We start from the raw sequence: 57671 nt of genomic DNA, 5'->3' as shown, positions 1-57671 counted from the left end.
ACATCAGCCGCTTTATATAGTTTTGATGGTGGTTTAAGTTGGAGTACCAACCCTACAGCTTCAAATCTTCCTGTAGGATTTAAATATCAATTAAAAATAAAAAATAAAGAAGGATGTGAGTCAGGAAACCTTGTAGTTGAATTTACACCTGCCAAAATAAAAGAGGCAGAATATAAAGTTACTTATCCAAGCTGCGGCAAAGGAGGTACTATTACAATTACTACACCTGCACCATTTTACAGTTTTGATGGTGGGGAAACCTGGGGTACAAATCCAACCGCTACAAATTTACCACTTGGTTTTTATTATCCTAAAATAAAAAATGAATCCGGATGTATCTCAGAAACACTTTATTCTGTAAATTTCAATGAAGAATATTTATCTGATTTTAATATACAAGTAACTCAACCTACTTGTGAATCAAAGAATAAAGGGAGTATTACAATAGATCCCCTATTTGATCAATATAGTTTTGATGATGGTAGAACTTGGAGTCAATACAACACTGCCACAAATTTAACTCCTGGAAATTATTCCATAGTAGTAAAAAATAATTTAGGTTGTCAGTCTTGGTGGAGAGTTGCAACACTTTATGATTTTTATTTGCCTACACCAAATTACACTACGACTCCTCCTATATGTGGAACTGGAGGAAGTATTACAATAACTACTCCAGCTGCATTATACAGTTTTGACAATGGAGTAAATTGGACTACCAATCCAACAGCTGCAAATTTAGATGAAGGATATTATACAATAAATATAAAAAATGAATTAGGTTGTGAAGCTTATCCGCAAAATATTTACATTCCTAAATTTTACATTGATTCCCCTTTATACTCCATAATACAACCTAATTGTGAATCTTTAGGCAGCATAACTTTCACCACAGCCGCTTTTGGATACAGTATAGATAATGGTAATACTTGGAGAACTGATTCTACTTTTCCTAATTTAACTACTGGTAATTATCTTTTAAAGATAAAAAATGCTTTAGGATGTGAATCAAATTCTAGTTCAGTTTCTCTTTATAATGTAAATCTTCCAGCTCAAGAACCTACTGTTTCCATTCAACAACCAAGCAGCTGTACTGCAGCAAAAGGGAGGATTTCGGTGACTACAAATGCTGCTTTTTACAGTTTTGACAACGGGCAAACATGGGATACAAATGCTACTGCAACAAATTTAATTTCTGGTGATTACTTTATAAAAATCAAAAACAACACTACAGGCTGTCCTTCACCTGCAACAAAAGCAACGATAAATCCTCCTTTAGATGCAATAGTTCCAAGTTATGTCGTTTCTCAACCAATTAGCTGTATCAATCCTTTTGGAAGTATTAAAATCACAACTGCAGCTTCAAAATATAGTTTTGACAACGGAGTAACATGGAAAATAAATTCAGATTCTGGAGATTTAGCCGTCGGAAATTATAAGATTATGGTTCAAAATTCTGCTGGGTGTGAATCTGAAGCAGTTTCAATTCAAATAAATCCACCTACAGATAGTCCGAGTGTTCCTACATACAGCACTATTCAGCCAAACTGTAATAATAATCAGGGAAAAATAACTATTCTATCTATTGCATCAGAATACAGTTTTGATAATGGTGCAAACTGGAGTACGACTGCAACATCATTATTTCTAAATCCAGGAGAATATTTTCTAAAAATTAAAAATTCTAATGGATGTATTTCTGAAGCTACAAAAGCAACTATAACACCTTTTATTAATTCTTTACCAGCTCCTGAAATTTTAAATTCTAAAATCTTCTGTATTCAACAAAATGCCACTTTAGACAATATTGAAATCAATGGTCAAAACATCAAATGGTACAATTCATTAACAGCAGGAACACTGTTAGCAAATACAACAATATTGCAAAACGGAATAACTTATTACGCTTCACAAACCATAAACGGCTGTGAAAGTGAAAGAACGCCCGTCACAATAAACATTCAAAATACAACTCCTCCAACAGGAAATGCAAATCAGCCTTTTTGTTCAGCACAAAATCCAACGATTGCAAATCTTTATGTTACAGGAAATTCAATAAAATGGTATGACGCATTAAACGGTGGTTCTCTGTTATCAGAAACTACAAGTCTTGTTGATGGAAAAACCTATTATGCTTCGCAAACTGTCAATACTTGTGAAAGTCCAAGATTTGGAATAACTGTTTCAATTGTAGATACGCCATCTGCTCCTATATTATCTGGACAAACAGAATTCTGTAAAACCGAAAATGCAACACTAAACAACATTCAAATAACAGGACAAAATCTAAAATGGTACGATACCAATTTTTCTGCTGCTATTTTGCCTAATACTACTTTACTACAAGACAATAAAACATACTATGTCTCGCAAACTGTAGGATGTGAAAGCGACAGAACTCCAATTTTAGTTCAGGTTTATGATACAGCATTACCAACAGGAAGTACTTCCAAACAATATTGTATTGATGAAAACGCAACAATTGCTTCTATTGGTATTGTTGGAACTAATCTTAAATGGTATGACTCCGCAATAAATGGATCTACTCTTCCTGAAACAACTTTATTGCAAAACACCACTTACTACGCTACACAAACAGAAAACAACTGCGAAAGTAAAAGGCTTGCTGTAACAGTAAAAATACAAGATACTCAACCTCCGACTGCCGCTTCACCACAAAGATTTTGCATTCAAAAAAAGGCTTCCTTAAATGACATTGATATTACAGGAGAAAATATAAAGTGGTTTGATAGTGTTTCTTCTGATATTAGTTTATCTGGATCAACTCCACTCGAAAATGGGATCACCTATTATGCTTCTCAAACTATAAACAGTTGCGAAAGCGATAGAATTCCGATTACTATTCAAATTCTTGAGACAACAACTGGGGACTGCATTAATTTTGTAGATGAACTTCCTTACCCAAAATACTTTACACCAAACAATGATACCTTTCATGACACCTGGACTATAGATTTTGCTTACTTAGCTCCTAATACCGGAATTCGAATATTTGATCGTTACGGAAAATTCATTAAAGAACTTCATAACAATGGGGCCTGGGATGGAACTTATTTAGGATCTCAAGAACCAGCAGCAGATTACTGGTTTACCGTTACAAGATTAAATGGAACAGAATTCAGAGGACATTTTAGTTTGAAACGATAAGAATAATAAATAAGAACGCCCTTAAAACTAAGGGCGTTCTTATTGTTACTTTTACTTCGTTTGAATCAATAGCCAACTTGAAATTTCTTCTAATGCAATTGGAGAAAATGTCTGTTCAATTGTTTTATATTCAGTTGGCAAACCTGTTTGACATTCCTGAAATAGGTGGTTCAAATTAGGCAATACTTTTGTGGTTACTTTTTTATTGCCACTATCTAGAAGTGTCTTTTTAATAGCCTCCAGATTAACTTCAGCAGGAACTTGTAAATCTTTGCTTCCATTTAATGCTAAAACAGGGCATTTTACCTTTTTCAAAAAGGGAACCGGATCCAGTTTTATAAAATTATACCACCAGGTATTTGTAACTTGTGCTGTAAGTAATTCCACATCAGCATCCTTTGAAGAATCATTATATTGTGTTTTTAAATAACTACTGATATTATTTTTTAAGCTTCCATCATTTACATTAGAGGCAATAATAAGATCGTAGGCACCTTTAAAGATTTCTTTCTCTTTTTGAATTTCAACTTCAGGCATTCCGCTTTGTCTTTTTATCAATTCATTTTGCAAAAGCAATATTTTATCTCCACGAAGTCCTGGTCCGGCAAGTAAAACAATAAAACTAATATCCTTTGAGTTTCCAGCCACCATTGGAGCTATTAAACCACCTTCGCTATGACCAATTAATCCCAATTTCTTTTTATTAATTTCATTTCGTGTTTTCAAATAATCTAACCCTGCCTGTATATCACTTGCAAAATCTACGGTTGTTGATGTACTAAAATTACCTGTAGATTCACCTACTCCACGATCATCTAAACGCAAAACTGCAATTCCTTTTTTAGTTAAATAATCAGATATTACTAAGAATGGCTTATGTCCTAGCACTTCTTCGTCTCTATTTTGCGCACTACTCCCTGTAATTAGTATTACAGCTGGAAAATTTCCTTCTTTTTTAGGGAGTGATAATGTTCCTGCCAGAGTAATATTAGCCGTTTTATTGACAAATTTTACATCTTCAGTATAATAAGGATATGGTTTTTTAGGTTCCTGCGGTCTTGCGTAAACTTGTTCTGAAATACTTTCTTTGGATAAATTCAAGTCAAAAGATTGTCCATTTTGAGTAAGTTTTCCAACAATGATATTGTCTTTATTTAGTATCCCTGTATACGAACCATTAATTGCAGGGATTTCTAATTTTAAAATAGAATTTTCAAAAGTTGTTGTGGCAACAGGAATTCCTTTTACCTTTTGGTCCGGGCTGTCCATAGTAGAAACATATCCAGTTTCTGTTCTACTAATATTGGCTACAATTCTTAGCTGAGCGCCTGGAACTTTTAATAGACCATTCCATTGTCCTGAAATTTCTTGCCCTATTGCGAAAGAAGAAGTTAAAATTGTTATTATAATAAGTATTACTTTTTTCATTTGATTTAAAAATTACTGGATAAAATTAAATTGATTTTTGATCTCTCTTTTGAATTTCTTTAAACTTGATAAAAGAATAAACTACAGGAACAAGTGCCATAATAATTATAACAAAAACAAAAGCGTTGGCAAATGTAGTACTCAGAAGAAATCCTCCCAATACCAGAAGTAATCCTCCGGCAACCCAAAGCTTACCAGCAAACAAATGTGTGGCTTTCCATACTTCACTATTTTCCAAAGTCCAGGGTGTACGTATTCCAAGAAAATAATTTGGTTGAATTACTTTAAAATAATTCCCCAGAATCACAAAGAAAGCCCCCATTAGTGCAAAAACCAAATTCGGATTATTTATTGATCTTTCTTTGGTAGTATACAGAACAAGCAAAGCAATTAGAGACATGAAAAGAACTAAGATAAATTTCAATTGGTAAAATTTCCCTCCCATTAAAGAAATCCTGTTCTTAGGATCTATTCTTGGAATAAAAGTCATCAGTACATATATTAAAACGGGCAATAAAAATAATATGGTAATAAGCGAAAACTTATCGCCCCACCTATCAATTTCTCCTTTATAATTCCAATGTACGGGAACTTTTTCTGGGAGGCTGTTCCAAATAATTGCTAAATAGACAAAGGGAGTAAGAACAATTCCAATTATTGGAAGTTCTTTTTTCAATTCTAAATTCATTTTTTATTTTTTAAAGGTTAGTATCCATTGCAAAACATCTTCCATAATGGTGGTATTAATGGAGTAAATGATGAATTGCCCATTTTTTTCAGAAGTAATTAAATCAGCACGTTTTAAAATATCTAAGTGATGCGAGATACTCGGTTTTGAAATATTAAAAGCATCAGCAATTTCTCCCGCAGATAAGTCTTTCTCTTTTAAAAGCTCCAGAATCTCTCTTCGCGTGGCATCGTTTAATGCTTTAAAAATATCGTTCATCATTTATATATTTAGACAAATATCTAAATACTTTTCTAATTCACAAAAAAAATGGACAACAATTTAAATTGTTGCCCATTTTATAAGAGTTTCAGAATCGAATTTAAAACTGATGTACTTTCTTGGAAATCACTAAAAAAGAAATTAAAGAAACAATAGCGGCGGCAGTTAAATAAAAACCTACATAACTTAATCCGTAAGTACTTGCCAGCCAGATTGCAATCATCGGTGCAAATGCCGCACCTAAAATTCCAGCCAGATTAAATGTTAAAGAAGCTCCAGAATAACGAACTGTAGTAGGAAACAACTCCGATAAAAAAGTTCCTAACGGTCCATAAGTAAAGCCCATTAAAGACATTCCCATACAAACAAATGCAGTTACCAAAACCGGATTTCCTGAATTAAGGAAGTACGAAAAGAAAAATCCGAAAACAGCAATGGCAACGGTAGTGATAATTAATATTTTTCGACGACCAATTTTATCTGCAACCAAAGCTGAAACTGGAATAAAAAAGGCAAAAAACAATACAGAAAGTAATTGAATTAGTAAGGCATCTCTTTTGGTAAAACCTAAGTCAGATGTAGCCCAGCTCAATGTAAAAACAGTCATTAAATAAAAAACCAGAAAGGTAGTAACTGCCGATAATGTTCCAAAAATTAATTGATTTTTGTATGATTTCAACAAAGTTAAAAACGGAATTCGAACTTCTTTCTGTTCTTCTTTAGAATTTTCGAAAGCAGGAGTTTCACTAATTTTTAGACGAATATAAAATCCAACAACAACCAAAAGAGAACTTGCTATAAATGGAATTCTCCATCCATAATCCATAAAGGCTTCACTGGTCATACTATCAGTTAATATTAAAAAAGTACCCCCAGAAAGTAACAATCCGATTGGTGCTCCCAATTGCGGAAACATTCCGTACCAAGCTCGTTTATGTGGTGGTGCATTTTCAATTGCCAATAAAACAGCTCCTCCCCACTCTCCTCCCAGGCCAACTCCTTGTCCAAATCGGCATAACATCAATAAAATGGGTGCAGCGATTCCAATACTGGCATATCCAGGTAAAAAACCAATGGCAATTGTGGATAATCCCATCGTTAATAATGCCACAACTAATGTGACTTTACGACCAATTTTATCTCCATAATGACCAAACACAGCTGACCCCAGAGGTCTGGCAAGAAAGGCTATCGAAAATGTAGCCAAAGATTCCAATGTGGAATTTGTACTACTAGCTCCGGGAAAAAATAATTGTGGAAAAACCAATACCGCGGCATTGGCATAAATATAAAAATCAAAAAATTCAATTGTGGTTCCAATTAACGAACCAAAAAGAACGTGGCGAAGAGAGTTCTCCTGATTTGGGTTATTTTTCATTGTGGTTGATATAGTTTTTTTTTGAAAAATTCTAGTGTAAAAATGAATAGACTCGTTACTCACACAAAACATTTGTGTGCAAAAATATAGTTTCATTATTAAAAACACACATTCAGAAGCAATAGTTTTATATTACTCTCAAAATTTTAACAAAAAGCCCGAATCTGTTATTTTAGTCCTTGCCAAATAATGTTACATAACACTAAGTTCACAACACAGCTTAAAATACTGATTACAAATATTTTACATTAAAAACCAAAAATCAAATCTTAAGCATTCGTTAAAAACCATTTTAAGTATATATTTTCATTAAATTTACAGCTATCAAAAATAAATCGAAAATTATGCCCACCGACTGTATCAGCTACCAAACCTCAGGATATTTCTCTAAATTGATACAAGATTATTTAGATCAAAAACCCGAATTAAACTCCTTTTACAATCATTTTCCAACATTGGAAAACTTTGAAAAACAAATAGCTGAAAAACAGACCAATTTTGACAATGCAAATCGAATTCCTTTAGTTGAAACACTAAAAAAGCAATATCAAAATATCGAAATATCAGATGCAACTAAGCAAAATATCGAACTATTAGCACATCAAAATACTTTCACTATTACTACGGGGCATCAGTTAAACTTATTTAGCGGCCCTCTATATTTCTTATATAAAATCATTTCTACTATTAATTTGACGAAAGAATTAAAGTCGAAATATCCAACGCATAATTTTGTCCCCATTTATTGGATGGCAACCGAGGATCACGATTTTGAAGAGATTAATTATTTTAATTTTAAGGGAAAGAAATTTCGTTGGAATAAACAAAGTACAGGTCCTGTTGGAAGACTTTCAACAGAAGGTTTAACAGAGTTTTTCGAAATTTATTCCCTGGAATTAGGAACCAGCACAAACGCGAATGTTCTTAAAAACCTATTTGAAGAGGCCTATTTAAAGCACGAAAATTTAGCAGATGCTACTCGTTTTTTAGCTGATAAATTATTTGCTAATTATGGCTTAGTTATTTTAGATTCTGATGACGCCGATTTAAAACGCGCTTTTATTCCTTTTGTAAAAGAAGAACTAGAGCAACAAACTTCGTTCAAAGCTGTCGAGGAAACGATTTCTAAATTTGGAGATTATACGGTTCAGGTAAATCCACGTGAAATCAATTTGTTTTATATCGAAGATGGTTTAAGAGAAAGAATCATTTTTGAAAATGATAAATACTACGTAAACAACACAAAAATCTTCTTTTCGAAGGAAGAAATTATCGAATTACTAGAAAATAATCCTGAGAAATTTAGTCCAAATGTAATTATGCGTCCGTTGTATCAGGAAATTATTCTACCTAATTTATGTTACATTGGCGGAGGAGGAGAAATTGCGTATTGGTTAGAGTTAAAATCATTTTTTGATTCAATAAACATCACTTTTCCGATGCTTTTAGTGCGTAATTCAGTACTTTTAAACACTGAAAAACAAGCTAAAAAAGCTGATAAATTAGAATTAAGCTGGGCTGATTTATTTACAAAACCCGCTAATTTAGTCAATGCAATTACACACAAATTATCTGCTTTTCCAATTGATTTAACTTCTCAAAAAGAAACATTAGAAAAACAATTTGAATATCTTTATCAACTCGCGCAGCAAACCGACAAATCATTTACCGGAGCAGTAAAAGCACAAGAAGTAAAACAAAAAAAAGGATTAGAAAACCTTGAAAAAAGATTATTAAAAGCGCAAAAAAGAAAACTGGACAACGAATTACAACGTGTAATTGATTTACAATGTGAGCTTTTCCCAAATCAAAGTTTACAGGAACGTCAGACTAATTTTTCTGAATTCTATTTAGAAAAAGGAGAACAATTAATTCCTCTTTTAATTCAAAAATTAAAACCATTAGAAACGAACTTTAATATTATAACGATATAAATACAAATAAACAATAAAGTAATAATCATCAGAATAAATAACCGCCTCTTCTGAAATTATTGCCTCTCTAAACCAAATAGTAACCTTTAAAAAACAAAAATTAATCTATTACCAAAAACTATGATCAGAGAGCGCTTGATTTCACTAGATGTCTTCAGAGGATTAACTATTTTATTAATGACTATTGTTAACAACCCCGGAGATTGGGGCAATGTTTTTCCACCACTTTTACATGCCGAATGGCACGGCTGCACGCCAACCGATTTAGTATTTCCGTTTTTTATCTTTATTATGGGAGTTGCCGTTCCTTTGGCTATGCCAGATAAAATTTACGACGGAACTACTTTCAATAAAATATTGGTCCGTTCTTTACGAATGTTCTGTCTTGGAATATTCTTTAATTTCTTTGGCAAAATACAGCTTTTTGGTCTTGACGGAATTCCGCTTTTAGTTGGTCGTTTAGCAATTACTATTGCTGTTGGTTATGCCTTAATGGGTAGTTTTAGTTCGAAAGTCAAAAACATTCTGGCCTTCTCCATTCTAATAATTTACCTGTTTTTAGCCTATAGTGGTATAGAAGCATATCACGATGTACGCCTTCCAGGGGTTTTACAACGAATTGCTATTGTATATTTTGTAGTTTCACTTTTATATCTAAAAACCTCTCAAAAAACACAAATCATAACAGGTATTGCTTTATTATTAGGCTATTGGGCTGTCATGACTTTAATTCCTGTTCCCGGAATTGGAGCTGCAAATCTTGAAAAAGGAACTAATTTAGCTTCCTGGCTAGATAGCATCCTTCTTGAAGGGCATATGTATCGCGGAACTATAACATGGGATCCGGAAGGAATTTTAAGCACCCTGCCCTCTATTGTAAACGGAATTATCGGTTTATTAATTGGTCAAATATTATTACGAGAAATAGGCAAAACTGAAAAAGCCCAAAAAATGGCCATAATGGGTGTAGGTCTTATTATTGGAGGACTGTTATGGAATACCGCTTTCCCAATTAACAAATCACTTTGGACAAGCAGTTACGTTTTGTACACTACAGGATTAGCAACTACATTTTTAGCGATATTATATTATGTACTTGATATAGCAGATTATAAAAAAGGCTTTAAACTCTTTTTAATTTGGGGTGTAAACCCAATGATTGTGTTTTTTGCTTCCCAAATTATTCCTCAGGCACTAGTTATGATCGAATTCCAAAATCCGCATAATCCGGTAGAAAAAATAAATCTTTTGAATTATTTGTACAGTTTTGGAATAGCGCCATTCTTCAGCAACCCAATGACAGCTTCTTTAGCCGGGGCATTGGTTTATGTTGCAATCTGGACATTCATATTGTGGGTCTTCTACAAAAAGAAACTCATTTTCAAAGTTTAAAATCAATACTCCCATATAATTAAAGGCGCACAGTAGTGCGCCTTTTTATTTAAAAAAGACATTTAATATCAACATTTTACAATTTACAACTCCCTATTCACAATTTTATTTGCCATAACATCATTTCACGATGTTTTAATTATGAATTTATTAAAATCAATTCATAAAAAAAGTATACTTTTGCACAAAATTAAAAATAAGCAATAAAATGGCAACAAATAGAACTTTTACAATGATTAAACCAGATGCTGTTGCAAACGGACACATCGGGAACATCTTAGCAATGATTACTAACGGAGGTTTCAAAATCGTTTCATTAAAATTAACTCAATTAACTGTAGCTGATGCTCAGGCTTTTTACGCTGTACACGCTGCAAGACCTTTCTACGGAGAATTAGTTGAATTTATGTCACGCGGACCAATCGTTGCTGCTATTTTAGAAAAAGATAACGCAGTAGAAGATTTCAGAACTTTAATTGGAGCTACAAATCCAGCTGAAGCTGCTGAAGGAACTATTCGTAAAGCATACGCAACTTCTATTGGAGAAAATGCAGTTCACGGTTCTGATAGCGATGAAAATGCAGCTATCGAAGGTGCATTCCACTTTGCTGGTAGAGAGCAATTCTAATTTTTAGACTTCTTAGATTGTTAGATTTATAGACTAACTTAGATTTCCTAAAATCTTAAAAAAAGAAAAACCCGTTTCAAATGAAACGGGTTTTTCTTTTCCTGATATATTACTTTTTAAAAATCCAATAATCTAAGAAGTCTAGCGTAAAACCACATCGGTCACTACTTCACGTTTTAGTTCTTCATTAATCATTTTAACGATTTTAGATTTTCCGTGACTTAATTCTTCTCTTAAAACAGCAGATCCAAGTTCAACATAAAGTGTACTTCCTTTCAAAACAACGTTTTTAGTATACGTGTTTACACCATTTCCCATCAATTGTCTCCACGCTTCTTTCACATCAATCTGATCCATTCCAGGCTGTAATTTATTCACCTGAATAATCTGGTTCAAAACATCCCCAATCGTACTTTGACTATTTAGTCTCTTTGCCATCTTTTAAAATATTTAGTGGTGCTGCTTTTTTATAATGATATTCCTTTTGTTGTTCATTTTTAACAACAAACTCTTTGTCCGAAACTGAAATTAACTCCTCACTCCACTTCGCATAATCCGTTTTATAATCCAGGAAAGTTCCTTTATCTGTAAATCGAACTGAAACATTTTCAAATGTATTTGTCGTCAAAAAAGTTCCATCAAGCTGTGCCATAACCTTCGTTCTGGTTCCTTTAGTTCCCTTAATCTGAAAATAATCAAAATTCTCATTCATTCCGTAATCCTTCACTTCTCCCTCGTCAAAAACTACTTTTTCAATTTCCCAATAACCATTCAATTTAGCAATATCTGCGGGTTTAATTTGCTCTTTGCAACTTACAAACAAAAGTGACAAAACCAAGATTACAAAAGTGTTTTTCATATTTATTCTATTAAAATCAATCTATTTTTATTCTGAATCGTTCCTAACTTCAGGAGAAAAATAAGGAGCTATTTCCTGCTGTCCTTCCAATCTTTTGTGGTGAACCCCACCACAAAAGGATTTTCCCTCCCATCAGGGCTAGGGCACCTATTTTCAAAAGAAATTTCGTGAACTACAAAGTTAACTTTATATCATTCAAAAGAAATAAAAAAAACATAAAACCCATTAAACTATTTTACATATTTTTGGTCAAACCCCAAACCAACACCAAAAAACCATGACCAAAAACATTTGTAAAATCCTCATTCTCTTATTGTGTACAAGCTGTAGCAAAGAAGATAATGATTCCGCACCAACACCGACACAAAGTATGTATTTTCCGCCCTTAACAGGAAATACTTGGGAAACAACATCTATTTCCGATTTAAAATGGAATCAAAATGCAGTTCAGCCACTTTTAGATTATCTGGAACTGAAACATTCCAAATCTTTTCTCGTCCTGGTCAATGGCCGAATCGTTTTAGAAAACTACTTCAATGGACACACTGCTGCCACACCCTGGTATTGGGCAAGTGCCGGAAAAACACTAACTTCAACTGTGACAGGAATTGCACAACAAGAAGGTTTACTGAATGTTAACAATAACGTTTCGCAATATATCGGCACAGGCTGGACAAGCGAAACACTGGCAAAAGAAAATCTAATTACCTGCAAACACTTATTAACGATGACATCCGGGCTTGATGACAGCACAGACGATGTAAAACCGGAAAGTCTGACCTACAAAGCCGATGCAGGATCACGCTGGGCCTATCATAATGTCTATGTAAAATTACAGGATGTCGTTGCAAAAGCAAGCGGACAAACCTGGGAAAACTATTTCAATACCAAATTAAGAGACAAAATAGGAATGAATGGTAATTGGATTCAAATCGAAGCAAACAGTGTCTACACAAGCAACTCCAGAAGTATGGCGCGTTTCGGTCTCTTAATGCTAAACAAAGGAAAATGGGAAAATACGCAAGTCCTAAATGAGTCCTTTTTTAACGAAGCGACTACAACTTCACAAAACATCAATTTAGCCTACGGCTATTTATGGTGGTTAAACGGAAAAGTATCATACCATTTACCACAATCACAACTTACTTTTCCAGGAAGCGTAATTCCAACAGCACCCAATGATATGTTTATGGCTTTGGGTAAAAATGATCAAAAAATATATGTTGTACCAAGCAAAAAAATGGTTATCATTAGAATGGGAGATGCAGCTGACGAAGAAAACTTAGCTTTATCCGATTTTGATGAAACATTATGGCAGAAAATTAGTGCCGTATACCAGTAATCAATACTTAACCTAAAAACATTCCGCAAAGTACTCCCCTATCTCCTTACGTTACTCAAAATACAAGAAAGAAATCCAATTTTCTTCCTTGTATTTTTTTTTACAGTTCATTCTAAAATTAGAAACATTCTCTCTTATTCTTTTTAATCTACCAAACAAAAGCTTATTGTAATACTACAATACCTTCTGCCAGTAATTTAAACGAAAGAAAAACACAACTTTTGCCACGATTTTATACAATTATTAAAATCAATACAGATTGGACAAAAACTTTCTTCTCTACTTAAAATCCACGAAAACAACAATACAGGGAAGAGAAAGAAAACAAACACAATTAATAATGAAAACAAAAGCACTTTTTCTTGTTATATTAATAGCAACTTCATGTATTAATAAAAACAGAATAGATCACTTTAGCATGAAGAAGGAACTAAATTCCCACCAAGTCAATACGCAAATTGATTTCCAAAGTGACCTGTCACCATCAGATTCAATAAAACAAGAATTTTTAAATACGCAAAATAATATAGGATCCCCTATAAAAATCATCTCATCAAAATTATTAAAAAACCAATACTCAGACCATAAGGACATTAAATTAGTTTATAAAAATGTCAGCAAAAAAAAAATCGGAGCTATCCGATTTGAATGGTATTGCGAAAATGCGTTTAACAAACCCGCAAGTGGAAAATTCTTTTTTATAAAAGGGAAATCTGAAGGCACTACACACTTAGCTATAAACTCGAGGCAAACCAGATCACAAATTTGGGAAAGTTTTTCAACAGATGCCAAAACTATTATCTCAGCAAGGGCCTATTTTGTAGCATTCTCAGATGGAACAACCTGGAAATTACACTAAGAAATAAACAAGAAATAAGTATTCAATTTAAAAATAATTTGCAGGATAAAACGATCTACTTTAAACTGTTTTTTACATCAATTGCCAGCCTTTACTTTTTAAATAGCCGCTGCAATTCCTGCAAAAATCTTTTTCTTCATCCAGTGGATTTCCTCCTTCAGCATCTCTCATTAAACAAGTTTTAACTTTACAGTGCGGTAAACCAGCTGTATGCCCCAATTCATGTAAAACTAATTTATAAAACTGTTGGTTTTTATTTCTGGCATCTAATCTAAAATCAGAGACAACACAAGATTTTCCAGGTCGGTAGCCCAATCCCATAATGCCCCAATCTTTAATTCCATTTTTAGTGGTACTGATATCAGAATGGGATAATCCAACAATTACTGAGTCTCTGCCTACATAATTTTTAAGATTTTTAATAATACTATCAGCTCGATATCTGTTTCTAGGTTTATAATAAGCATTTTTAGGAAAAGGAATATTTTTTTTCAAAACCACATTTGGGTTAATGGTCCTGATTTCAGAAAAAACTTTACTTGATTGCTCCAATTCAAAATTACCTAGTGGCTGAATCACAATAACCTTTTGACTTTCTCCTTTTTCTACACTATTTTCATTATCTTTTTTTGTACAAGAAATTAAGCTAAAAAGCAGAATAAGAAAATAGTATTTCATAAGTAATGATTATTTTTTAGTTCGGATTCTTTTAATCATTCCCGCAAAAAATAAACCTAAACCTAAAACCAATAGAATGTAGTAAAAAGAAAGACTTTTATCTTTTAATACATTGGCTAAAACAAAACATACAACGCTTGCAAAATAAAAAGAAACAGGCGTTATATTCTTTAAAGAAGAAAAACTCATTGAATTATCTCAAATATTATTTAAAAAAACTATCTACAAATTCGTATTTATTAAAGACTTGTAAATCTTCAATTCCTTCACCAATTCCAATATATTTTACCGGAATCTGAAACTGATCAGAAATACCAATCACAACTCCGCCTTTTGCTGTTCCGTCTAATTTAGTTACAGCTAATGAAGTCACTTCAGTAGCAGCGGTAAATTGCTTAGCCTGCTCAAAAGCATTTTGACCTGTAGAACCATCTAAAACCAAAAGAACATCATGAGGAGCATCGGCAACGACTTTCTGCATTACGCGTTTTACTTTTGTAAGCTCGTTCATCAAATTAATTTTGTTATGAAGACGCCCTGCTGTATCAATAATAACCACATCAGCATTTTGAGCAACAGCAGACTGTAAAGTATCAAAAGCTACAGAAGCAGGATCACTACCCATATTTTGTCTTACAATTGGTACATCAACACGATCTGCCCAAACTTGCAATTGATCAATTGCAGCGGCACGAAACGTATCTGCAGCGCCTAAAACTACTTTATAACCAGCTTTTTTAAATTGATAAGCCAATTTACCAATGGTAGTCGTTTTACCAACTCCATTAACACCCACCACCATTAAAACATATGGCTTTTTGTCTTTTGGAATATCAAACTCAGTTGCTTCACCTCTATTGGTTTCAGACAACAAAGCACCAATTTCATCACGAAGAATCTGGTTTAATTCGTCAGTACCTAAATATTTATCTTCGGCAACACGTTTTTCAATTCTTGAAATAATTTTCAAAGTAGTATTTACACCAACATCTGAAGCTACCAGAATTTCTTCCAGATTATCTAAAACGTCATCATCGACTTTTGATTTTCCAGCAACGGCTTTACTTAACTTTGAGAAAAAAGTAGTTTTTGATTTTTCAAGACCTTTGTCTAAAGTCTCTTTTTTATCAGTGGAGAATAATTTTTTAAAAAAACTCATTTTTTATAGGTTGTTAGTTTTTTAGATTATATGATTTTACCATCTAAATAATCCTTAATATTCAAAGAAACCCAAAACAAGACAGGGTCCTTTAAATTTTAGACAAATATAAAAAATAAAAAAGCTACTTCCGAATGAAAGTAGCTTTTCTATATAGTGTGATTGTAATTATTTCTTTTTCAAGAATTCATCAACTTCTTCAGGAGCCATAATAGATTCTACGAATGTATATGCACCAGTTTTAGGAGATTTCACCATTTTGATGGCTTTTGATAATCTCTTAGAAGATGTTTGTAACGATGCTACGGTTTTCTTTGCCATGATTCAAATGTTATTTGAAGCTTTTATAAAACTCGAATGGCAAAACCATTGAGATTTACAAAAATCTCTAATTATTACTTAATTTCTTTGTGAACAGTTACTCTTTTCAAGATTGGATTAAATTTTTTAATCTCTAATCTGTCTGGAGTATTTTTTTTGTTCTTAGTTGTAATGTATCTAGAAGTTCCTGGAACACCAGAAGTCTTGTGCTCAGTACATTCTAAAATTACCTGGATTCTATTACCTTTCTTTGCCATCTTGCTATATATTTATTTAGGAAAAGATTATTTGATAAATCCTTCTGACTGCGCTTTTTTCAAAACTGCAGAAATTCCATTTTTATTAATTGTTTTTATCGTAGATGCTGCTACTCTAAGAGTAATCCATCTATCTTCTTCTGGAAGATAAAAACGCTTTTTAACTAAGTTTACAGAAAACTTTCTCTTAGTTTTGTTCATAGCGTGAGAAACGTTATTTCCTACCATCGCTCTTTTACCTGTAAGGTCACAAACTCTTGACATTATACTTATCTTTTATCGTTATTCAAAATCAGGGTGCAAAGAAAAGAAAAATAAACCATTGTAGCAAAAAATTATTGCACATTTTTTAAAATTTCTTTCTGTAATATTTCTAAACTCTTAATCGTCGCTCTATCTATCACTTTTTCACGTGGTTGGCCAAAGTTAAATTCTTCTACAATTATATCAGTTGGAGTAGCCAAAGCGATAAAAACAGCTCCAATTTCAGCATCTGAATCCCCTTTTGACGGTCCGGCGTTCCCGGTTGTCGCGATTGCATAGTCTGTTTTAAGTATCTCTTTAACATTCAAAGCCATAGCAGAGGCAACCTCAGCACTAACCACCGAATATTGATCTACAAAATCTTGTGAGACACCGAGAACATTAACCTTCGCCTCTGTTGCATACGAAACAACACTCCCTTTGAAATAATTTGAAGCTCCCGGAACAGCTGCTAAAAGCGATGCGATTTTTCCACCAGTAAAACTTTCAGCTGTCGAAATTGTTTTATTTTGCTTCGTTAATATTTTTCCAATTACCGTTTCAATTGTTTCATTTTCTTCATAACCCACTATAATATCGTGAATTATCGCATCTAAAGATTTTACATTTTCCTCAATTGCTGCTTCTAATTCTTCTTTATTAGTTCCTCTCCCGGTCAATCGCAAACGCACTCTTCCTGGATTTGGCAAATAAGCTAATTTGATAAAATCCGGTAAATTATTTTCCCAGTTTTCAATACGCTCTGCCACCATACTCTCACCTTGACCATACGTTAAAATGGTTTTATGAATAATATAGGGACGTTTATACTCGCGAACAATCTTTGGAATTATCTCTTCTTCGACCAAATATTTCATTTCATAAGGAACCCCCGGAAGCGAAATAAAAACAGTATTTTCTTTCTTCATCCACATTCCGGGTGCAGTACCAACCTGATTGTGCAAAACTGTACATTTTGACGGTACTAAAGCCTGATCTTTATTTAATTGCGAAATTGGCCGTTTATAAAAACCTTCAATTAATTGTGTTACATGTGCCAAAACTTCCGGGTTTACAACCAATTCATCCTCGAAATATTCGCAGAAAGTTTTTTTGGTCACATCATCTTTTGTCGGACCTAATCCACCTGTAATGATCACAACATCAACTTTGTTTTGAAGCTGAGCAAAGGTATCTAGGATGTGTTTTTTATCATCGCTTATCGAAATCATTTCATGTATTTCGACTCCAATTCTATCAAGTGATTTTGCAATAAAGCCGGAATTAGTATCAACGATTTGGCCAATTAGAATTTCGTCTCCAATTGTAATTATAGTTGCTTTCATGTAAATGTATTTTTTTACTTACCAGATCGTAAGTCATTATTAGAAAGTAGGTTGTTACGAGAACGATTTGCGTGAGGGGTAGAAATGACATCCTTTTGTGACAAACAATAAGAAGTCGTTAAACGAAAATTTTCTAGAACAAAAGATATAGCGGATGACCCGACCCTATTTTTGACCTAATCTAAAAAAGGGCAAAAATAGGAGTACGCCCAAATTATACGTCAAAGTCTTTTTTGATTTCTTTAATCGCTTCTTTAACTTGTATTTTTATGCTTTTGAAAGTTTCAATAATTTCTTTTTTCTTGCCTTCAGCTTTTGTCCAGGCTTCGACCTGTAAGATTTCTTCAAAAGCTACATTTAAACCAATTAAATCTAAAGTAGGTTTTATTTTATGCGCATAGGCATAAGCGTATTTATGATCCTTCTTTTTAATTCCTTCTTTGATTTGTTTCAAATCCTCAGGAACTTCAGTTACAAATAATTTAAGAATTTCATTTACAAATTCCGGATCATTGTCTGAAAGTGCATATACTTTCGAAAGGTTGTATTTTAAAGCCATTACTTTACCTGTATTCTAAATAATTTTTTCTCTTCTAAAAAGCCTTCCAAAACATCGTTTGGCTTGACAGATGCAACCCCTTCGGGTGTACCAGTAAATATAATATCTCCAATTTTTAGCGTAAAATATTGTGATACATATGCAATTAGCTCATCAATTTTCCAGAGCATAAGGGATGTATTACCTTTTTGAACGATTTGAGAATTATTTGTCAACTCAAAACTAAGGTTTTCCATTGAAACAAAATCAGTTTTTGGTAAAAAATCTCCAATGACCGCAGAACCATCAAATGCTTTTGCTTTTTCCCAAGGCAACCCTTTTGCTTTTAATTTATCCTGTAAATCTCTGGCAGTAAAATCGATACCCACACTAATTTCATCATAGTATTTATGCGCAAACTTAGGTTCAATATACTTTCCTACCTTATTAATTTTAACAATTATCTCTATTTCGTGATGAATTTCTTCAGAAAATTCAGGGATTACAAACGGATGCTGTTTTAATAAAACCGCCGAATCCGGTTTCATAAAAATCACCGGTTCTGTTGGACGTTCGTTTTTTAATTCTTCGATATGATTGGTATAATTTCTACCGATACAGATAATCTTCATTTTTTTAGTTTTCAGTTCTCAGTTTTTAGTGTTCAGTAAATTGCTTAGCATCCAAAAACTGAATACTAAAAACTGAACATTGAAAACTTTATTTTGTATTTAACTTTCTTAACTTAATAGCTGTCAGAACTTTTTTGGTATACAACGGAAAATCAGCATTTTGAATCCAGCTGAAATAACCAGGTTCTGTCTCTAAAACTTTATCTACTTTTACACCTTTGTGTTTTCCGAAGGTAAAAATTTCTTCATTATCCGCATCAAAAGCTATCATTCCGGCAAAATCGGCAATTTTTTTACGGGTCGTAAATTCAGATAATGATTTCATATCATTTTCCAAATCCGGATAACGGTCTAATTGTGCTTTTAAAATTTCGTAAGTTGCCATTGTATCTGCTTCTGCAGAATGGGCATTTTCTAAACTTTTTCCGCAGTAAAATTTCAAAGCTGCACTTAAAGTACGCTCCTCCATTTTATGAAAAATAGTCTGCACATCTACCGAAACTTTATTCTTCATATCAAAATCAACTCCGGCACGTAATAATTCTTCTGCCAATAACGGAATATCAAAACGGTCTGAATTAAAACCACCTAAGTCACTGTCCTTAATCATATTATGGATTTGTGGCGCCAATTCATTAAAAGTAGGCTCATTAGCTACTTTTTCGTCAGTAATACCATGTACCGCAGTTGTTTGAGGTGGAATTGGAATTGTCGGATTCACCAACCAAGTTTTACTTTCTTTATTTCCGTTTGGAAAAACTTTGAATATCGAAATCTCTACGATTCGATCTTTTCCGATGTCAATTCCGGTTGTTTCAAGATCAAAAAAGCAGATTGGTTTGTTGAGTTTCAGTTCCATTTTTAGTTTTTATAAGATTACAAATGTAATTTTTAAAGCCGAATTTCTACCTCTTATTTTTTATTTTTTTTAGTTAAAATAGACATTTATTTGTGATTACAATTTGAAAAAACATCGATTTACCGAGTTTATTTAAATTATTCTCCCCTTTTCTCTAAACGAAAAAACCCGGAAAATTTTTCAATTTTCCGGGTTTCATTTTATTTATTAATTTGATTTAGAAATCTCTGTCTACATCAAAAGCTTCTAAATATTCGGCCACTCTTTTTACAAAGCTTCCTCCTAAAGCACCATCTACAACTCTGTGGTCGTAAGAGTGCGACAAGAACATTTTTTGACGGATTCCAATAAAGTCACCTTCCGGAGTTTCGATAACCGCAGGCACTTTACGAATCGCACCAAGTGCTAAGATTCCCACCTGAGGCTGATTGATAATTGGCGTTCCAAAAACACTTCCAAAAGTACCAACGTTTGTTACCGTATAAGTTCCGCCTTGTGTATCGTCTGGTTTTAGTTTTCCAGCTTTTGCACGGTTTCCTAAATCGTTTACCGCTTTTGCCATTCCAACAAGATTTAACTGATCTGCATTTTTAATTACAGGCACAATTAAGTTTCCGTTTGGCAAAGCTGCTGCCATTCCTAAATTTATATTTTTCTTTTTGATGATATAATCGCCATCAACAGAAATGTTCATTCCAGGAAAATCTTTCAATGCTTTTGCAACTGCTTCCATCATAATTGGAGTAAAGGTCAACTTCTCACCTTCTCTTTTTTCGAAAGCCGCTTTAACTTTATCTCTCCATTTTACAATATTCGTTACATCAACTTCAATAAATGACTGAACGTGAGCTGAAGTTTGCACAGAAGCTACCATGTATCCTGAAATCAGTTTACGCATTCTGTCCATTTCGATAATTTCATCACCTCCATTTACAGAAACCGGTACCGCTTGCTGGCTTTTTTGAACTACTGGTTCCGCAACTTTTACCGGTTCAACCGTTTTTGCAGGTTCAGCAACCTTTGGAGTTACGACACCAGATTTACGATCTTCTATATATTTTAAAATATCTTCTTTTGTTACACGGCCGTCTTTTCCTGAACCCTGAATACTATCAAGCTCAGCAATAGAAATACCTTCTTCTTTAGCAATATTTTTCACCAAAGGAGAAAAGAATTTATCAGATCCTGAAAAATCTTGTGGAGCCGCAACAGTTTCCTGAGCTGTTTCTATAGTTTTTTCAATTTCTGCAACTTCTGCAGGAGCGGTCGTTTCCTCTACTATAGCAGCAGTTGGAGCATCACCTTCAGTTTCAATAATTGCAATAGTCTGTCCTACCTGAACCAAATCATCTTTACCAAATAATTGCTCAACTAAGATTCCTGACACTTCGCTTGGTACCTCACTATCAACTTTATCAGTTGCAATTTCCAGTACAGCTTCATCAGCTTCAATTTTGTCTCCTACTTCTTTCAACCAGTTGGTAATAGTTGCTTCAGCGACACTTTCTCCCATTTTAGGAAGTTTTAATTCAAATCTTGCCATATTGTTAACCTCAAGGGTGATTTTGATTTTCTGATTGCGAAATTACTGAATATTTTATATATAAATTACACTTAATATAATTTTTTACTCGATTTTTATAATTTGCCCCCTGTCATTTCGCGAATCACTTCCTATTATAAAATTTGAGTTTTTGGGGAAAATCTTAAAAGTAATGTTCTTATCTTTAAGAGTTTCTATGATTTTGATACATTTTTTGAATGAAACATACTGATTATCCAAAATTATCTCCGTCTTACCAGCCCTTAAAACAAGGCACGAATTTACCATTTTTTCTTTTTTGAAATCGAAAAACCGCACTTTATTTTTCAAAATAGAAGGTAATTTTTCAGACAAAATTTCATTTGAAGAGTAAAAAATATAGGTTTCAGGTGCAGATTTTGTTTTTGGTTTTCCCTGAAACATTTTTATAAATGAAAAAAGGACAATACCGATTTTAATAAAAAAGGTAAAAAACCATGATTTCTTAAAATGTTTTTGATAAAAGAAATTCATCGCTTCCTGAAAACGATTCATGTATTTTTCATCTTTAACCGTACTTTCTCCTTTATAATGTATTACTGTAGTTTCGTGAAAATAGTAATTTGACTTTTGCTTTTGTAACGCGCGATAAGACAAATCTATATCATCGGCATACATAAAACAATCTTCATCAAAACCACCAAGTTCGAGATAGAAATCGCGTTGCATAAACATAAAAGCACCAACCAGAATTTCTACTTTTCCTGTTTCATTTTCATTTATATGCTGAGCGTAGTATTGATTAAAAAGTTTCCAATTTGGAAAAGCTTTATATAAACCGAAAATCTTTGTAAAAGCAACCCAAGGTGTTGGAACTCCGCGTTTACTTTCTGGTAGAAAACTTCCGGTTCCATCAATTAATTTACAACCTATAATTCCGTAATTATTTTGCCCTTCGGCGAAAGCCAAAATTTTAGCAAAAGTATCTTCTGCAACAACTGTATCCGGATTTAGAATACAAATGTATTTTCCTTTTGCCTCAAAAACGCCAATGTTATTCCCTTTTGGAAATCCGAAATTTTCTTTGTTTTGAATCAATTTTACTAACGGAAAGCGCTCTTGCATCATCAAACAACTATCATCAGTCGAATTATTATCGATGACAATAATTTCCGCATCAAGTTTACCGATTGCTTCCTGAACACTTAAAACGCATTGTTCCAGAAAGTAACGCACATTATAATTAAGGATAATTACCGATAGTTGCATGAAAGATTGGACTGTTGATTTTTTGGAAAGTTAGAAATTTTCTGTTAATCCCAATCGCAAAGACCAATCGTTTTTACTGACTCCGTAATCTAAGGCCAGATTACTGTTGTTTTTTTTGTTCCATTTAATTCGGATTCCGGTTCCGATAGCCGGATGCCATTTATCAAATTTATAGGTATCTAACTGAGAAACAGACGAAATATTACCAAAAAAGACAGCTCCAAAAAAACCATTTCTGGTAATGTCCGTTCTGTACTCCGTTTCCAAATAAATCAGTGCATTACTACGATATCTGTTTTTTGTAAAACCTCTCCCTGTTTTTCCATCGCGATCCCAGCCTATACTTGGTAAATCAAGGTAATGGGGTTTACCTCCAAAAGTTGACCAATAGAAAGCGCGTGAAGCCCAAACACGATGTTTAGTTTTACTAAAAGAATGATATTTACGAGCATCAAAATATAAAGATTGCCATTTATTTCCGTCGACACCACTTGTATTAATTCTCAAATCGGCTTCAACATAAAGCCCTCCCTCCGGATTAACTATATTTTTCCTGGAATCATATAAACCCTGGATAGCAAACCCAAAAGAAGTTTCATCTGAAAAATCTCCATTCATATATTTCACATAATCTGTTTCTTCATCAATATAGGATTCCTCTGATATGTTTTGATAATTATCATATAGAAATCCTATTCCCAATCGATAATTACCTACTACTTTTCGGGTAACAAACTGATAAAAACGCCATTGTTGATAATCTAAAGTCGACATTTCGTCTGTAGCATTATGATCTCCAAGCCCGTAAGTAAGCTGCGGATAAATAAGATAACGATAATCTCCTATGAAATTCCATTTATTATCTTTTGTATAGATATAAGATTGAATAGGAAAAACGTATTGATTGCTAAAACTAAAATAAGGTGAAAAAGAAACTTGGGACATATTGGTCCTTTCATGATCTTCGCCTAAATAAAAAGTCGTTAAAAAAGAAACTACTAGTCCATTTGAATTATTAGCACCAACAGGAACAGGCAATAACGAAAAAGCAAGCTTTTTATCATTTTGAACGTTTGTCGAATCATTTTTTTTAAATATTTTTCGAATGACATCTAAAATATCCTTGCTTTCCATAGCCGTACTGTCATTTTGCGAATAACAAAATGGCGAAATAAAAAAAACAAACCAGATAAACTTGACTTTTAAACTATTCATTAAAAAGCTTTTAAGAATGCATTCTTACAAATTTAAAATTTTATTAAGACAAATACATTATTTTGAAAAGAATTAAAGAAAGAAATCAAAATCATTTAGAAAAGGTATATTTGAAGGATAGATTAATTCTTTAAAATAGATTTTAAAATGATTCGTTTGTCTTTTTTATTAACAGTACTACTCTTTCTAACTTTAAATTTTAATGTAAAAAATGAGACAGATAAAGATATAGATCTCGTAAAATCGAATACATGGTTTATTGCCGGACCAGCTAAAGAAAGTCAGGAAATTATTAATTCAACTCGCCTTAAAAAAGGAATTATAAGGGTTACAGCAAAAGACAATCCCATTGGAGAAATCGAATTGAATGTAGCCATTATACCTTCAGAATCGAATGATGGCACTCCTAAAAAATTATCCAATGACTCCAAATATTTAAAGGTTATCTATAAATCATCACATCTAATAAAAATTCAGGCTCGTGAAGGAAATGAAGAAGGAAGTGGTTGTGTTCACGGAGGCTCACATCCCAGAGTTGATTTACCCGCCTCTCCAGATAAATTTACAACGTTAAAAATTCCATGGAAAAACTTTAAACAAGATGGATTAGCAGACGGAAAACTGTTGAATATCCACAATCTTTGTAAATTTAATTTTGTGAATTACAATCCTGTTTCGGGAGCATTTTTAGCAATTAAATCAGTTATCGTTCAAATTTAAAATCATGAAAACAAAACTTATTCTTTTATTTTTCTTTGGAATGCTATTTTCAAACTTCGGCTTTAGCCAAAATAAAAAAGATGATTCTAAGACTGATATAAATGGTGTTTGGGAAGACATTAATTCCGGCGTTCAAAATACTGTTGCAATTATATCTGAACAAAATGGAAAAGTAATTTTCTCTCATTATTTAGAATGGAAAGGACAAAAAATTGTTGAAAGCGGAACGGGAATAAGAAAAGGAAATAACATTATTTATACTGTTGACGTCACGCTTCCTATTGAAGGCTGGGCAACAAAAGGCACACATACCCTAACTTTATCAGAAGATGGAAACACACTTGAAGGCACTTTTATAGACAATAAAAAAAGAGAAGGACCGATATCTTTTAAACGTATTAGATAGAATTATTTCAAGTTTCAAGTTCTCCAAACCTAAACTTGAAACCTGAAACAAAAACAACTTTCTTAAAGATGTAATTGTATTTTGTACTTATTGCAGATTTTCATCACCAATAACATAATCGTTGAAAAGATTAAACTCCAAATAATTCCTGGAACTCCCTCTCTGAAATACCCGGGTATAATTTCTATTTTGAAAGCTAAATTAAAATAATAAATTGCACCTGGTAAAATATAAATCAACAGAGGATTTGCAGCAGCAGGCATGAAGAAATTACTCCATTTTGTTTGTTTTTTGATTTCCATTAACCAATAAAGAAAGTAAAACAAGACCGTACAGATTCCAGCTGAAAACATAGTCCATGAAGGTGTTCCTTTTATTTTTGAAATTCCAAAATAAGGACGAAGAAGATAACCGACAGCAAAAAAGAAAAAGGCAAAACCAATTACAGGCCAATTGATTTTAAGGGCAATTTTTCGATCAAAAAATAACAACGAAATAATTACACCAGCGCTTACTAAGGATGCGTGAGTTAAATGTCCAGCTATAAAACTCAACGACGAAAATTGCTGTATCGCAGATCCTTCAATTAAATTCATAGCATTTGCTGCTATACAAATTACTAAAAAAGCAATCATCGCCCACAATTTTCCAGAGACCAACCAATAGTAAACTACTGTAAACAGGTAAGCCCAACCAATTAAACCCAGAATTCCCCACCATTTTGGTGTCATTCCGATTTCTCCAGTATCCTGAACATATAAAAAGTAAAGCCCTACTAAAACTAACATACCGCCATATTGGAAGGTGTTTTTTAACCAAACAGGAAAATCTTTAGGATATTTATTCCAAATAGGAATCGGCATCGCATATGCTAAAAGTCCCCAAAATGCCGGCGCAATTAACATTTTTGAAGCATCATAACCGTACTCTGCATTGACCATAAAAACACCAATAATAATTAATGCTACTGCACGTTTTAAAGTATGAGTCCAAATCGTTCTGGCACTATCCCCTTTTAATAATCTTGCATTAAAGGCAAACGGAATTGACATTCCGACAATAAATAAAAAAGATGGAAAAACAAGATCAACAAAAGTCATAGCGTCTGCATCGGCTGGCATGTGTTTCATCCACTGTGGGACATTTTTAACACTTGCCAACTCATTTACAAAAATCATTATAAAAATGGTAATTCCGCGTAAGGCGTCAATCGAAATAATTCTCTTATTATACAAATTCTCTTTAATTCTCATAAAATACTACATTATTGATAGTAACAAATATAGAATAATAGACTAAATGTCAAAGTTAGATATGGATAATAATATCCGCACATAATAAAATCATCCTTTAAATACCGTAAAGCGATCTGCAATTCTTATTTTTGTACCATGTTTTCATTCTTAAAATCAAAACCTTATTTAAAGGATCTGCTAGGCGGGAATTATATTGATATTCATTCTCATTTATTACCCGGAATAGACGATGGTGCTAAGAGCATATCGAGCACAGAAAGACTTGCCAAATCTTTTCAGGAAATGGGTTTTTCTCAGTTTATTACAACACCACATATAAGTCATTATATTTGGAATAACGCGCAAGACGATATTATTACCAATTATAAAGAAACAAAGCTTTCGTTGGAAGAACGCAACATACAAATTCCGTTTCAGGTCGCCGCTGAATATTTTATGGATGATTGGTTTGAAACTCATTTTCAAAACGAAAAACTGTTAACCTTAAAGGATAATTATGTTTTGGTTGAAATGTCATACATGAATGCTCCGGTACAATTGTATAAAATACTTTTTGATTTACAGGTTGCGGGGTATATTCCGGTTTTAGCACATCCGGAGCGTTATTTATTTTATCATAAAAACTTTAATGAATATGAGAAGCTAAAAAAATCCGGGTGTTTTTTTCAATTAAATCTTCTTGCTATAGCCGGATATTATGGAAATGAAATCACAAAAATAGCAGATCAACTTCTAAAAAAAGGAATGTATGATTTTGCCGGTACCGATATTCATCACAGTGACCACGTTGCTGCATTCAATCAAAAAATAAAAATCGAAAATATAAGTGCCGTAAAAGAAGTTATTGCAAACAATCAGTTTTTTAAATTCTAAAGAAATTACTAGTAAGCATTTTCTTCTCCTTTAAAAACATTTATAAGCGTTCTCACTATAATTTTTATATCCAGTAAAAGACTCCAGTTCTCGATATACCAAATATCGTATTCTACTCTATTCTCCATATCAATCAGCTCTTTTGTTTCTCCACGATATCCGTTTACTTGCGCCCAACCTGTAATTCCCGGCTTAGCGTAGTGACGAACGGAATAATTCGCAATCAACTCACCATATTCCTTAGCAAGATTAACCATATGAGGCCTTGGACCAACAACAGACATTTCTCCTAAAAAAACATTAAAAAACTGAGGTAATTCATCTATACTCGTTTTACGCATAAAAGCTCCAAATTTAGTGATACGACGATCTCCTTTTCCTGCTTGTTTTTTATGGGCCAAATCATTTACGTACATACTTCTAAATTTATAACACGTAAAAGATCTATTATCACGGCCTGACCGATCCTGCTTGAAAAATATTGGACCTGACGACTCCAGTTTAATAATCAGCATTATAATGGGAAATAACCACGGGAATATTAAAAGTATTACACCTGTTGAAAAACAAATGTCAAAGACTTTTTTAACTAATCTGTTTATCGCTAACTCCAGCGGTTCTGGACGAAACATCAATACTGGTGTGTTTTCATAAAAAGTAACCTCAACTTTACTCGATTTAGTATACAATTGAAAATCAGGAATAAATTTAATTCGCACCATATTTTGCTCGCAAATTTTTACTAATTTATTTATGGTTTCAACATTATTGATATGTAACGCTACGTAAATTTCATCTACCTCTTCTCTTAATACAAATTCTTCAACATCGTTAAATCCACCTAAAAGTGGTGTAAAACTGCTATCTGATTCTTCTGTTTGTTCATCAAAAAAACCTAAAAACTTATAACCATACGTTAAATTTTTGGCTAGTATTTTTCGCATTCGCTCACCTGTTTCATTGGCACCAACAATTATGAATTTTTTAAAATTATAACCTTTAGCCCTAATGTATTTTAAAGTCTTCATTAAGGTGTAACGAGAAATCAACAACAGTACGAAGAAGATCAAATAAAAATATAACAATCGCAATCTGGAAATATCAGCATATTTATAAAAAACAACAAAACAAGTCAGGATGGCAATATGTATTACAATTTTTTTAATCGTTCTTTTTAATATTGATTCTATATATTCTATTCTTATTATCCTGTGTGAATCTTTATTAAGTAATAGTCCAATCCAAATTAAATTAGCTAATAATGAAACTGTTTTTTCGTCCTTTAAAAAAAGCTTCTCCAAATCTCCGAATCGAACCAACGCAGAAACGACTAAAGCTGTGTTTAGTAAAATGATATCCCAAAGCACAAACAGCAATTTGGAGTAACGTGATAAACGGTAATGTGATATTTTTTGTATAATTTTCATCTTCCAGGACTACTTTTGATAAACAAAAGCTTTGGTTCATTTTATCTGACGCAAAATAGCATTTTAATTATATTTAATGTTACTCCTGTAGAAATCTTTACATTTTATTTTGAATGTCTATTATAAAAAAAAAGGCCCAAATAATTGGGCTTTTTTTTATCTAAATTTAGAAATAATTCTCTTAAACCAAGTTTTAACCTCAACCTTCTCACCATACCCATAAGTATATCCTTGTTTCCCATTTGTATCATTTAAGACAATACACATATTTGGTAGTTTTTTTTCCTTAAAATAATTATTTGGAATAGAAAGCAGTCTTTTTTCTAAAAAATTAGCACGTATTACATATAAAAATATCTCGGCATGTTTAGCAATTAAAAGTGTATCAGTAACCAGACTAACAGGAGCAGTATCAACAATTATATAGTCATATTCCTTTTTCAATTTTTCAAAAAGATAGTCGATCTTTTTATCCATCAATAACTCAGCAGGGTTTGGCGGGATAATTCCTGACGGCAAAACAAAAAAATTGGGGTAACCATCTACTTTGATGATGTAATTCTGAATATCTGAATCAGGAATTGACAGATAATTAGTGACACCTAAATTGGGTACATCAATATATTCACCAAGTTTTGGATTTCTAATATCCAGACCGATTAGTAAAACTCTAGATCCTGATAATGACAAAGTACTTGCAATATTAGCTGCTATAAAGGTTTTACCTTCTAATGCGAGAGTTGAAGTTACAAATATTGTTTTTGCAATTCCCTTTTCTGCTTTATTAAGCATAAATTCCAAATTAGTACGAACAATCCGCAGTGCTTCTGCAAAACTTGTTTTACTATCAGATTTAATTAAATGGTTAGTAGCATATGATATGGGAATCTCCCCAATGAATGGAATTTTTGTATACCTGTCTAGATCTAATTTACTTTTAATTTTTGTATCGAATAAATCACTTATATAAATGAAACCAAAAGGAATTACCAATCCAAAAAATATTCCAACCATATATATTATTTTCCCCTTTGGATTAACTGCATTTCTATCAGGTTTTGCCAAATCTATTACACTTGCATTTTGATCAGTTACGGCAACTGAAATTGCAATTTCTTCTCGTTTTTGCAATAAGTACAAATAGAGCTCTTCTTTAACTTTTTGTTGTCTTGCAATAACTCTAAATTGTCTTTCCTGAACTGGGATTTTACTGATTTTAGCACTAATGACCTCCTCCTGACTCTTCAAATCTGTGTTTTGTAGTCGCAAGTTAGATTTTATGCGATTTAAGCTCATCTCCACAATTGCTTTTAAAGAAACTATTTGCTGGTCAAGTTTTACAATCGAAGGGTTTTCAGCTGTGGCTGACTTTAATATCCTGCTTCTATCTAAAACCAACTGGTTGTAAGATGATATAAGAGTTGAAATTCCTCCATTATCCATTATCAAATTGGATGGTAATAAATCATAATTAGTGTTTATTTTGAGAAAATCTAAAAATGAAGAAACAATATTTAACTGTATTTCTGTTTCTTCTTCTTTTTTGTTATATCCACTTGAAGTATTAATAAATTTTTCTGTTTCAGATTCAATATCGATTAACTTATTTGATTTTTTAAAACTTTCAATATTCTGTTCTACTCCATCTAATTCTTGGGTAACGAAAGCTAATCGATTAGAAATAAATTTTGAAGTGCTTTCTGAAATATAATTTTTGTCCTCAACAGCCTTTTCATTGTAAATTTGAATTAATGTATTTAAAAAAATTTCTGCTTTTTTAATTACAGGATCAGAAATAGAAACTGCAACAACACTACTTGCTTTACTTACAGGCTCAACTTTTAAACGTCTTTTAAATTCGTCAACTAGATTATCGAAAGGGGTTATCACAATCTTTATAGAGTTGCATCCACCAATTTCTTTCATTCTATAATTAAAGACCTTATCAATCACCAAAACTCCAAGAGTTGTTGGAATTGAATCACCATATTTAAATTTTCTTTTTGGTGATAAGATTACTTGATCAATTTTATCGTCGGATAATAATTCAAACGTATAATCTGTAAGTACTTTATAATGAAAAGAAATTCTTTCCGTATTAAACAAAGCCGTTTTACTGATAAAATAAATTTTCAAAGGTTTTTCTTCATAAATCTCTTTTGATATAAAATTACTACCTGCAAACAAAGCAATATTTAAATTTAGCTTTTTTATGGTACTTTCAATTAAAGTTCTTGATTTCAAAATTTCAATTTCGTTATCAATATTATTAAGGACATCATTACCTAAGCCTAAATCTGTAAAGGCTGATAAATTGGAAAGCATCCCTCCTTTTTTTTTATCTTTGACTAATATAGTTGTAGTCACTTCATAACTTCGGGGTACATACTTTAAATAAATAAAAACCAAAATCAAACAGATACATAAACTTAATAAAAACCATCGCCAATGAGCAAGGTATTTTTCAAATTCTTCCTTAATATTTAGATCATCATCTTCGTGGTTCATATAATCAGTATAAGATTTTTCTTTTTTCATTTTATTTTAAGATTAGTACATAAATCGACATCAATATCGAAATAGCGGATATAAGTACAGAAGTACTGGATCCGACTACAGAAGAATTAATTTTTGTTCTATTTGGTTCAACATATATTATATCATTTTGCGCTAAATAATAAAATGGAGAGCTTATAAAATCTAAATTTGTTATATCTATTCTATTAAATGACTTTACACCATTGTTCTCTCTTATAATCAGAATATTTTTCCTTTTACCATATATAGTAAGATCTTTTGCCATACTTAAAGCCTCAAGCACTGTAACCCTTTCTGATGCTATAGAGAAAGTTCCTGGCAAATTAACTTCGCCTTGAATAGAAATTTTAAAGTTTGTAATGCGAAGATTAATCAGTGGATTTTTAACATACAAGCTTATTTTATTTTTTAGTAATTGAAGCAATTCCGTTCGAGTAAATCCTCCTACTTGCAGTTTCCCTAATATTGGAAAATCAATAATTCCATGTTCATCTACCAAGTATTGCTGAATTGTTTCAGAGCTATGGGCAATGTCTAATTTATGATTAGCAGACACGCTATATGTTTTAAGATTAAATGGTATTACTGCTTCAGCATCTTCTGCAAAAACCATAATCATTAACAAATCATCTGGTTGAATTTTTACTTCATAAGAGGATACATTTTGCTTTATTTGTAAAGCATCCATATTTTGGTAATAGATTACATCTTTTTTAAAAGCACAAGAAGAAAATAATAACAGTAAAAAAGATAAAATACTTGTTATTTTCGTCCAAAAATTAAATTGAAATTTCATTAAGTTTAAGTTTTTAAAGGCCGATTTTGTATACATAATTTTGCTTTCTACTCCCACTCTGTTTTACATAATCTTAGTTAGAAAAAAATGCTACGAAAATAGAATACTACGTTATAGATATTTATATATCTATTGTGTACTATATTCTGTGCTTTTTTTTTTCAAAAGTAACATCAGAAAACGCCCAAAAAAAGTCAAAAAAACAGAAATACCTTATTTTAATACAATTAAAACTTATGCTTTTATGAATCAAATTATACTAAAGACATTAATAAAAAACTATTTTTACACAGCATATAAACTGATTTACAAGCAATGAGAAAATTCACTTTGTTTCTTTTTTTAATCTTTAACTCAACTTATGCCCAGATTTCAGATCTCAAAAATCCGCTTTCTAAAAATTACACTCCAAATGCAATAGCAAATGATGAAAGTTATAGCTACGAAACCTTCAAAATAAAACGAATACATACAAACAAATTAAGCGACTCCATAAGAGAAACCTCTGGACTCCTATATTTTGACAATTTACTATGGACACACAATGATGACCACGATAAAACAATTTACGGATTAGATTCTTTAGGAATAATTCGGAAGAAAATCATTTTGGACAAAGCAATAAATCATGACTGGGAAGAAATTGCGCAGGACAGTTCTTACTTATACATTGGAGATTTTGGAAATAACGCCTCGGGAAATAGAACTGATTTAAACATTCTTAAAATAGAGAAAAAATCATTTTTAGAAGGAAATCCTATCATCGAAACCATTGCGTTTAAGTATGATAATCAGATTGATTTATCGCCGGAAAAACCAAACAATACCAATTTTGATTGCGAAGCATTTATCGTTTCTAAAGACAGCATTTACCTCTTTACCAAACAATGGAAATCATCTAAAACCAATATTTATACTTTATCAAATCAATCTGGAAATCATATCGCAAAATTCAAAGAATCACTTGACACAAAAGGCTTGGTTACTGGTGCAACCTATTTAGAAGAAAAAAAACTTGTTGTGCTTTGCGGATATTCTAAACTCGGAAAACCATTTTTATATTTACTCTATGACTTTAAAGATCATGATTTTTTGTCTGGAAATAAACGAAGAATTAATATCGGGTTATCTTTTCATCAAATCGAAGGTATTACTACAAATGATGGTTTGCATTATTATCTAACCAATGAAGCTTTGGTTCGAAAACCTGTTTTGAATGTTCGCCAACAAATCCATTATTTTGATTTAAGTCCGATTTTGAATTCCTATCTCCATAAATAATTCGCAAATCGCGATATAATAGTTTACTTTTGCAAAAAAGTTGTGTTTTGTAAAACCTTCATAACTTATAATTTATAACTCATATTTTACAAAGTGAATTACTTATCTGTAGAAAACATCTCGAAGTCTTTTGGTGAAAGAACCTTATTTGACAACATCTCATTTGGTATCAACAAAGACCAAAAAATTGCTTTTATTGCCAAAAATGGTTCCGGAAAAACAACTATAATGAGTATCATTAATGGTTTGGATGAGCCAGATACAGGACAGGTAGTTTTGAGAAAAGGAATCCGTATGGCATTTCTTTCTCAGGATAATAATTTACAAGAGGAGTTAACCATAGAAGAAAGCATTTTTGCTTCTGATAATGAAACTTTAAAGATCATAGAAGCCTATGAAAAAGCACTTGAAAATCCAAACGATGAAGAAGCGTATCAAAAAGCTTTTGACGGAATGGATCAGCATAATGCGTGGGATTTTGAAACACAATACAAACAGATTTTATTCAAATTAAAACTCGAAGATTTTAAACTTAAAGTAAAAAATCTTTCGGGTGGACAAAAAAAGCGTTTATCATTAGCCATTATCTTAATCAATCGTCCGGATTTATTAATTTTAGATGAGCCAACGAATCACCTGGATCTTGAAATGATCGAATGGTTGGAAAGTTATTTTGCGAAAGAAAACATCACGTTGTTTATGGTAACACACGACCGTTTCTTTTTAGAGCGCGTCTGTAACGAAATCATCGAACTAGACAACGGAAAATTATACCAATACAAAGGAAATTACTCTTATTATCTAGAGAAAAAAGAAGAGCGAATTACCTCTGAAAATGCCAGCGTTGACAAAGCCAAAAACTTATTTGTAAAAGAATTGGAATGGATGCGTCGTCAGCCAAAAGCAAGAACTACAAAATCGAAATCGCGTCAGGATGATTTTTACGTAATTAAAGAAAAAGCGCAAAGTCGTCGTCAGGAAAACAAAGTAGAACTTGAAATTAATATGGAACGTATGGGGAGCAAGATTATTGAGCTTCACAAAATTTCTAAAAAATTCAAGGATCATGTTATTCTGGACAACTTTAGTTTTGATTTCCAGCGTGGTGCCCGAATCGGAATTATTGGAAAAAACGGAACAGGAAAATCGACATTTTTAAATCTCCTTACAGGAACACTACCACTTGATAGTGGGCGTGTTGTAAAAGGAGACACTATTAAAATTGGATATTATACACAAAGTGGAATCAACCCGAAACCAAATCAGCGTGTAATTGATATTATCAAAGAATACGGAGAGTTTATCCCATTAGCAAAAGGCAGAATGATTTCGGCTTCACAATTATTGGAACGTTTTCTTTTTGATGCTAAAAAACAATACGATTTTGTCGAAAAATTAAGCGGTGGCGAATTGAAACGTTTGTATTTGTGTACGGTTTTAATTCAGAATCCGAACTTTTTGATTTTGGATGAGCCAACGAATGACTTAGATATTGTAACACTTAATGTTTTAGAAAGTTTCCTTTTAGATTACCCAGGATGTTTATTAGTAGTTTCGCACGACCGATATTTCATGGATAAGATTGTGGATCACTTATTTATCTTTAGAGGAAAAGGTGAAATTGAAAATTTCCCAGGAAATTATTCTGATTTCAGAGCTTATGAAGATAGCGCCGATGTCGCTCAAAAAGAAGAGAATAAAGCTGAAAAGAAAGACTGGAAACAAAATAATCCAACAGGAAATCTAACTTTCAACGAGCAAAAAGAATATCAAAAACTAGAAAGAGAAATCAAAGATCTTGAAATTGATAAAACTAAAATTGAGCAATTATTCTCTGATGGAAAAGTTGCGGATGCTGATATCGAGAAAAAAGCAAATGAACTGCAAAATATCATCAATAAAATAGATCAAAAAGAAGAGCGTTGGTTTGAACTTTCGGCTAAAATTGAAGGATAAAGTTATTATACAGAGATTCACAAAAAAACAAAGTGGCACTATGTTTTTTTGTGAATCTTTTTTTTTCTTTGTGAATCTCTGTAAAACAAAAAATACATTTTATTATATTAATCCATAAAAAATACATTTTTAAAATATCATGAAATACATCTTAACATCATTACTTGCATTAACCCTTTTTGTCTCTTGTAATTCTAACGACGATCCTAAAAAAACTGATTACACTGTTGAAAACGAAAAAGAAATAGTTAATTATATTGCCAAAAATAAATTAAATGCAAAAAGAACAGATTCTGGCTTGTATTATGTGATAAACGAAGCAGGAGATGGCGCCCAACCAACTGCAACCTCTAATGTAACTGTAGCGTATAAAGGGTACTATTCTAATGGAAGTATTTTTGACCAGAGCAAAGACGCAGGAATTTCCTTTGAGTTAAACCAGGTAATTAAAGGCTGGACGGAAGGTATTCCTTATTTTAAAGTTGGAGGAAGCGGAATATTATTAGTTCCTTCACATTTAGGTTATGGACCTTTCGACTATAGTAGTATTCCTGGAGGTTCGGTACTTATTTTTGATGTTAAGTTAATTTCTGTGAATTAGTTTCTAAAAGAATCGCATTCTTTCAATATAAAAAGACCACAATAAAAATATATTTTTATTGTGGTCTTTTTGCTTCCATCAAATAAATAGCGTAACCGTTAAAATTGAAGCATTAACATAAAAGGATCATCAATTTTATAAATGCCTGGATTTCATTATGTAATGATTTGAAAAAATTCTGTAAATAATATTATATCTGTTTTCCGAGCTTTGTTTAAGTGAAAATGAATTCACACTCTAAAATATATATAAAATGGAAAATTTACATAATCCAGATGGAACTAAACGTGAGATTTTAACCGGAATGTTTTCAGATCGTGACAGCATAGAAAGAGCTTATGATACTTTAAGCGACAGAGGTTATACAAAAGATGAAATTAACCTGATAATGTCAGATGAAACCAGAAAAAAACATTATTCAGACAAAGACGATCACTCTGAACTTGGAACAAAAGCAGCTGAAGGTGCCGGAACAGGATCTGCAATTGGAGGAACAATTGGGGCAATTGCAGGAGTTGTTGCTGCATTAGGCACTAGTCTTGTTATTCCTGGTTTAGGATTAATTGTTGCTGGTCCATTAGCCGCAGGATTAGCTGGCGCTGGTGCTGGAGGAATTGCAGGAGGTATAATTGGAGCCTTAGTAGGGTCAGGAATTCCCGAAGAGAGAGCAAAAATATACGAATCTGGTATTAAAGACGGCCATGTTGTGTTAGGCGTTCATCCACGTAATAACGAAGATGCTGAGTATTTTAAACAGCAATGGGAAGCAAATAATGGCGTAAACATATACAGATAAGTATCAAAATTTTATAATATAAAAAGCCTAATCTAAATAAAGATTAGGCTTTTTTCATTCAATTATTTCAATTTCTGATTCGTATCTTCGTGCTCTCTTGCAAATAAGATTATGCTATTTCAAATTAAAGCTTATTTAAAATTCCTTTGGAACTCCAAAAATGAACATGGAGTACATTCGCCATTTGTTTTTAGTTTACTGACCAAATGTTTTTATGATCAAAAGTTTAAAGCTGAATATGATATTCTGAAAAACTATCGAAAATCATTATTAAAAAATAAAAACTATATTGAAGTAACCGATTTTGGTGCCGGCTCAAAAGTCTTTAAATCGAACAGAAGACAGATTTCTAAAATTGCATCGACAGCCGGAATTTCTCCAAAACGAGCCGAATTATTATTTCGCGTTAGCAACTATTTCCAACCCAACAGTATTCTTGAAATTGGAACCTCTTTAGGATTAGCCACTTCGGCCCTAGCCTTAGGAAATCCGAAAGCAAAAGTAATTACATTGGAAGGTTGTCCTCAAACCGCTACTATTGCTAAAAATCAATTGAATCAGTTTGATTGTAAAAATGTGGATAGTATTATTTCAGAATTCGAATCTTTTTTAATTTCTGAAAATCTACAAGCTACAAGCTACAATCTAATCTATTTTGACGGTAATCATTCTAAAAAAGCAACGCTGACTTACTTTGATCTTTTATTACCAACGATAGATAATGATTCCGTTTGGATTTTCGATGACATTCATTGGTCACCAGAAATGGAAGAAGCCTGGGAAATTATTCAAAACCATCCGAAAGTGACTGTTACGATTGATACTTTCCAATGGGGATTTGTCTTTTTTAGATATGAACAGCCAAAAGAGCATTTTGTGATTAGAACATAAAAAATGGCAACCATTTCTGATTGCCATTTAGTACTAATTCAATTTATCTAAAATTTATTTTTTAGCTTCTTTATTTTCATCAGATTTAGCTCCCATTCTGTTTACAGTATACATTGGAGCAAATTTCATTTTTAAACCTGCAATTTTTCTGTTATCTTCAGAAGTTAAACCTTCTTTTTCAACCGTATTTTTACGGCTGTCCAGTGCTTCATACAATATTTTAATTTCATCCCAGTCTTCACGAGAGTAACTATCTTTATTATCCTCAACTGTATGAACGAATTGTTGGTAAACACTATGAATATTTTGGGCATTTACCCATGAAAAACTCATATCGTCTCCAATTTTTCCTTCACCAAACAAAGCGTTACGCAATTGTTGTTTCGGACTTGGAGCAGGTGGGGCAAAAACGGTGGTCATTTCATTTTTAAATTCTTCGTACTTTGTTTTACTTGCATTTATCCTTTCGGTTTCAGCAGCATTATCCTTAATATCAGCCAATGCCAATTGTGCATTTTCAGCTCTTCTGTCATATTCAGCTTCAACATCTTTCCAGTCTGCTTTCAAATCATCAGCTTTGACATTTTTTACTGAGTCAACGTAGGTTACGTAAGCATCAATTGTTTTTTGAGCTTTTTCTTGTTTTTCGTCTTTACACGATGTAAAACTCAATGCAATTAATGCAATTCCTGATAATAATTGTATGTTTTTCATAATTATTGATTGTTTAATTAATACATTAACAAATGTATCTAATAACCTAATATCAAAAATTACATCATTACCATGTTTTTAATATTAAAAAGATATTAAACATGTAAAACTTGCAGAATAATGATAATTTTACAAAATAAATCAAAAAATATATAATTAATTCAAAAAAAATATATTCATTATTTAATAGACCTGCAAACCAAAAGATGTTTTTGTAACAAAAATCAATTTCACGCTACTTATCGTTTATTGAAAAGTGTTTTGTACTTTTAAAACCAAAATTGTAAACCGAAATGGCAAATCCATTAATTAAAATAACCGACATTAAACGAAATTTTGTACTTGGTAATGAAATCGTTTATGTCTTAAAAGGAATAGATTTACAAATCAATAAGGGAGAATATGTAGCTCTAATGGGGCCGTCAGGTTCTGGGAAATCAACTCTAATGAATTTGTTAGGTTGTCTGGATACGCCAACTTCCGGAAACTATGTTTTAAATGGAAAAGATGTCAGCCAAATGAAGGACGATGAATTGGCAGGAATCCGCAATAAAGAAATTGGTTTTGTATTCCAGACTTTTAATCTTTTACCAAGAACTACCGCTTTAGATAATGTTGCATTACCTATGATTTACGCAGGTTATTCTAAATCTGACCGAAATGAGCGTGCTAAAGAAGTTTTAGCACAGGTAAATCTTGCCGACAGAATGGATCACCAGCCCAATCAGCTTTCGGGAGGACAACGTCAACGTGTTGCCATTGCCCGTGCTTTGGTTAACAAACCTTCGATTATTTTGGCTGATGAACCAACAGGAAATCTGGACAGTAAAACTTCTGTAGAAATCATGAAGCTCTTTGGAGATATTCACGCACAAGGCAACACTGTCATTCTGGTAACACACGAAGAAGATATTGCTGCTTATGCGCATCGCGTAATTCGTTTAAGAGACGGATTAATTGAAAGCGACACCACTAAATAGTTTAATTGGTTAATCGGTTATTTGTTTAATCGAAAAAACAAAAAAAGCTTAGCTTCTCAGCACCTTAGAACCTTAGCACCTCAAAAAAATGAAAGTATATACAAAAACCGGAGATAAAGGAACCACGGCTCTTTTTGGAGGCACACGTGTTCCTAAAGATCACATCAGAATTGACAGTTACGGAACTGTTGACGAATTGAATTCTTATATAGGATTGATTCGTGATCAGGAAATGGATACGCACTATAAAACTATTTTAATTGAAATTCAGGATCGCCTTTTTACGGTGGGCGCTATTTTGGCAACGCCACAGGAAAAAGAAGTTTTAAAAAATGGCGAACTTCGATTGAAAAATTTGGGTATCATTGATACTGATATAGAATTATTAGAAAATGAAATTGATCAAATGGAAGAAAGTCTTCCGCCAATGACGCATTTTGTTTTACCAGGAGGCCACCAAACCGTGTCATATTGTCATATTGCCCGCTGCGTATGCCGTCGCGCCGAACGTTTGGCAGTACATTTAAGTCATAATGAACACGTTCCTGAAATCGCAATCATGTACTTAAACCGACTTTCTGACTACCTTTTTGTCTTGGCACGGAAGTTGTCCTCAGACTTAAAAGCGGAGGAAGTAAAATGGATTCCGAGAAAATAAATTTTAGATTTTAGAGTTCAGATTTTAGATTATTATGATTTAAAAATCTAAAATCAATAATCTAAAATCCGCAATAAATAGAGACGTTCTTAAATTTTATTAAAATAAATCAAAATTTACTTGTCTTTTTCAGTAAAAAATTTATTTTTGCACAAACTAAACAGATAACAGATGTATTGGACATTAGAATTAGCATCTTATTTAAGTGATGCGCCATGGCCTGCTAACAAAGACGAACTTATTGACTACGCTATTAGAGCTGGTGCTCCATTAGAAGTAGTAGAAAACCTTCAGTCAATTGAAGACGAAGGAGAGATATATGAATCAATGGAAGAAATTTGGCCTGATTATCCAACAGACGAAGATTATCTTTGGAATGAGGATGAATATTAAAAAATAAACCAAAGGAAAAAGTCTCATCACAGAGGCTTTTTTTTTGGTTCTAAATACAACATTTACATATAATAGAAATATAACAAATCATGAGTTTCATAAACAGTATTATTAAAGTCTTTGTAGGTGATAAATCACAGAAAGATGTCAAAGCTTTACAACCTTATTTAAATAAAATTAAAACATTCGAAACCAGCTTAATGAGTTTGTCTCACGACGAATTAAGAGCGAGAACCGTATATTTTAAAGAAAAAATAAAAGAAGCCAGAGCTGATAAAGATGCTAAAATTGCTTCGCTTAAAGCGGAAGTAGAAAACATTGAAGACATCGACAAAAGAGAAGATCTTTATGATGCTATTGATGCTCTTGAAAAAGAGGCTTATGAAATTTCAGAGAAAACTTTATTGGAAATTCTTCCGGAAGCATTCTCTGTAGTTAAAGAAACAGCGCGTCGTTTTAAAGATAATTCTTTTATTGAAGTTACTGCAACTCCAAAAGACCGCGAATTTTCAGCTACAAAAACATATGTTACTATTGAAGGTGAAAAAGCTACATGGGCAAATAAATGGAATGCCGCTGGTAAAGAAATTACCTGGGACATGATCCATTATGATGTTCAGTTAATTGGTGGTATGGTTTTGCACGAAGGTAAAGTTGCCGAAATGCAAACGGGAGAAGGTAAAACTTTGGTTGCTACTCTTCCTCTTTACTTAAACGCGTTAACTGGAAACGGTGTTCACTTAGTAACGGTGAATGACTACTTGGCAAAACGTGATAGTACATGGAAAGCGCCTTTATTCGAATTCCACGGTTTAACTGTTGATTGTATTGACAATCACCAGCCAAGTACGGAACAAAGAAAAAAAGCATACGACGCCGACATCACTTACGGAACCAACAACGAATTTGGTTTTGACTACTTAAGAGATAACATGGCGCATTCGCCAAACGATTTAGTACAAAGAAAACACAACTATGCAATTGTCGATGAGGTCGATTCTGTATTGATTGATGATGCAAGAACGCCACTTATTATTTCAGGACCGGTTCCGCAAGGAGATCGTCATGAGTTTAACGAGTTGAAACCAAAAATTGAAAACTTAGTTTCTCAACAACGTCAGTTGGCAAATGGTTTCTTAGCGGAAGCTAAAAAATTAATCAAAGAAGGAAATACTAAAGAAGGCGGATTCTTATTATTAAGAGCTTACAGAAGTTTACCTAAAAATAAAGCATTAATTAAATTTTTAAGTGAAGAAGGAATTAAACAATTGCTTCAAAAAACGGAGAATCAATACATGCAGGATAACAATCGCGAAATGCATAAAGTGGATGAAGCTTTGTATTTTGTGATTGAAGAGAAAAACAATCAGGTTGAATTGACTGATAATGGTATTAAATACCTTTCTGGAGATACTGATTCCGATTTCTTCGTTTTACCAGATATTGGAACAGAAATCGCAGCTATTGAAAAACAAAAACTGGATAAAGATGCTGAAGCAGAAGCTAAAGAAAGATTATTCCAGGATTTTGGAGTAAAAAGCGAGCGTATTCATACGCTTACTCAGCTTTTAAAAGCATACGCCTTATTCGAAAAAGATGTAGAATATGTGATCATGGACAACAAAATTATGATTGTCGATGAGCAAACAGGTCGTATCATGGATGGTCGTCGTTACTCTGACGGATTACACCAGGCGATTGAAGCTAAAGAAAATGTAAAAATCGAAGCTGCTACACAAACATTTGCAACTGTAACATTACAGAATTATTTCAGAATGTACAGCAAATTAGGCGGTATGACGGGTACAGCGGTTACTGAAGCTGGAGAGTTATGGCAGATTTATAAATTGGATGTTGTTGAAATTCCAACCAACCGCGCCATTTCAAGACAAGACAAAGAAGATTATATCTACAAAACGACACGTGAGAAATTCAACGCTGTAATTGAAGATGTTACTGAATTATCAAACGCAGGAAGACCAGTTCTTATTGGAACAACTTCTGTAGAGATTTCAGAGTTATTAAGCCGTATGTTGAAAATGAGAGGCGTTACACATAACGTTTTGAATGCTAAAATGCACAAACAAGAGGCGCAAATTGTAGAAGAAGCAGGTAAAGCCGGAGTTGTAACCATTGCAACAAACATGGCTGGTCGTGGTACCGATATTAAATTATCTCCAGAAGTTAAAGCTGCCGGAGGTTTAGCAATCGTGGGGACAGAGCGTCATGATTCTCGTCGTGTAGACAGACAGTTACGTGGTCGTGCAGGACGTCAGGGAGATCCGGGAAGTTCTCAATTCTACGTTTCGCTTGAAGATAACTTAATGCGTTTATTTGGTTCTGAAAGAGTAGCCAAAGTAATGGATAGAATGGGATTACAAGAAGGTGAAGTTATTCAGCATTCTATGATGACTAAATCTATCGAACGTGCTCAGAAAAAAGTAGAAGAAAACAACTTTGGTGTTCGTAAACGTTTATTAGAATATGATGACGTTATGAACTCGCAACGTGAAGTAGTTTACAAACGTCGTCGTCACGCCTTATTTGGTGAGCGTTTGAAACTGGATATCGCTAATATGCTTTATGATACTTGCGAATTGATCGTGAGTCAAACTAAACCAGCTAACGATTTCAAAAATTTCGAATTTGATTTAATTCGTTATTTCTCTATCACTTCACCAATTTCTGAAGCTGATTTCCAGAAATTAACTGATATTGAAATCACAGGAAAAATATACAAAGAGACTTTAGCTTTCTATACTGAGAAAACAGAAAGAAGTGCAAGAGAAGCTTTCCCAATCATTAAAGGTGTTTACGAGGAGCCAAACAATCATTTTGAGCGTATCGTAGTTCCATTTACTGACGGAATCAAAACTTTGAATGTTGTAACTGACTTGAAAAAAGCATACGAAAGTGAAGGAGCTCAGTTAATCGCTGATTTCGAGAAAAACATTACACTTTCTATTGTTGATGAGGCCTGGAAAAAACATTTACGTAAAATGGACGAATTGAAACAATCTGTTCAATTAGCCGTTCACGAACAAAAAGATCCATTGCTTATCTACAAATTAGAAGCTTTTAACTTGTTTAGAGGAATGTTGGATACTGTTAACAAAGATGTTATTTCATTCTTATTCAAAGGTGATTTACCAGCTCAAAACGTTCCTGAAATTCATGAAGCAAGAGAAGTTCGTCAAAAAGAAAACTTCAAATTGAGCAAAGACGAAATTCCAAACAGCGAAGAAATCAACCGCGAAGCTGGAGAAACACAACAACGTCAGGTTACTGAAACGATTGTAAGAGATATGCCAAAAATCAACCGTAATGATACTGTAACAGTTCAGGAAGTTGCAACAGGTAAAACTGAAGAAATGAAATTTAAAAAAGCAGAAACTTTAATCGCTTCTGGCGCTTGGGTACTTGCTAAATAATAAATTTTAAATAAATACATTTCAATCCTCAATTACACTTTTGTAATTGAGGATTTTTTTTTTGCAAAAAAAATAATATTTATTCTTTCTAAAACGAATAAACTGTATTTTTGCCAGCGTAAACAACAAACAAAGCTTTGAAGCGAATTTTAATCATATTTCTTTCTTGCATGCTCTTACTTCCTTCTTTTGGAAGTTTCTTTGTTTATACCTCATTCAAATTAAATCAGGAAGAAATTTCAAAAACCATCTGTGTACAACGAAAAATGGTTTTTAATTCTTGTAACGGTCGATGTGAACTTCAGAAAAGTTTGAAGAAATACGCTGACAACGAAAAAAGAATGCAAAACAATCTGAAAGAAAAAGCAGAAGTTGTTTACATTCAAAACACGGCAACTGCTAATTTTAAATTAGTAACTCTTATCGAATCTAAAGCAAAACTTTTTGCTTCTTTTGATAAAAAACCAATTTCGGTTTCAAACAGTACTTTCCACCCTCCATCCTATTTTATATAAATTTTAGCTGCCCTTTTCAATTTCAAAATTGAAAAGATTTTTTCTTGGCTTTACGTCAGGGAAAAAGACATGTTACTTTTTAAAATTTATATAATTTAAAATGAAAAAAATATACTTTACCCTACTTATAATAGGGCAATGTGTCTTCGCTCAAGATGAAGTGAAGCAAGACACAACAAAATCTCAAGAATTAGAAAACGTTTTTATAACTGCCAATCGTACTGCAACTATTCGCAAGGAAACTCCTGTCGCAATTAGTAAAATAACAGCAAAAACGATTAACGAAACCAAAGCAACTGCAGTCTACGAGATCATTAATAAAACACCAGGAGTTTTAATGGTCAATTTAGGCAACGAACAACATATGATGTCGATTCGTCAGCCAATGACAACCAATGCCTACTATCTTTATTTGGAAGATGGTTTACCAATTCGTCCAATGGGAATCTTCAATCACAATGCTTTACTGGAAATTAATCAATATAACTTACAAAGTATTGAAGTGGTAAAAGGTCCCGTTTCCTCTTTATATGGTCCGGAAGCAGTTGGCGGAACTATTAATTTAATTTCAGTAAAACCTCCAGTTGATCCTGAATTTAAATTTGGCGTTCAGGCCGATAATTATGGTTATAGACGATTTCAGGCGGCCGGTGGTGCAACGATAGGAAAAGTCGGTTTTCATATAGCCGGAATTTCAAGTTTACAGGAAAATGGCTGGATGACGTATTCTGATTATAACAAAGACAATCTAAACGCAAGAATCGATTATAATATCTCTCCTTCCACCCGACTGATCAGTAATACCATGTACGGAAAATATTATTCTGACATGAGTGGAAGTGTAAACGAGGATGCTTTTAACAATAGAACGTATAAAAGCACTACTGATTTTACCTATAGAAAATCTGATGCTTTACGCACCCGTTTAACATTAGAACACGATTGGAACGATAATTCAAGCAGTTATATTACCGCTTATTTACGAGACAATAAATTAGGTCAAAATCCCTCCTACGGAATCAAATGGAGTCCGACAGTAAATCCAACAACGGCTAAAGGCGAAGTAAATTCTAATAATTTCAAAAGTTACGGAGCTATCGGACAGCATACTCAAAAATTTGATTTCTTAAATACTAAAATTGTTGCCGGAGCCTTATACGATTATTCTCCCGTTACGTATTGGGCTTATGTGATTGATTTGAAAGCGAACTTAAATCCCGGAGAACCTGGGAAACAAACCGTAGATTCTTATGAAATTATTGCAGAACATCCAGATTCTAAATTAGCCGATTATACTGCTGATATTTTCAACACGGCCGGCTATGCGCAAGTAAGTTTTAATCCGATAGAAAAACTAGTTATTACTGTTGGCGGTCGTTATGACAACATGAAAATAAATTACGACAATGCTATTGACAATTCTACAGGAAGCAAAGTTTATGACAAAATGACTTTTAAAGCCGGTGCGAATTATAATCCGTTTGAATTTGCCGGTTTTTATGGTAATTATTCTCAAGGATTTGCGCCTCCTGGAATTACTTCTATTTTCAGAACAAAACCCGGAACTGGTGGAACAACTGGCGTTCCTGCTGATTTCTATTATAACTTAGAACCTGCTACTTTCAACAATTACGAAGTTGGCGGATGGCTTTCTTTCCTTCAAAATAAATTAAACTTTGATTATGCATTGTATTACATGGAAGGAAAAAATGAACTATTAAATATCAAACTTGCAGATAATTCAACTGATTATCGATCGGCTGGAGAGACACGTCATAAAGGAATTGAATTCGGAGCAACATATAGACCTTCAAAACAAATCAATTTTCGTTTGGGCGGAACTTACGCACAACATACTTATATCGATTTTAAACTTTCAGACAAACCATCAGATCCGGTTCAGAACTTAAATGGAAAAGAAATGCCTTCCGCACCAAAATGGTCTGGAAATTCGGAGTTGAGTTATTATCCAAATTGGCTTCCAAATCTAAGAACTTCTTTTGAGTGGCAACTTGTTGGAAGTTATTACCAGGATCAGATTAACACGGTAAAATATGACGGTTATAATATCTTCAATGCCCGAATTGGCTATCAATGGAAAGGAATTGAAATCTACGGAAACGTACTGAATTTAACGGACAAATTATACGCTTATAATGTTACCAGAGCCAATACAACAAACGCTCAACCAACCTATAATGCAGCGGCGCCAAGAACTTTTGTTTTCGGAATCCAGTATAATTTTTCATTAAAGAAATAATATTTAGCCACAGATTAAAATTATTTAAATCCTTTAATCTGTGGCAAAAATATCAAGTAGACAAATCATAAGAACACGAATATGAGTAAAGAAATAAAAGAGAAAAAGTCTAAAAAGAAAGATTCTAAGCTTGTCAAGAAAATCAAGCAGCAAATGTACAAATGGCATCGTACAATTGGCTTGATTACAATTATTCCCGTAATTTTCTGGACATTATCTGGTTTGATGCACCCTTTTATGGCGCATTTTTTCAAACCGGAGATTGCTCATGATAAACTGGAGCAACAAATTATTGATAAAAATCAATTACATTTTTCAATTCAGGAAGTTCTACAAAAAAACGAGATCACTCAATTCAAGAATTTCCGAATAGTTTCTTTTAACAATGCAACTTATTATCAGGTAAAAACGATTTTTGGTCAGCTGTTATATTTTGATGCTTCAAATGCAAAAAAACTTGAAAATGGAGATCAAAAATATGCCGAATGGCTTTCAAGATATTTTTTAGAGGATCAAAAAAGTGCTGTAAAAAAGAGTGAGATTGTGACTGAATTCACCTCTCAATACAAGTATGTAAACCGTTATTTGCCCGTTTACAAATTGAGTTTTGATCGTCCGGACACTATGGAAGTTTACGTGGAAACTTCTTCTGGTAAATTGGCAACTTATAATCCAACGTCAAGACAATGGTTTATTTGGTTTTTCGACACTTTCCATAATTGGTCTTTTGTAGATGCTATTACCAATAATAGTATACGCATCATTACCATGATTTTATTATTATCCATCATTGGTTTTTCTGCATTGAGCGGAATTTTAATTTATGGTTTATTGTGGAAACAATTCAAAAAAACAGATAATTTGCAACCCAAAAAAGGACTTAGAAAATACCATCGTCAAATCGGAATTTGGGTTTCGCTTTTCACTTTAACATTTGCTTTTAGCGGCGCTTATCACGCTACTACAAAATGGACTCCATACACTTTATCACAAATGGTTTATGAACCGACTTTTGAAACCAAAGAAATTCCTTTAGCCAGCAATACTTTGAATTTAGACTGGAGTCGTTTTCAAAATGCAAGTATTATTACTTTAAACGACACGACCTATTTCCGTTGTCAATTATTGGAAAAAGAAAAATTCAAAAAACCAAAAGCCGATTCAAATTCGAAATGGAATAAAAAAGACGAGAAAAAATCGGAAGTAATTTATATCAATGCAGTAAGCAATAAAGTTGTTCCCAATATTGATCTTGAATATGCTGAGTTTCTGGCATATTATTTTACAGATGGAGCTCCAAAAGCAGCTTGTTGCGAAATGGTAGAGACTTCAGACGAACTGGAAACTTCATTAGAAAATGCAAAACTATTGGAATCTAAAGTTCTGACGGATTTTGAAAGCAGAGAATATGGCTTTGTAAATAAGAGATTACCTGTTGTAAAATTGGCTTATGATACTCCGGAAAAAACAACATATTTCATAGAAACAGCAACTTCCAGATTAGCCGCTAAAATTAAAAGCTCTGATATGGTCGAAGGTTATTCGTTTGCTATCCTACACAAATTTTTGTTTATGGATTGGGCTGGGAAAAACATTCGGGATCTAACAATGGTTCTGGCAGCTTTGACCATTTTGATTGTTAGCGTTTTAGGATTTATTTTGTTTTTAAGAAAGTAAAGAAAAAATCTCGCAAAGCCGCGAAGACGCAAAGTTTCAATTTTCTTGGCGACTTCGCGACTTTACGAGATTAAAAACTATAGAGATGCTATTTACTTTGCGTTCTCCTCATAATAACGAGCTTCAATTCGTTTGATATCTTTAATTGAACTTTTAGCCCAGGCCAAACGTTTCTCCAAAATTTCTTCTTCTGACAATTGCCATTTGATATCTGAATTTCGTAATCTATTGGTTAAGTTTTGAATGATGATTGCAGCTGAAACTGAAATATTCAAACTCTCGGTAAAACCAACCATTGGAATCTTCAAAAAACCATCTGCTTTTTGTAGAATCTCTTCTGACAATCCGTCTCTTTCTGTTCCGAAGAATAAGGCACTTGGTTTTGTAATATCAAAATCTTCCAACAAACAATCATTTTCATGCGGCGTTGTCGCGATAATTTGATAGCCTTGCTCTTTTAAAGTAGAAACACAAGTTGTAATGGAATCAAACTGATTGATATCAACCCATTTTTGAGCACCCATCGCGATTTCTTTATCGATTTTTTTTCCGTAACGCTGTTCAATAACGTTTAATTCCTGAATTCCAAAAACCTCACAACTACGCATTACGGCACTTGTATTGTGCATTTGAAAAACGTCTTCTACCGCAATTGTAAAATGCTTTGTACGGTTTCCCAATACATTTAGAAATCTTTCTTTACGATTGTCGGTTAATATATTTTCAAGAAAAGCCAGGTAATCTAAATCAATCATTTTATTTGAGTTTGGCGCAAAAATACATCATAAATAAACAGAAAGAAAAAATCCTATAAATTTTCAACGCACTACATCTTCAAGAAGAGTATTGTTCAGCTTTTCATGTAGCCTATTAACATCGGTGAAATCTATTTGCAATTTTTCTTCTTTAAAATTATCGCCTTTAAAAATGGCGTTTTCATCTTTAGAATGTCTTTTTAAACGTCCATACATTTTATCAAGTTCAACCAAAGGGTAACTGGTATCTATAAAAGAGACGAAATTTTCTATTACACTTTGCATTCCTTCATTGTAATTAAGCTTGATCGTATTTTGATCCTTTTGATAAAAATCGAGAAAACCCTGAAAATATTTTTCCAGAACCAAAGCTCCGTATTGCTGAAAACTAATTTTACTAATTTCTTTAGCTGTAATTCCAAAAATAGCAGAAGGCAATACATTAGGAATCATGTGCATTCCCGTCCGTTTTTGATGTGATTTTAAAACTTCATCCGGATTTCTATAAAGCAATCCAAAAGGTATTTCAGGAAAAATAGATCTCAAATAACTGGCATTAAAGATATGCCAGGCATCTAATTTTATAATTAAATTCTTTTGCTCCGGAAATCGCTTTTGTCCCAATAATACAAGTACTGATTTTAAAAGAATACCTTTTTTATCTAAATCGATAAGATCACATCTCAGAATCTCATCTATAATGGGCGCTTCAGAAATCATAACATTTTCTGAAGAACTTGCCAAAGACTGACTCAACATGGTAGAACCACAACGTGACACATGAAAAATTAACGACTTGAGTTCAACAGCAATTAATTGATTAGACCAATCAATAAGATTTTCTACAGTTGTAACTACTTTAAATGGTTTTGAATTATAAGAATGTTTCCAGCATTTTGAAATTGTTTCATCAAAAAAAGGATCAGCATATCTTATATCATCCAAATAAATCCATTCAAAATAAACCTCCTTATCTTTTTCAATTAATTTATACGGAATCCAGTTTGAAAGAGCATGATTTCTATTTTCCATTTTTTCTATTTATTGTGCTAATAAATCAGCGATAATTCTAGCATTAACTTCTGATGGATTTCTTGAAAGTTCTGCTATAATCTTTTGTTTTACCTCATCTGAATATTGCACTTTTTCATTAGAATGTTGTACATCAAACCCCATTTCGGTAAATAATTTATCCGACCAATCATTTCTTATACAATCAAGCGTAAGATGAATACGTGGTTCATTGCTTTTGTTTTCTACGCTATGCGGAAGCTGAAAATTGGCGTACCAGCTTTCTCCCATTTTCATTGGAACACGTTTTTTATCCATATAAAAAAACACTTCCGAATTTGTTATAATGGGAATATGGATTCTGAAAAAACCATCTTCATAAGACGTATCATTGTCAACATGTTCTTTTATTTCACTCTGTGGTCCCAATCTAAGCAATCGCACTGCTTCTTTTTCGCATTGAAACCAGTCCATTATTTCTTTAAAATAAGGGCATCGATCAAGCAGATCAGTGTTTTTATAGGCTTTATTGGCAAAAGATGTAATGTCGTTTATTAAACCGGATTGCGATCTTAAAGAAACGCTTGTCCAATTACCTTTAAATCGATTGGTATTAAAATGAGGAGTCCACAAATCGGTTTCGCATATTGCGAGTTCTTTTTGTAATTTTTCTATAGAGAAAGAAATCGGAAGTTTAATGAAAGATGGATTCATATACTTTATAAGTTAAGATAAATTGGTAATAATAAAATTGTATAATTTATCAGTTGAAAAGGGCACTGTTTCACAATCTGTATTTAGCACCAAATCAGCTTTTGGTGGAACTTCAAATACATCGCTTATTCCCGTAAAATTTTTTATTTTGTTACTATCATGATCTGGCAATAATGCCTTTTTATACAATCCTTTTGGATCTCTTTTTATCAAATTTTTTATAGAACAATCTAGAAATACTGTTCTGACAAATTCATAGGAACGCAATTCATTTCTCAGATTTTCATACGGATTTATCACGGACATCAAGACAATTGTATTCTCACTTATAAAATTCAATCCTAAATTAAAAAGACGTCGGACATTTTCGCATCTGTCTTCTTTTGAAAATCCTAAATCTTTACAAATGGTTTTTCTGTAAACATCGCCATCAATAATTTCAACTTGATATCCGTTTTCAATTAACAAATGCCGAACGTTTTCTGCTAATGTTGTTTTACCTGAACCTGATAAACCTGTAAATTGAATTAAAATCATTTGAAATTTTCTTTTATTTTACGCTACATTAAAACTAAATAATTTACAAGACCCTGACAATAAGTATAAATACGCTTTTATCACTAATTCAAAAGGCAAGAAAAATCCAAAGTAGTTTACCATTTTTTAAAGAATTAGATAAGTAAATTGTTATTTTTATCTTTTAATTAAATAAGATGAAAAAGAAGTTAGTTGTTTTAACCGGAGCCGGAATCAGTGCTGAAAGTGGTATCAAAACGTTTCGTGACAGCGATGGTTTATGGGAAGGCCATGATGTGATGGAAGTGGCAACCCCTGAAGGCTGGCGAAAAAATCAGGAATTGGTTTTAGATTTTTACAACAAAAGACGTCAACAGCTTAAAGAAGTGGAACCGAATTTAGGTCACAAAATTTTAGCCGAATTAGAAAAAGATTTTGATGTTCATATTATTACACAAAATGTTGACGATTTGCATGAACGTGCTGGCAGCACAAAAGTTTTGCATTTGCATGGAGAATTATTAAAAGTAAGAAGCGTTCAAAACAGAAATCATATTCTCGATTGGACCGAAGATTTATATACCGGAGATTTTGATGAAAAAGGACATCAATTACGACCACATATTGTCTGGTTTGGCGAAGATGTTCCCGCATTGGAAGAAGCGATTGAAATTACGGAAACGGCAGATTATTTTGCCGTCATTGGAACTTCATTACAAGTATATCCTGCGGCCGGACTGATTTCATATACTTACAGCATTACACCGGTTTTTTATATTGATCCAAAGCCAATTGCGATTCCGAATATCCAAAATAAAGTTGAAGTTATTACTAAAGTTGCTTCGGAAGGAGTTGCGGAATTAAGAGAGCGATTAAAATCACTTTAAAACCCATAAATGCACTTTTTCATGACTTTTTATCCCCAAATTCTGTTTATATTTGCACCTTTCGAACAAACAACATAACAATGACTACTTTAAACGAATTGAATGCTATATCGCCAATTGACGGAAGATATAGAAGCAAAACCCTTTCATTAGCACCTTTTTTCTCTGAAGAAGCTTTAATCAAATACCGTGTATTGGTTGAAATCGAGTACTTTATTGCTTTATGCGAAGTGCCATTGCCACAACTTTCAGGTGTAAACCCAAATTTATTTGACAGTTTACGTGACATTTATAAAAAATTCTCAACTGAAGACGCACTTTGGATTAAAGAAACCGAAAAAGTAACCAACCACGACGTAAAAGCGGTGGAGTACTTTATCAAAGATGCTTTTGAAAAATTAGGTTTATCTCAATACAAAGAGTTCATTCACTTCGGATTAACATCTCAGGATATTAACAACACTGCGATTCCGCTTTCTACAAAAGAAGCTTTTGAGCAGGTATATATGCCGTCTTTAATTTCTTTAATTTCTAAATTAAAAGAATTAAGCGTAGAATGGAAAGACATTCCTATGTTGGCGCGTACACACGGACAACCAGCCTCTCCTACTCGTTTGGGTAAAGAAATTTTGGTTTTTGTAGAGCGTTTAGAAGAACAAATGCGTTTGTTATTCAATATTCCTTTTGCAGCTAAATTTGGTGGTGCAACAGGAAACTACAATGCACATCATGTAGCTTACCCACAAATCGACTGGAAACAATTCGGAAATAAATTTGTAGAAACAGATCTTAGTTTACATCACTCTTTTCCAACAACTCAAATTGAACACTACGATCATTTTGCAGCATTTTTTGATGCTTTAAAAAGAATCAACAATATCATCATCGATTTAGACCGTGATATCTGGACGTATGTATCAATGGAATATTTTAAACAAAAAATCAAAGCAGGCGAAATTGGATCATCTGCAATGCCACATAAAGTTAACCCAATTGATTTTGAAAACTCTGAAGGAAATTTAGGAATTGCGAATGCTATTTTCGAACATTTGGCTGCTAAGTTACCAGTTTCAAGATTGCAACGTGATTTAACTGACAGTACTGTTTTACGTAATATTGGAGTTCCAATCGGACATACTATCATTGCATTTGAAGCTACCTTGAAAGGTTTAAACAAATTGTTGTTAAACGAAGCTAAATTTGCTGAAGATTTAGAAAAAAACTGGGCAGTTGTTGCTGAGGCAATTCAGACAATTTTACGTCGTGAGGCTTATCCAAATCCATACGAAGCTTTGAAAGGTTTGACAAGAACAAATGAAGCAATTGACAAAAAAGCGATTCATAATTTTATTGCAACTTTAGAGGTTTCTGATGCTATTAAAGCAGAATTAATGCAGATAACACCTGCAAATTTCACAGGAATCTAAAAAAAACCTAAAATATTTTCTCAAAAAAAGCTATCTTTAACGATAGCTTTTTTTATTTACCTCGGGAAGCTACGCCAGATTTAATGAAAGGCTTGAAAAAAGTTTTCATTGAAAAACTGGAGGAAGCTCCGAACTAAAATACCACTTTATGATTTCCTTATACGCTGCTGCAGAAACTACACACCATTTGAGACCTTTAATTAGTGATTTAGGATTGATCCTGATCACTGCCGGAATTGCTGTATTACTTTTTAAAAAAATGAAACAGCCTTTGGTTTTAGGTTATTTGATTGCTGGTTTTTTAGCGGGAAACCATTTTGATTTTTTCCCATCCATCACAGAAATGAAAAGTGTTGAAGTTTGGGCTGAAATTGGTGTAATCATTTTGCTGTTTAGTTTGGGACTAGAGTTTAGTTTTAAGAAATTAATGAAAGTCGGTGGCACGGCATCTATTACTGCTATTACCCAAATTATTACCATGGTGATTATTGGTTATCTGGTGGGGCAATGGATGGGCTGGGCCTCAATGGATAGTATATTTCTTGGCGTTATTTTATCAATTTCATCAACCACAATTATTTTAAAGACCTTTGATGAATTGGGTGTTAAAGCACAAAAATTTGCCGGAATCGTTATTGGATCTCTTATTGTTCAGGATATTGTTGCCATTTTAATGATGGTTTTACTTTCAACTATTGCGGTAAGTCAGCAATTTTCTGGAAGTGAACTGATGATGTCGGTTTTAAAACTGATTTTCTTTTTGACTGTCTGGTTCTTAGGCGGAATCTTTTTTATCCCTACCCTTCTTAAAAAAACAAAGCATTTATTAACTGATGAGATGCTATTAATTGTTTCATTAGCCTTGTGTTTAATGATGGTTAGTTTTGCTGCCAATGTTGGGTTTTCACCTGCTTTAGGCGCTTTTATAATGGGATCTATTATTGCCGAAACTACGCAGGCAGAACATATTGAACATTTAATAAAACCTGTAAAAGATTTATTTGGGGCGATTTTCTTTGTTTCTGTCGGAATGTTAATTGACCCGAAAATGTTGTATACACATGCACTTCCTGTAGCTATTTTAACACTTGTTACGATTGTGGGGCAATCCGTAAGTTCTACCATTGGAGCTCTACTCGCCGGACAGCCTCTGAAACAATCTGTACAAACCGGAATGAGTTTGTCGCAAATTGGGGAGTTCTCATTTATTATTGCTACTTTAGGAATGACTTTAAATGTTACAAGTTCCTTTTTATATCCGGTTGTAGTAGCCGTTTCTGCCATAACAACCTTTACAACACCTTTTATGGTGAAATATGCGGTTCCTTTTTCAAATTTTCTGGAACATAAATTACCAAGAAAATGGGTCAAAAATATTAACCGTTATAGTGTCAATGCACAAGCAATAAAATCTGTGAGCATCTGGCAAAAAGTACTGAATGCTTATATCGTACAGATTATTCTCCATACCGTTATAATTACAGCAGTCATTTTATTATCAGCCAAATTTGTTGCGCCTTTAGTGGCTGATACCCGATTTGGAAATACATTGGCAGCTCTTATAACATTGGTTGTTATAGCTCCGTTTTTATGGGCACTTTCATTACGACGCATAGCCGATGAGGAAGTAGAATTACTTTGGGAAGAACGTAAATATCGTGGTGCCTTATTGATGATGATTTTAATCAGAATGGGATTAGGATTGTTTTTTATTGGTTTTTTACTAAACATTTTCTTTTCGCCATTAGTTGCATTTGTCGCCCTAATCATTGCTATTGCTGTTTATCAAATATTCCCTAAAAAACTAAATGAACAATATCACAAGATCGAAAGCCACTTTTTGAAGAATTTAAACGATCGTGAAAACAAAAAAATAGACAGACGTTATGCCAACTTAATGCCTTGGGACGGTCACATGTCGTTTTTTGATATTGGAAAAGAATCAAATTTGGCTGGTAAAACACTGGAAGAATTACGCATTCGCGAGCAAATGGGAATTAATATTGCCTATATAAAACGAGGTGATGTTATGATCTCTATTCCAACTAAAAACGAACGCTTATTCCCTGGTGATGAAGTATGTGTAATTGGTACGGATGCACAGGTTACCGAGTTTACTAAATATTTAAATCAAAACGAAGTCGAAGCACCTGAGTCAGTTGAAGAATCTCAAATTGTCTTACGCCAGCTGGAGGTTTCCCAAGAAGAATTTATTGATAAAAGTATTGGTCAGTTTAGAGGAAAAACCGGTGGAATGGTGGTTGGAATTGAAAGAAACGGAAATCGAATCTTAAACCCGGAATCCAATATCGTTTTAGGAAAAAATGATATTATCTGGGTTGTTGGAGACAAAAAAAGAATGAGTGAGTTGATGAAGAGAACTTAGGAAAAAAGGTTCTAAGGGACTAAGATTCTAAATTTCTGAGTTTTTTACTCTTTGAAAATCTTAAAATCTTAGTCCCTTAGTACCTCAACACCTTATTTGTTCGGTTGCGGTGTCATACGCAAATATGGTTTTATTGGCGTGTGTCCTTTTGGGAATTTAGCCGGAATATCGCTGTCAGGAACTGCCGGAGTAATTACTACATCTTCGCCGTCTTTCCAGTTTGCCGGAGTTGCTACGCTATAATTTGCTGTTAATTGTAAACTATCGATAACACGAAGCAATTCGTCAAAATTTCTTCCTGTTGAAGCTGGGTATGTTAAAGTCAGTTTGATTTTTTTATCGGCACCAATTACAAAAACAGAACGAACTGTAAATTTATCGCTTGCATTTGGATGCAGCATATCATATAAAGTGGCTATTTTTTTATCTTCATCAGCAATTATCGGAAAATTTACCGTTGTATTTTGAGTTTCGTTAATGTCTTTGATCCACTCTTTGTGTGACTCTAAACCATCAACACTCAAAGCGATAACCTTTGTATTTCTTTTAGTAAATTCCGGAAGATAATTGGCTACTGTTCCCAATTCTGTTGTACAAACAGGAGTAAAATCTGATGGATGCGAAAATAAAACTCCCCATGAATCTCCTAACCATTCATGAAAATTAATTGGTCCTTCTGTGGTTTCTGCATGAAAATCCGGAGCTATATCGCCTAATCTTAATGTTGACATAATTATATTTTTTTAGTTCCTCTAAAATTACTAAAAAATATAATTAAAAAAACTAAACTCTACTTTTTCTATCAATTTTACTATAATTAATTTAGATTACTGAAATCATGTGTAGTCCCTACTGGACAAGATTGCGAGATTAATTTTCTTTGCTACCAATATATAATCTCTACGAGATACAATTTATAATTTACAGACTAACAAAAAAGATAATCCGTTAGGATTAAAATATTGGTAGCTAAATAGAAATCAACCACAAAAAAATATCCCGTAGGGATTATACTTTTAGAATCAGATAATTAACGAAATTATAAATTAGCTACTCGGTTGAATTAGTCAAAGCTGATATAAGTCTTTCAAATTAAACTAACAATAAAGTACCAGATGGCTAGGGTTATAAAAGAGATGGGAATTCCGAAACCAATCATCATGCTGCTTAACTTTGGTTTTAAACCATAAGTAGAAGCTAATATGGCACCTGTAATCATTGGTGCCATTGCGATTTCTATTATGGTTATTTTAATCGCCTCAGAATGTTGATTGAAAATAAAAACATATAATACCATAATAATGAATGGCGTAACAATAAGTCTGAAAAAAAGTCCCAATCGTAAAAAGCGCCAATGCTGACTTCTTCTATCAAAATTTAATTGCAATCCAACAGAAAATAGAGCTAATGGTGTAACCAGACTTCCTACTTTCAATAAGACAGATTGAAGATTTAGCTCTAAATCATAACTGAAAATATTCAAGGAACACGCCACCACAAACGTAATGAAAGGCGGAAAGAAAATTACTTTCTTCAAAATACTCCACGCATCCGGACTGCCTTTAGAATAAAAGGCTGCAACAAAAACACCTAAAGTCGAAACTACAACAAAGGTTCCGGGTTGATCTACTAAAATAGCGGTTTCTAAACCTTTTTTCCCAAATAAAGCTTCTACTATAGGATAGCCTAAAAAAGAGGAATTACTCAAGCCAGCTGTCAGCACCAAACAACCAATTAGTTTATTTGACCAACCCAATCGTCGACCCAAAAAATGAAAGAAAACAAATGCCAGGAAAAAACTAATCCAGCCCGCTCCTATTGGAAACAATAAAT

53 protein-coding genes (2 of these 53 cut by a window edge) are annotated in these 57671 nt (G+C 33.0%); 24 read left to right on the top strand and 29 right to left on the bottom strand.

The annotated features are described in order from the left end of the window. Nucleotides 1-3165, top strand: the 3' portion of a protein-coding gene (locus IRZ99_RS18830) for a T9SS type B sorting domain-containing protein (protein ID WP_194658759.1). The gene continues 2682 nt to the left of window position 1, outside the view; only the last 3165 of its 5847 coding nucleotides appear in the window; the start codon falls outside the window, past its left edge; it ends in the stop codon at nucleotides 3163-3165. A 51-nt stretch (nucleotides 3166-3216) separates the two neighbouring features. On the opposite strand, the gene IRZ99_RS18825 is transcribed toward IRZ99_RS18830, so the two are convergent. From IRZ99_RS18825 to IRZ99_RS18810, 4 genes are all read right to left on the bottom strand, one after another. Next, on the bottom strand, nucleotides 3217-4593 hold the full coding sequence (locus IRZ99_RS18825) for a S9 family peptidase (protein ID WP_194658755.1): 1377 nt from the start codon (nucleotides 4591-4593) through the stop codon (nucleotides 3217-3219). A 25-nt stretch (nucleotides 4594-4618) separates the two neighbouring features. After that, nucleotides 4619-5281 carry an SdpI family protein gene (locus tag IRZ99_RS18820; protein ID WP_194658754.1) on the bottom strand — a complete coding sequence of 221 codons (663 nt, stop codon included), beginning with the start codon at nucleotides 5279-5281 and terminating at the stop codon, nucleotides 4619-4621. Between the two features lie 3 nt (nucleotides 5282-5284). Then, a complete protein-coding gene (locus tag IRZ99_RS18815) occupies nucleotides 5285-5539 on the bottom strand; it encodes an autorepressor SdpR family transcription factor (RefSeq protein WP_026984867.1) in 255 nt (84 codons plus the stop codon). A gap of 103 nt (nucleotides 5540-5642) precedes the next feature. Further along, nucleotides 5643-6920 carry an MFS transporter gene (locus IRZ99_RS18810; protein ID WP_194658753.1) on the bottom strand — a complete coding sequence of 426 codons (1278 nt, stop codon included), beginning with the start codon at nucleotides 6918-6920 and terminating at the stop codon, nucleotides 5643-5645. A gap of 344 nt (nucleotides 6921-7264) precedes the next feature. Between IRZ99_RS18810 and bshC the strand changes: the two genes are divergently transcribed. From bshC to IRZ99_RS18795, 3 genes are all read left to right on the top strand, one after another. Continuing rightward, entirely contained in the window at nucleotides 7265-8854 is a 1590-nt protein-coding gene (gene bshC, locus IRZ99_RS18805; RefSeq protein WP_194658752.1) for a bacillithiol biosynthesis cysteine-adding enzyme BshC, read from the top strand. A 120-nt stretch (nucleotides 8855-8974) separates the two neighbouring features. Beyond that, on the top strand, nucleotides 8975-10246 hold the full coding sequence (locus IRZ99_RS18800; RefSeq protein ID WP_194658751.1) for an acyltransferase family protein: 1272 nt from the start codon (nucleotides 8975-8977) through the stop codon (nucleotides 10244-10246). Between the two features lie 208 nt (nucleotides 10247-10454). Beyond that, nucleotides 10455-10874 (top strand): nucleoside-diphosphate kinase, encoded by a 420-nt coding sequence (locus IRZ99_RS18795; RefSeq protein ID WP_026984871.1) that lies wholly within the window; start codon nucleotides 10455-10457, stop codon nucleotides 10872-10874. Nucleotides 10875-11015: 141 nt separating this feature from the next. Here IRZ99_RS18795 and IRZ99_RS18790 read toward each other — a convergent pair whose 3' ends face one another. Then, nucleotides 11016-11312 (bottom strand): DUF721 domain-containing protein, encoded by a 297-nt coding sequence (locus IRZ99_RS18790; RefSeq protein ID WP_194658749.1) that lies wholly within the window; start codon nucleotides 11310-11312, stop codon nucleotides 11016-11018. Next, nucleotides 11293-11733 carry a hypothetical protein gene (locus IRZ99_RS18785; protein WP_194658747.1) on the bottom strand — a complete coding sequence of 147 codons (441 nt, stop codon included), beginning with the start codon at nucleotides 11731-11733 and terminating at the stop codon, nucleotides 11293-11295. The genes IRZ99_RS18790 and IRZ99_RS18785 overlap by 20 nt, the downstream gene beginning before the upstream one ends. 277 nt (nucleotides 11734-12010) lie before the next feature. Between IRZ99_RS18785 and IRZ99_RS18780 the strand changes: the two genes are divergently transcribed. Next, nucleotides 12011-13075 carry a serine hydrolase gene (locus IRZ99_RS18780; RefSeq protein ID WP_194658746.1) on the top strand — a complete coding sequence of 355 codons (1065 nt, stop codon included), beginning with the start codon at nucleotides 12011-12013 and terminating at the stop codon, nucleotides 13073-13075. A gap of 340 nt (nucleotides 13076-13415) precedes the next feature. Next, nucleotides 13416-13934: a hypothetical protein gene (locus tag IRZ99_RS18775; protein ID WP_194658744.1), complete on the top strand. Its 519-nt coding sequence runs from the start codon at nucleotides 13416-13418 to the stop codon at nucleotides 13932-13934. Between the two features lie 72 nt (nucleotides 13935-14006). Here the strand turns inward: IRZ99_RS18775 and IRZ99_RS18770 are convergent, their stop codons facing one another. The 12 genes from IRZ99_RS18770 to IRZ99_RS18715 form a co-directional block, all read right to left on the bottom strand. Further along, nucleotides 14007-14612, bottom strand: a complete 606-nt coding sequence (locus IRZ99_RS18770; protein WP_194658742.1) for a Zn-dependent protease — start codon at nucleotides 14610-14612, stop codon at nucleotides 14007-14009. 205 nt (nucleotides 14613-14817) lie between these two features. Further along, nucleotides 14818-15771, bottom strand: coding sequence for a signal recognition particle-docking protein FtsY (ftsY, locus tag IRZ99_RS18765; RefSeq protein WP_194658740.1), 954 nt, complete (start codon nucleotides 15769-15771; stop codon nucleotides 14818-14820). Between the two features lie 168 nt (nucleotides 15772-15939). Further along, nucleotides 15940-16092, bottom strand: a complete 153-nt coding sequence (locus tag IRZ99_RS18760; RefSeq protein WP_008468081.1) for a DUF4295 domain-containing protein — start codon at nucleotides 16090-16092, stop codon at nucleotides 15940-15942. Nucleotides 16093-16166: 74 nt separating this feature from the next. Beyond that, nucleotides 16167-16349, bottom strand: a complete 183-nt coding sequence (gene rpmG / locus IRZ99_RS18755; RefSeq protein WP_008253902.1) for a 50S ribosomal protein L33 — start codon at nucleotides 16347-16349, stop codon at nucleotides 16167-16169. 27 nt (nucleotides 16350-16376) lie between these two features. Beyond that, a complete protein-coding gene (gene rpmB, locus IRZ99_RS18750) occupies nucleotides 16377-16613 on the bottom strand; it encodes a 50S ribosomal protein L28 (RefSeq protein ID WP_007805815.1) in 237 nt (78 codons plus the stop codon). A gap of 71 nt (nucleotides 16614-16684) precedes the next feature. After that, nucleotides 16685-17938, bottom strand: coding sequence for a CinA family nicotinamide mononucleotide deamidase-related protein (locus tag IRZ99_RS18745; RefSeq protein WP_194658739.1), 1254 nt, complete (start codon nucleotides 17936-17938; stop codon nucleotides 16685-16687). A 214-nt stretch (nucleotides 17939-18152) separates the two neighbouring features. Continuing rightward, a complete protein-coding gene (locus IRZ99_RS18740) occupies nucleotides 18153-18497 on the bottom strand; it encodes an Hpt domain-containing protein (RefSeq protein WP_026984878.1) in 345 nt (114 codons plus the stop codon). Then, a complete protein-coding gene (locus tag IRZ99_RS18735) occupies nucleotides 18497-19108 on the bottom strand; it encodes a fumarylacetoacetate hydrolase family protein (protein ID WP_194658738.1) in 612 nt (203 codons plus the stop codon). The genes IRZ99_RS18740 and IRZ99_RS18735 overlap by 1 nt, the downstream gene beginning before the upstream one ends. 88 nt (nucleotides 19109-19196) lie before the next feature. After that, nucleotides 19197-19967, bottom strand: a complete 771-nt coding sequence (locus IRZ99_RS18730) for a 3'-5' exonuclease (protein WP_194658737.1) — start codon at nucleotides 19965-19967, stop codon at nucleotides 19197-19199. Between the two features lie 217 nt (nucleotides 19968-20184). Continuing rightward, a complete protein-coding gene (locus tag IRZ99_RS18725; protein WP_194658736.1) occupies nucleotides 20185-21510 on the bottom strand; it encodes a dihydrolipoamide acetyltransferase family protein in 1326 nt (441 codons plus the stop codon). An 84-nt stretch (nucleotides 21511-21594) separates the two neighbouring features. Continuing rightward, nucleotides 21595-22758 (bottom strand): glycosyltransferase family 2 protein, encoded by a 1164-nt coding sequence (locus IRZ99_RS18720; RefSeq protein WP_194658735.1) that lies wholly within the window; start codon nucleotides 22756-22758, stop codon nucleotides 21595-21597. A 30-nt stretch (nucleotides 22759-22788) separates the two neighbouring features. After that, a complete protein-coding gene (locus IRZ99_RS18715; protein ID WP_228519128.1) occupies nucleotides 22789-23973 on the bottom strand; it encodes a hypothetical protein in 1185 nt (394 codons plus the stop codon). 156 nt (nucleotides 23974-24129) lie between these two features. Here IRZ99_RS18715 and IRZ99_RS18710 point away from each other — a divergent pair, with 156 nt between their 5' ends. After that, nucleotides 24130-24693 (top strand): hypothetical protein, encoded by a 564-nt coding sequence (locus tag IRZ99_RS18710; RefSeq protein ID WP_228519127.1) that lies wholly within the window; start codon nucleotides 24130-24132, stop codon nucleotides 24691-24693. Nucleotides 24694-24697: 4 nt separating this feature from the next. After that, complete coding sequence (locus IRZ99_RS18705) at nucleotides 24698-25099, top strand: hypothetical protein (RefSeq protein WP_194658733.1); 402 nt, start codon at nucleotides 24698-24700, stop codon at nucleotides 25097-25099. A gap of 62 nt (nucleotides 25100-25161) precedes the next feature. Here IRZ99_RS18705 and IRZ99_RS18700 read toward each other — a convergent pair whose 3' ends face one another. After that, entirely contained in the window at nucleotides 25162-26352 is a 1191-nt protein-coding gene (locus IRZ99_RS18700; RefSeq protein ID WP_194658731.1) for a DUF5009 domain-containing protein, read from the bottom strand. Between the two features lie 138 nt (nucleotides 26353-26490). On the opposite strand from IRZ99_RS18700, the gene IRZ99_RS18695 reads away from it, so the two are divergent. After that, nucleotides 26491-27228, top strand: a complete 738-nt coding sequence (locus IRZ99_RS18695) for a tyrosine-protein phosphatase (RefSeq protein ID WP_194658730.1) — start codon at nucleotides 26491-26493, stop codon at nucleotides 27226-27228. 8 nt (nucleotides 27229-27236) lie between these two features. Here IRZ99_RS18695 and IRZ99_RS18690 read toward each other — a convergent pair whose 3' ends face one another. The 3 genes from IRZ99_RS18690 to IRZ99_RS18680 all read right to left on the bottom strand — a co-directional run bounded on the left by IRZ99_RS18690 (nucleotide 27237) and on the right by IRZ99_RS18680 (nucleotide 31989). Further along, nucleotides 27237-28655: an undecaprenyl-phosphate glucose phosphotransferase gene (locus IRZ99_RS18690; RefSeq protein ID WP_194658729.1), complete on the bottom strand. Its 1419-nt coding sequence runs from the start codon at nucleotides 28653-28655 to the stop codon at nucleotides 27237-27239. Between the two features lie 156 nt (nucleotides 28656-28811). Continuing rightward, nucleotides 28812-31193 carry a polysaccharide biosynthesis tyrosine autokinase gene (locus IRZ99_RS18685; protein ID WP_194658728.1) on the bottom strand — a complete coding sequence of 794 codons (2382 nt, stop codon included), beginning with the start codon at nucleotides 31191-31193 and terminating at the stop codon, nucleotides 28812-28814. A gap of 1 nt (nucleotide 31194) precedes the next feature. Continuing rightward, a complete protein-coding gene (locus IRZ99_RS18680; protein WP_194658727.1) occupies nucleotides 31195-31989 on the bottom strand; it encodes a polysaccharide biosynthesis/export family protein in 795 nt (264 codons plus the stop codon). Nucleotides 31990-32304: 315 nt separating this feature from the next. On the opposite strand from IRZ99_RS18680, the gene IRZ99_RS18675 reads away from it, so the two are divergent. The 5 genes from IRZ99_RS18675 (at nucleotide 32305) to IRZ99_RS18655 (ending at nucleotide 37514) form a co-directional block, all read left to right on the top strand. Continuing rightward, nucleotides 32305-33270, top strand: coding sequence for a T9SS C-terminal target domain-containing protein (locus IRZ99_RS18675; RefSeq protein ID WP_194658726.1), 966 nt, complete (start codon nucleotides 32305-32307; stop codon nucleotides 33268-33270). A 93-nt stretch (nucleotides 33271-33363) separates the two neighbouring features. Continuing rightward, nucleotides 33364-35226 carry an ABC-F family ATP-binding cassette domain-containing protein gene (locus tag IRZ99_RS18670; RefSeq protein ID WP_194658725.1) on the top strand — a complete coding sequence of 621 codons (1863 nt, stop codon included), beginning with the start codon at nucleotides 33364-33366 and terminating at the stop codon, nucleotides 35224-35226. A 139-nt stretch (nucleotides 35227-35365) separates the two neighbouring features. Beyond that, nucleotides 35366-35827 carry an FKBP-type peptidyl-prolyl cis-trans isomerase gene (locus IRZ99_RS18665; RefSeq protein WP_194658724.1) on the top strand — a complete coding sequence of 154 codons (462 nt, stop codon included), beginning with the start codon at nucleotides 35366-35368 and terminating at the stop codon, nucleotides 35825-35827. 253 nt (nucleotides 35828-36080) lie between these two features. Further along, nucleotides 36081-36623, top strand: coding sequence for a hypothetical protein (locus tag IRZ99_RS18660; RefSeq protein ID WP_194658723.1), 543 nt, complete (start codon nucleotides 36081-36083; stop codon nucleotides 36621-36623). A gap of 111 nt (nucleotides 36624-36734) precedes the next feature. After that, nucleotides 36735-37514 carry an O-methyltransferase gene (locus IRZ99_RS18655; protein ID WP_194658722.1) on the top strand — a complete coding sequence of 260 codons (780 nt, stop codon included), beginning with the start codon at nucleotides 36735-36737 and terminating at the stop codon, nucleotides 37512-37514. Nucleotides 37515-37568: 54 nt separating this feature from the next. Here the strand turns inward: IRZ99_RS18655 and IRZ99_RS18650 are convergent, their stop codons facing one another. After that, the gene (locus tag IRZ99_RS18650; RefSeq protein WP_194658721.1) at nucleotides 37569-38228 is read right to left on the bottom strand and encodes a DUF6565 domain-containing protein; all 660 of its coding nucleotides are present in this window, start codon (nucleotides 38226-38228) and stop codon (nucleotides 37569-37571) included. Nucleotides 38229-38521: 293 nt separating this feature from the next. Between IRZ99_RS18650 and IRZ99_RS18645 the strand changes: the two genes are divergently transcribed. From IRZ99_RS18645 to IRZ99_RS18615, 7 genes are all read left to right on the top strand, one after another. Next, nucleotides 38522-39208 (top strand): ABC transporter ATP-binding protein, encoded by a 687-nt coding sequence (locus tag IRZ99_RS18645; protein WP_194658720.1) that lies wholly within the window; start codon nucleotides 38522-38524, stop codon nucleotides 39206-39208. 88 nt (nucleotides 39209-39296) lie between these two features. Next, nucleotides 39297-39866, top strand: a complete 570-nt coding sequence (locus IRZ99_RS18640) for a cob(I)yrinic acid a,c-diamide adenosyltransferase (RefSeq protein WP_026984909.1) — start codon at nucleotides 39297-39299, stop codon at nucleotides 39864-39866. A gap of 171 nt (nucleotides 39867-40037) precedes the next feature. Continuing rightward, nucleotides 40038-40259 (top strand): DUF2795 domain-containing protein, encoded by a 222-nt coding sequence (locus IRZ99_RS18635; protein ID WP_007138072.1) that lies wholly within the window; start codon nucleotides 40038-40040, stop codon nucleotides 40257-40259. An 89-nt stretch (nucleotides 40260-40348) separates the two neighbouring features. Continuing rightward, entirely contained in the window at nucleotides 40349-43690 is a 3342-nt protein-coding gene (gene secA, locus IRZ99_RS18630; RefSeq protein WP_194658719.1) for a preprotein translocase subunit SecA, read from the top strand. 170 nt (nucleotides 43691-43860) lie between these two features. After that, on the top strand, nucleotides 43861-44205 hold the full coding sequence (locus IRZ99_RS18625; protein ID WP_194658718.1) for a hypothetical protein: 345 nt from the start codon (nucleotides 43861-43863) through the stop codon (nucleotides 44203-44205). 100 nt (nucleotides 44206-44305) lie between these two features. Next, complete coding sequence (locus IRZ99_RS18620; protein ID WP_194658717.1) at nucleotides 44306-46465, top strand: TonB-dependent receptor; 2160 nt, start codon at nucleotides 44306-44308, stop codon at nucleotides 46463-46465. An 81-nt stretch (nucleotides 46466-46546) separates the two neighbouring features. After that, on the top strand, nucleotides 46547-48142 hold the full coding sequence (locus IRZ99_RS18615) for a PepSY-associated TM helix domain-containing protein (RefSeq protein ID WP_194658716.1): 1596 nt from the start codon (nucleotides 46547-46549) through the stop codon (nucleotides 48140-48142). Nucleotides 48143-48234: 92 nt separating this feature from the next. Here the strand turns inward: IRZ99_RS18615 and IRZ99_RS18610 are convergent, their stop codons facing one another. From IRZ99_RS18610 to cysC, 4 genes are all read right to left on the bottom strand, one after another. Further along, on the bottom strand, nucleotides 48235-48897 hold the full coding sequence (locus tag IRZ99_RS18610) for an RNA methyltransferase (protein ID WP_194658715.1): 663 nt from the start codon (nucleotides 48895-48897) through the stop codon (nucleotides 48235-48237). Between the two features lie 63 nt (nucleotides 48898-48960). Next, nucleotides 48961-49929, bottom strand: coding sequence for a sulfotransferase family protein (locus IRZ99_RS18605; protein ID WP_194658714.1), 969 nt, complete (start codon nucleotides 49927-49929; stop codon nucleotides 48961-48963). A gap of 9 nt (nucleotides 49930-49938) precedes the next feature. After that, nucleotides 49939-50622 (bottom strand): aspartyl/asparaginyl beta-hydroxylase domain-containing protein, encoded by a 684-nt coding sequence (locus IRZ99_RS18600; protein WP_194658713.1) that lies wholly within the window; start codon nucleotides 50620-50622, stop codon nucleotides 49939-49941. Between the two features lie 12 nt (nucleotides 50623-50634). Next, entirely contained in the window at nucleotides 50635-51159 is a 525-nt protein-coding gene (gene cysC, locus IRZ99_RS18595) for an adenylyl-sulfate kinase (protein ID WP_194658712.1), read from the bottom strand. Between the two features lie 176 nt (nucleotides 51160-51335). Between cysC and IRZ99_RS18590 the strand changes: the two genes are divergently transcribed. The 3 genes from IRZ99_RS18590 to IRZ99_RS18580 all read left to right on the top strand — a co-directional run bounded on the left by IRZ99_RS18590 (nucleotide 51336) and on the right by IRZ99_RS18580 (nucleotide 55838). Continuing rightward, complete coding sequence (locus IRZ99_RS18590; protein WP_194658711.1) at nucleotides 51336-52025, top strand: NAD-dependent deacylase; 690 nt, start codon at nucleotides 51336-51338, stop codon at nucleotides 52023-52025. A gap of 80 nt (nucleotides 52026-52105) precedes the next feature. Beyond that, a complete protein-coding gene (purB, locus tag IRZ99_RS18585) occupies nucleotides 52106-53452 on the top strand; it encodes an adenylosuccinate lyase (RefSeq protein ID WP_194658710.1) in 1347 nt (448 codons plus the stop codon). A 148-nt stretch (nucleotides 53453-53600) separates the two neighbouring features. Then, a complete protein-coding gene (locus tag IRZ99_RS18580; protein ID WP_194658708.1) occupies nucleotides 53601-55838 on the top strand; it encodes a cation:proton antiporter in 2238 nt (745 codons plus the stop codon). A 92-nt stretch (nucleotides 55839-55930) separates the two neighbouring features. Here the strand turns inward: IRZ99_RS18580 and IRZ99_RS18575 are convergent, their stop codons facing one another. Beyond that, nucleotides 55931-56569, bottom strand: coding sequence for a peroxiredoxin (locus IRZ99_RS18575; protein ID WP_026984920.1), 639 nt, complete (start codon nucleotides 56567-56569; stop codon nucleotides 55931-55933). Nucleotides 56570-56925: 356 nt separating this feature from the next. Continuing rightward, nucleotides 56926-57671: the 3' portion of an AEC family transporter gene (locus IRZ99_RS18570; RefSeq protein ID WP_305069336.1), read on the bottom strand. The gene runs 184 nt beyond the window's last position; the window shows 746 of its 930 coding nt (coding positions 185-930); its start codon lies off the right edge, out of view — the gene reads right to left on this strand; its stop codon occupies nucleotides 56926-56928.

The organism is Flavobacterium sp. LC2016-12, assembly GCF_015351595.1.
Lineage (GTDB): Bacteria > Bacteroidota > Bacteroidia > Flavobacteriales > Flavobacteriaceae > Flavobacterium.
The sequence above is the reverse complement of the archived record's forward strand: the minus strand, read 5'-3'. Positions and strand labels throughout refer to the sequence as shown.

What these genes read in the sequence shown, in the direction of transcription:
- IRZ99_RS18825 (WP_194658755.1), bottom strand. Translation starts at nt 4,593, where the DNA reads ATGAAAAAAGTAATACTTATTATAATAACAATTTTAACTTCTTCTTTC.
- IRZ99_RS18820 (WP_194658754.1), bottom strand. Translation starts at nt 5,281, where the DNA reads ATGAATTTAGAATTGAAAAAAGAACTTCCAATAATTGGAATTGTTCTT.
- IRZ99_RS18815 (WP_026984867.1), bottom strand. Translation starts at nt 5,539, where the DNA reads ATGAACGATATTTTTAAAGCATTAAACGATGCCACGCGAAGAGAGATT.
- IRZ99_RS18810 (WP_194658753.1), bottom strand. Translation starts at nt 6,920, where the DNA reads ATGAAAAATAACCCAAATCAGGAGAACTCTCTTCGCCACGTTCTTTTT.
- bshC (WP_194658752.1), top strand. Translation starts at nt 7,265, where the DNA reads ATGCCCACCGACTGTATCAGCTACCAAACCTCAGGATATTTCTCTAAA.
- IRZ99_RS18800 (WP_194658751.1), top strand. Translation starts at nt 8,975, where the DNA reads ATGATCAGAGAGCGCTTGATTTCACTAGATGTCTTCAGAGGATTAACT.
- IRZ99_RS18795 (WP_026984871.1), top strand. Translation starts at nt 10,455, where the DNA reads ATGGCAACAAATAGAACTTTTACAATGATTAAACCAGATGCTGTTGCA.
- IRZ99_RS18790 (WP_194658749.1), bottom strand. Translation starts at nt 11,312, where the DNA reads ATGGCAAAGAGACTAAATAGTCAAAGTACGATTGGGGATGTTTTGAAC.
- IRZ99_RS18785 (WP_194658747.1), bottom strand. Translation starts at nt 11,733, where the DNA reads ATGAAAAACACTTTTGTAATCTTGGTTTTGTCACTTTTGTTTGTAAGT.
- IRZ99_RS18780 (WP_194658746.1), top strand. Translation starts at nt 12,011, where the DNA reads ATGACCAAAAACATTTGTAAAATCCTCATTCTCTTATTGTGTACAAGC.
- IRZ99_RS18775 (WP_194658744.1), top strand. Translation starts at nt 13,416, where the DNA reads ATGAAAACAAAAGCACTTTTTCTTGTTATATTAATAGCAACTTCATGT.
- IRZ99_RS18770 (WP_194658742.1), bottom strand. Translation starts at nt 14,612, where the DNA reads ATGAAATACTATTTTCTTATTCTGCTTTTTAGCTTAATTTCTTGTACA.
- ftsY (WP_194658740.1), bottom strand. Translation starts at nt 15,771, where the DNA reads ATGAGTTTTTTTAAAAAATTATTCTCCACTGATAAAAAAGAGACTTTA.
- IRZ99_RS18760 (WP_008468081.1), bottom strand. Translation starts at nt 16,092, where the DNA reads ATGGCAAAGAAAACCGTAGCATCGTTACAAACATCTTCTAAGAGATTA.
- rpmG (WP_008253902.1), bottom strand. Translation starts at nt 16,349, where the DNA reads ATGGCAAAGAAAGGTAATAGAATCCAGGTAATTTTAGAATGTACTGAG.
- rpmB (WP_007805815.1), bottom strand. Translation starts at nt 16,613, where the DNA reads ATGTCAAGAGTTTGTGACCTTACAGGTAAAAGAGCGATGGTAGGAAAT.
- IRZ99_RS18745 (WP_194658739.1), bottom strand. Translation starts at nt 17,938, where the DNA reads ATGAAAGCAACTATAATTACAATTGGAGACGAAATTCTAATTGGCCAA.
- IRZ99_RS18740 (WP_026984878.1), bottom strand. Translation starts at nt 18,497, where the DNA reads ATGGCTTTAAAATACAACCTTTCGAAAGTATATGCACTTTCAGACAAT.
- IRZ99_RS18735 (WP_194658738.1), bottom strand. Translation starts at nt 19,108, where the DNA reads ATGAAGATTATCTGTATCGGTAGAAATTATACCAATCATATCGAAGAA.
- IRZ99_RS18730 (WP_194658737.1), bottom strand. Translation starts at nt 19,967, where the DNA reads ATGGAACTGAAACTCAACAAACCAATCTGCTTTTTTGATCTTGAAACA.
- IRZ99_RS18725 (WP_194658736.1), bottom strand. Translation starts at nt 21,510, where the DNA reads ATGGCAAGATTTGAATTAAAACTTCCTAAAATGGGAGAAAGTGTCGCT.
- IRZ99_RS18720 (WP_194658735.1), bottom strand. Translation starts at nt 22,758, where the DNA reads ATGCAACTATCGGTAATTATCCTTAATTATAATGTGCGTTACTTTCTG.
- IRZ99_RS18715 (WP_228519128.1), bottom strand. Translation starts at nt 23,973, where the DNA reads ATGAATAGTTTAAAAGTCAAGTTTATCTGGTTTGTTTTTTTTATTTCG.
- IRZ99_RS18705 (WP_194658733.1), top strand. Translation starts at nt 24,698, where the DNA reads ATGAAAACAAAACTTATTCTTTTATTTTTCTTTGGAATGCTATTTTCA.
- IRZ99_RS18700 (WP_194658731.1), bottom strand. Translation starts at nt 26,352, where the DNA reads ATGAGAATTAAAGAGAATTTGTATAATAAGAGAATTATTTCGATTGAC.
- IRZ99_RS18695 (WP_194658730.1), top strand. Translation starts at nt 26,491, where the DNA reads ATGTTTTCATTCTTAAAATCAAAACCTTATTTAAAGGATCTGCTAGGC.
- IRZ99_RS18690 (WP_194658729.1), bottom strand. Translation starts at nt 28,655, where the DNA reads ATGAAAATTATACAAAAAATATCACATTACCGTTTATCACGTTACTCC.
- IRZ99_RS18685 (WP_194658728.1), bottom strand. Translation starts at nt 31,193, where the DNA reads ATGAAAAAAGAAAAATCTTATACTGATTATATGAACCACGAAGATGAT.
- IRZ99_RS18680 (WP_194658727.1), bottom strand. Translation starts at nt 31,989, where the DNA reads ATGAAATTTCAATTTAATTTTTGGACGAAAATAACAAGTATTTTATCT.
- IRZ99_RS18675 (WP_194658726.1), top strand. Translation starts at nt 32,305, where the DNA reads ATGAGAAAATTCACTTTGTTTCTTTTTTTAATCTTTAACTCAACTTAT.
- IRZ99_RS18665 (WP_194658724.1), top strand. Translation starts at nt 35,366, where the DNA reads ATGAAATACATCTTAACATCATTACTTGCATTAACCCTTTTTGTCTCT.
- IRZ99_RS18660 (WP_194658723.1), top strand. Translation starts at nt 36,081, where the DNA reads ATGGAAAATTTACATAATCCAGATGGAACTAAACGTGAGATTTTAACC.
- IRZ99_RS18655 (WP_194658722.1), top strand. Translation starts at nt 36,735, where the DNA reads ATGCTATTTCAAATTAAAGCTTATTTAAAATTCCTTTGGAACTCCAAA.
- IRZ99_RS18650 (WP_194658721.1), bottom strand. Translation starts at nt 38,228, where the DNA reads ATGAAAAACATACAATTATTATCAGGAATTGCATTAATTGCATTGAGT.
- IRZ99_RS18645 (WP_194658720.1), top strand. Translation starts at nt 38,522, where the DNA reads ATGGCAAATCCATTAATTAAAATAACCGACATTAAACGAAATTTTGTA.
- IRZ99_RS18640 (WP_026984909.1), top strand. Translation starts at nt 39,297, where the DNA reads ATGAAAGTATATACAAAAACCGGAGATAAAGGAACCACGGCTCTTTTT.
- IRZ99_RS18635 (WP_007138072.1), top strand. Translation starts at nt 40,038, where the DNA reads ATGTATTGGACATTAGAATTAGCATCTTATTTAAGTGATGCGCCATGG.
- secA (WP_194658719.1), top strand. Translation starts at nt 40,349, where the DNA reads ATGAGTTTCATAAACAGTATTATTAAAGTCTTTGTAGGTGATAAATCA.
- IRZ99_RS18625 (WP_194658718.1), top strand. Translation starts at nt 43,861, where the DNA reads ATGCTCTTACTTCCTTCTTTTGGAAGTTTCTTTGTTTATACCTCATTC.
- IRZ99_RS18620 (WP_194658717.1), top strand. Translation starts at nt 44,306, where the DNA reads ATGAAAAAAATATACTTTACCCTACTTATAATAGGGCAATGTGTCTTC.
- IRZ99_RS18615 (WP_194658716.1), top strand. Translation starts at nt 46,547, where the DNA reads ATGAGTAAAGAAATAAAAGAGAAAAAGTCTAAAAAGAAAGATTCTAAG.
- IRZ99_RS18610 (WP_194658715.1), bottom strand. Translation starts at nt 48,897, where the DNA reads ATGATTGATTTAGATTACCTGGCTTTTCTTGAAAATATATTAACCGAC.
- IRZ99_RS18605 (WP_194658714.1), bottom strand. Translation starts at nt 49,929, where the DNA reads ATGGAAAATAGAAATCATGCTCTTTCAAACTGGATTCCGTATAAATTA.
- IRZ99_RS18600 (WP_194658713.1), bottom strand. Translation starts at nt 50,622, where the DNA reads ATGAATCCATCTTTCATTAAACTTCCGATTTCTTTCTCTATAGAAAAA.
- cysC (WP_194658712.1), bottom strand. Translation starts at nt 51,159, where the DNA reads ATGATTTTAATTCAATTTACAGGTTTATCAGGTTCAGGTAAAACAACA.
- IRZ99_RS18590 (WP_194658711.1), top strand. Translation starts at nt 51,336, where the DNA reads ATGAAAAAGAAGTTAGTTGTTTTAACCGGAGCCGGAATCAGTGCTGAA.
- purB (WP_194658710.1), top strand. Translation starts at nt 52,106, where the DNA reads ATGACTACTTTAAACGAATTGAATGCTATATCGCCAATTGACGGAAGA.
- IRZ99_RS18580 (WP_194658708.1), top strand. Translation starts at nt 53,601, where the DNA reads ATGATTTCCTTATACGCTGCTGCAGAAACTACACACCATTTGAGACCT.
- IRZ99_RS18575 (WP_026984920.1), bottom strand. Translation starts at nt 56,569, where the DNA reads ATGTCAACATTAAGATTAGGCGATATAGCTCCGGATTTTCATGCAGAA.